Origin of the sequence: Calorimonas adulescens, from assembly GCF_008274215.1 — a bacterium.
Classification (GTDB): domain Bacteria; phylum Bacillota; class Thermoanaerobacteria; order Thermoanaerobacterales; family UBA4877; genus Calorimonas; species Calorimonas adulescens.
The window spans coordinates 57,672-110,681 of sequence record NZ_VTPS01000009.1 but is presented as its reverse complement, the minus strand read 5'-3'; the positions used below and the strand labels follow the sequence as shown (position 1 = coordinate 110,681).

Genomic DNA, 53,010 nt, shown 5'->3' with positions numbered 1-53,010 from the left:
CAGCTTATACGGGTACTTCGGTACCCGTATTTGCTTTTACGCAATAAAAAAAAGCGCTGTTGCACAATGAACTATTTAGTCCATTGTGCAACAGCCCCTTTTATTTTTTATTTATTTAGCATATTCTATAGCTCGAGTTTCTCTAATAACATTTACCTTTATCTGACCAGGATACTCTAGTTCTTTTTCAATCCTTTTTACAATATCACGCGCCAGTTGTACGGTAGTAAGGTCATCTACCTCTTCAGGCTTTACTATTATACGTATCTCTCTTCCTGCTTGAATAGCATAAGATTTTTCCACACCTTCAAATGAATTTGCTATCCCCTCTAATTTTTCAAGCCGTTTAATATATGCTTCCAGCGTTTCTTTTCGAGCACCAGGCCTGGCTGCAGAAATAGCATCCGCTGCTTGAACAAGAACTGCCTCAACCGTTTTTGGCTCTACATCATTATGATGAGCCTCAATTGCATGGATGACACCAGGTGATTCCCGATAAGTTCTGGCAAGCTCTGTGCTTATAGCTATATGAGACCCCTCCATTTCCTGGTCAATAGCCTTACCTATATCGTGCAAGAGCCCTGCCCGTTTAGCCAGATTTACATCTGCCCCCAGCTCAGCTGCCATTAGGCCTGCTAACTGAGCAACCTCTATAGAATGCTTTAATACATTTTGCCCATAACTGGTCCTGTATTTCAAACGACCTAACATCTTGATAAGTTCTGGATGCAGTCCATGCACACCAGTCTCTATTGCGGCCTGTTCTCCTTCTTCCCTTATTTTATTCTCCATCTCTTTACGGGCTTTTTCAACCATTTCTTCAATTCTTGCAGGGTGGATACGTCCATCACTTATGAGTTTTTCCAATGCTATTCTTGCAATTTCTCGACGAATTGGATCAAATCCAGATAATATAACAGCTTCAGGTGTATCATCAATAATAAGGTCAACGCCTGTCAATGTCTCAAGAGTACGGATATTTCTTCCCTCTCTTCCAATAATACGACCTTTCATTTCATCATTCGGTAAAGAGACAACGGAAACTGTAGTCTCAGCTGCCTGATCTACCGCACACCTTTGAATAGCAGAGGCAATAATTTCCCTTGCTTTTTTCTCAGCTTCTTCTTTAGCATTATTTTCTACTTCTTTAATCATAGCGGCCGCTTCTCTTTTAACGTCCTCTTGAATTTCATTTAGCAACTGTTCTTTTGCCTGCTCTGCTGTCATACCTGCAATTCTCTCTAACTCGGCCAGTTTTTCATTATAAAGAGATGTAATCCTCTCTTCTATTTTTTGGATTTCATTTTTCTTTTTATTTAAGCTTTCATCTCTTTGATTTAAACTCTCTTCCTTTTTATCAAGCAGTTCTTCGCGCTGTAAAAGTCTTCTTTCAAGCCTTTGAAGTTCATTTCTCCTGTCTTTAATCTCTTTATCTAATTCCACTCTAAGGCGGTGAACCTCATCCTTAGCTTCTAAAAGCATTTCCCTTTTAGTTGTTTCAGCTTTCTTTTCAGCTTCAATAATCAGCCTTTTGGCCTCATCTTCTGCACTTTTTATTTTTGACTCAGCAGTATATTTTCTTATAAAATATCCAACACAAAAAGCTACAATTACTGCAATGATTAAATATATATATAATATTATCCTTGCCACCTCCTTCATGCCAAAATAAACTACATCTAAATTAATTCTATTACTAAAAAAATAAAGTGTCAAGTAATATATCAACCTCTTTCATTGACACTTATAAAAATCATATTAACTTCTTAATAGACTCATCTATGGCCTGTATAGAAAAGCCTTTATTTATTAAATATTTTTTAATTTTCATAAGTTTTACCTTATCACTAAGATCAACTGATTTAAATTTCTTACCTATTATTTTTAAAACAGCATCTACCTCACTGTATTCAGCATATTCCTCAAGAATCTTAGAAATAATACTTTTATCTACCCCTTTTTTTATGAGCTTTGAAAATACCATTTTTTTACTGTCACCTTTAACAGATAAGTAATAATCGATATATAGCTCAGTATATTTTTCGTCATCAATATAACCCAGAACTGTTAAATAATCTATTACTTCGCTAATATCATTTCCTTCATATTTTTTGCCCTTTAATTTAGTTTCAAGTTCATACCTCGTATGGGGTGTTTTTAAGTAATTTAAAGCATAATTTAGCACTTCGTAATTCATAAGATGCCACCTAATTGCTCATTATTCATCTACTTCATTAATTTCATTGTCACTGGCTGATTTGATAGCATTAAATGCAATATTAAAATTTTCTTTTATCTGATTTTCTATTTCTTTTGCAACCTCTTTGTTTTCTTTTAAATATTGTTTGGCATTTTCTCTACCTTGTCCTATCTTGTTGTTTTTGTAAGAAAACCACGAACCACTTTTTGTTACAATGTTTAGATCAACCGCCATGTCAAGTATACTGCCCTCTTTGGATATTCCTTCACCATAAATTATGTCGAATTCAGCCTGCTTGAAGGGTGGTGCAACTTTATTTTTCACTATTTTAACCCTGGTACGATTGCCAATTATATCGTTACCCTGTTTTATATTATCAATTTTCCGTACATCCATCCTTATGCTAGAATAAAATTTTAAAGCCCGTCCACCAGGTGTAGTTTCAGGGTTTCCAAACATTATACCCACTTTTTCTCTTAGCTGATTTATAAATATAACAACAGCCTTTGATTTATTAATTGCCCCTGCTAATTTCCTTAATGCCTGAGACATAAGCCTTGCCTGTAACCCTACATGGGAATCACCCATTTCACCATCAATTTCAGCTTTGGGTACAAGCGCAGCCACAGAGTCAATTACTATTACATCCACAGCACCACTTCTTACAAGAGCCTCAGCAATTTCCAGAGCTTCTTCTCCGGTATCTGGTTGAGAAACAAGAAGAGAATCAATATCAATTCCTAAATTTTTTGCATAAGTTGGGTCAAGTGCGTGCTCTGCATCAATAAAAGCAGCGATCCCACCAATTTTTTGTGCCTCTGCAATGATGTGTAGAGCTATGGTTGTTTTACCAGAAGATTCGGGACCATAGATCTCTACCACGCGCCCACGAGGAACGCCACCAACACCTAACGCAACATCGAGACATATAGAGCCCGTTGGTATTACGTCACTGCTCATAAAGGATGGATTCTGCCCAAGTTTCATTATTGAACCCTTTCCAAATTGCTTTTCAATTTGCCCTATAGCCATTTCCAGAGCTTTTTCCTTTTCAATCATTTCATTTACCTGAATAAATATCAGGTAATCCTCCTCTCACATATATTTAATTAAATATTTTCTCAGTTCATTTAATGCAGCCAATGAAGCAAAATTTTTAATCCATAATCGGTTTCCCTTTGAATTGAATTCATATGTCTTATCACCATATAGAGAACTGATTCCAATATAGAAAAGACCAACAGGTTTGTCTTCAACTGAATCAGGGCCAGCAATTCCAGTTACAGATAGCCCTATATCAGACATAGCTTTTTTTCTTATGCCCTTAGCCATAGCCATGGCCGTTTCATGACTTACAGCACCGAATTGTTCTATGACATCAGGGCAGATCCCAAGCTCTTTTATTTTAGCATCAATAGAATATGTTACCTCGCTTAATATAAGTGACCTTGAAATTCCACTAACATCAGTTAAAAGGTTTGTTATATTGCCACCTGTGCAAGATTCAGCAATCGAAATTGTAATGTTCTTATTTATAAGCATCGTTCCTACAGCCAGTGGGAGGGTATCATTATCTATCCCATAGATATATTCCCCTATCCGATCACGTATCATCTTTTCGGTCTCCTCTATCATCTCTAATGCCTCATTATTATCAGATGCTTTTGCTGTTATTCTTAATGTAACCTCACCTTTCCCAACTAGTGGTGCAATTGTAGGATTAGTCTGTCTTTCAATCAGATCTTTTATCATTTCCTCTGTCTTTGATTCACTTAGCCCAAATATTTTTAATACCCGTGATTTGATTACACCTGATTTGTCTTTTTTCGAGAGAAGATATGGTTCGACCGTCTCCTTAAACATTGGCTGTAATTCATTTGGTGGACCAGGTAGCACAATAAATATTTTTGAGTCTCTTTCTATTATACACCCAGAAGCTGTACCATTTCTATTTGGTATTAATTTACTTCCTTCAGGAAAAAGCCATTGTTTTTTATTACTTGATGGCATTTCTCTTGAATGGAAGTGTTCAATTACACGAGACTTTGCTTGCTCATACTCAACCATAGGAAGATTAAGAAACTGTGCTATCGTTTCCTTTGTAAGGTCATCTTCTGTAGGGCCCAGTCCCCCTGTTGTTATAATCAGATCTGAACGTTCCGATGCAATTTTAAGGACATCAAGTAATCTATATCTGTTATCTCCTACCGCAGTGTGAAAATATATATCTATTCCAATTTCTGCTGACTCCTGTGATATAAATTGGGCATCTGTATTGCATATCTGACCTAATAATAATTCGGTACCTACTGATATTATTTCTCCTTTCATTTTTCATCCTTCCTTTTATGTCAAATATTATATATTAATTTTCTTGACTTATATATATAATCTATCCCTGATATTATAGTGATAATAAGTGCAACAAACATAGCAATTGTACTGAATGGTATGTTTATCAAGTAGAAAGGATAATTGTTCAGCATTAAAGAACAGATAGCTATCATTTGTGCGATAGTTTTCAATTTCCCAAGATTGCTGGCTGAAATTATTATCCCCTCAGTCAACGCTATCATCCTGATCCCTGTTACTATAAATTCTCGTCCTATGATTATAATAGCAACCCACGCTGGTAACCTTCCAATTTCTACAAGCATTATAAGTGTAGCTGTAATTAAAAGTTTGTCAGCTATTGGGTCAATTAGTTTACCAAATTTTGTTATTTCATTTCTTGTTCTGGCTATATATCCATCTAGCTCATCAGTAATGGCTGCAATTATAAACAGTACCGCCGAGATGACATATCCATTTTTCGAGCCTGACAGCATAAATATAATTATAATCGGCACCAACAGTATCCTTATTAATGTCAACTTATTAGCTAGTCCCATCCTCTTCATAATATTCCCCTTCCAAATCATAAACATAGGCTCTCCTTGTTATTGCTTTTACAAATTGCCCTGGAGTTAAATTGACTTTACTGTTTACATAAAATATGCCATCTACCTCAGGGGCCTGGCCAAAGTACCTTCCCATGTATTTACCATTAGATATCTTTTTTTCAATCAATACCTCGTAAACATTATTGATTCTATTTTGATTTCTACTATAGGAAATATCTCTCTGAGTTATCATAACCTTTTGCTTCCTCTGAATTTTAATCTGTTGCTTAATCTGATCCGGTAAATCAAATGCTTCCGTGCCCTCTTCTCTTGAATATGCAAAAGTACCTACGTTGTCAAACTCCATTTCATTGATAAAATCTAACAACTCATTAAACTCCCTGTCGCTCTCACCAGGATATCCAACCATTAGTGTAGTCCGTAATACAATATCTGGAATATTTTCCCTGAGCCTATTGATTATTGAAATTAAATTGTTTTTAGACGAATCACGGTGCATACTTTTTAATATCCTGTTGCTACAATGTTGAATGGGCATATCGAGATAATGACATACTTTGGGCTGGTCTTTAATTGTTTCTATAAGTTTATCTGTTATGGCTTCTGGATAACAATACATAAGCCTTATCCACTTAATACCATCAATTTCACCAAGAGCCTCAAGAAGGTCGGTAATAGCATACCTGTGGTATATATCTATTCCATATCTGGAGGTATCTTGTGCCACCAAAATAATTTCTTTGACCCCTCTTCTTGACAGATGCCGCACCTCTTTCACTATATTTTCAATGGTTCTACTTCTATATTTGCCCTTGATGGCTGGTATGGTACAAAAACTGCAATTATTATTGCATCCTTCCGAAATCTTAATATAAGCCATATAAGATGGTGTTGACAGTATCCTTGGATACTCTTCTATATTTATATTATCTTTTATACAACACAGTCTTTTTGAATCGCCAATAGATTCAATAGCTCTAATTATATCTTCAGGATTCGAGCTTGACACAATTGCGTCTATTTCCGGCATTTCGTGTAATAATTCATCTCTGTACCTTTCAACCATACAACCAGTTACTAATAGGTATTTTAATTTACCATTCTCCTTGAGCCTTCCAGTGTTGATAATATATTGTATTGATTCCGATGTAGCATCAGAAATAAAGCCACATGTGTTAATAATAGCTATATCTGCGTTGTTTATATCACCTGTTAGTGTATAACCAAGCTTTTGAGCCGCATAAATTATATGTTCTGATTCAACAAGATTTTTTGAACACCCCAGTGATATAACGCATATTTTTTGTTCCAATAATTAACCTCTCCCCTCGGAATTAAAAAATTTCTGCCATTGTTCTCTGGTTATAAGGACCTCACGCGGTTTGCCATTATCATATTTGCTAACAAACCCCAATTCCTCCATTTGTTCTATTATTCTTGCTGCTCTATTATATCCTATTCTTAATCTTCTTTGCAATAGAGAAGCAGACGCTTGATTGCTTTCGATAATTATTTCTACAGCTTTTGGGAGCAATTCATCGTAATCTTTTTCTCTTTTATCCTTTTGTCTATCTTCCTCAATTTCATCTTCTACGTTTTTATCATAATTTGCAGGATATCTTTCTTTTAAATAATTCACAACAGATTGTACCTCCTCTTCAGTAATAAAAGCACCCTGTACCCTTATTGGTTTATTTACACCTATAGGCATATAGAGCATATCACCTTTACCTAACAATTTTTCTGCCCCTGCAATATCAAGTATGGTTCTAGAGTCAATATGTGACGAAACAGCAAAAGAAATTCTTGATGGTATGTTTGCTTTAATTATTCCTGTTATTACATTAACTGAAGGCCTTTGTGTAGCTATTATCAAATGTATACCTGCAGCACGGGCCATCTGGGCCAATCTGCATATATAATCCTCTACCTCTGCAGGTGATACCATCATAAGATCAGATAATTCATCGATAATTATTGCTATCTTAGGCATATATTTATCAGGTTCATTTGCATAAAGTTTGTTATATCCATCTATATCACGTACGTTATTTTCTGCAAATACCTTATATCTGTTAATCATCTCTTGAACAGCCCAGTTTAAAGCCTGTGCAGCTTTCACAGGATCCGTAACAACAGGTATCAAAAGATGGGGTATACCATTGTATATGCCCAGCTCAACAACCTTGGGATCGATTAATATAAGTCTCACCTGATTGGGTGATGATTTGTACAGCAAGCTTATAATAATCGTATTCAAACAAACGCTTTTCCCTGAACCTGTAGCACCTGCGATTAAAAGATGCGGCATAGATGATAAATCTCCAATTACATTATTACCCGTTATATCCTTGCCTAAGGCAAATGATAAATTTGAAGTGCTGTTTTGAAACTCTTTACTTGATAATACCTCTTTGATATACACTGGATTGATATTTTTATTAGGGACTTCAATACCAACTGCTGATTTACCAGGTATAGGTGCCTCTATTCTTATACCTTGCGTAGCCATAGCAAGAGCAATATCATCTTGCAGACTAAGTACTTTGCTAACTTTAACACCAGGACTCAATTGCAATTCATACCTTGTTACCGCAGGTCCATGATTTATTTGCATTACCTTTGCTTCTATACCGAAATTTAGTAAAGTTTGTTCAAGTACCCGCGCATTCTCTATATAATCCTGTCTTAAATCTTTTGATTTTTTCCCAGGGCTTCTCAAAAGATTTATATCCGGAGTATCATAATCAAATACTGAATTTACTATTTTAGAGTTATTATCTTTAATTTCTGGAGTGTGATCTTTGCTTTGATCCAAAAAATCTATAATCTTGATCCTTGTTTCCTCATCAGATACAGGTGATCTGCTTTTTTCATCTGAATAAACTTTTTCTTTGAGATCATGAGTCTCAGAGGTAGACGGAACCTCTTTTGTTGCTTTGCCTTTTTTTATAACAACATTATTAAAATATTCCTTTATATATTTCCTATCGACTGTTAGAGTTATACTGATCATTAGGCTTAATATTAACACTACATAGCTACCTGTATTCCCAAATAAAGATAACAATATATAACTCAAAAAACTACCTACTATGCCTCCACTTCTGTTTAAGTTTGGGGGAGAGATACAATTTTTAATATATCTATTAAATGATACTTGATAAGGAATATTATAGATATTAGCTAATAATAATAGATCTATATATATAACCACCAACAAATATAACTTATATTGATGTAAATTTAAACTTTTATATGTATATATATTATAAACACCTATGAGAATTAAAAGGACAGAAAACCCTATATCTCCTATTCCAAAAAGATATTTAAATGTTTTTCTGAAAAATTCTCCCATTAGACCTGTATCAAAGCTTAATATGCTTATGAAGATAAAAATAAATAAAATTAATAGCAGTAGGTGTACAAGGAGGATTGCTGTTTTGTTATATTTATCCTTCAAATTATATCTCACTCTCCTCCAAAATAATAAATGTGTCTTGCAACACATTTATTATATAATAAAAAAATATTAAGTTCCACCTCATAAATTTATTAAATCTTTCTTTTTTATAACAGTGCCTGGCGAAAAATATGGATTTAAGTAATCACTTGGGTTTAAAGAAAAAATATCAAAAATTCTATATTCTTCATCATTAATTTCTTCAAGTTTAAATATGACATTGTTTTTCCAAATCTCACAAAATTTCCTTTGTTTATATATATCCAAATATAAAATATCTAGCGGAACAATGGTATAATACATAATTTTCACCTCGATACAGTTGATGCAAAGTTTATCAGTTCTCTTAGCTTTTTAAGAGCATTATCTATTCCGCCTACTTCATCTATAAGTTTACATTCTACAGCTTCTTTGCCTATTAATATTGTACCAACATCTGTAGCTAATTCACCGGTTTTAAGCATTAAATTTAAAAATTTTTCACGTGTTATTCCTGAATTCCTCACGATGAAATCCACTACCCTGTCCTGCATCTTATTGAAATACTCAAAAGTTTGTGGAACCCCTATAATCAAACCATTCATCCTGATTGGATGAATTGTCATGGAGGCGCTTGGAACGATAAAGGAATAGTCTGTAGAAACTGCGAGCGGTACACCAATGCTATGTCCACCACCCACAACGATAGATACTGTAGGTTTAGAAAGTGATGATATTATTTCTGCAATCGCAAGACCCGCTTCAACGTCTCCTCCTACAGTATTTAACACAACAAGCAATCCCTTAATATTTGGATTTTCATCTATCCCAATAAGTTGTGGTATTATGTGTTCATACTTTGTAGTCTTATTTTGCGGAGGTAGAATAAGATGACCTTCTATTTGTCCTATAATAGACAAACAGTAAATATCGCTTTGAAAATTTGGGAGATTAGAAACCCCAAATTGATTTATATTATTGCTAACCGGATTTTCTTCAGTGTTAACTTCATTAATTGAGCTATCTTGCATATCATTCATTTTTCATTAACCCCTCTTAAGGTCATTTTTTAGTTTTTGGATTAAATATTACTGACATTAAATATCCAAAGATGATGGCGGCCCCAATGCCACCCGATGTTGCAGTAAGGCCTCCCGTAAAAGCGCCAAGTAGGCCATCTTTCTTCACTGCTTTTATAGCACCCTGCGCTAAACTGTGCCCAAATCCGGTTAGTGGAATTGTAGCACCGGCACCACCTATGTCAACAATTTTTTGATATATGCCCAGCGCGCTTAATATAGCGCCGGCGGTTACATATATAACCAGTATTCTACCTGATGTTAATTTGGTTGTATCCATCAATATCTGAGCTATTACACATGCAATCCCGCCAATAATAAAAGCAAGTAAATACTCCATAATGTCTCCTCCGTTAATCCAGTGTTCTCTGAATTGTCACAGCGTGAGCGATTCCTGGTATGGATTCACCTTGTAACGTACTTGTTGGAGATAATAGAGCACCGGTAGACATAAACAATACCCTATTATATTTACCCTTTAGAATCTCTTTTATTAAATACCCATTTAGCACAGCCGCTGAACAACCACATCCACTGGCACCTGCATGAGTATCCTGTTTTTCTGTATCAAAAATTTTCAAACCACTATCTGTAAATCTATCACTAATGTCCAAATTTACTTTTTCTAAAAGTTTTAATGTAAGGTCCACACCTATCTTGCCAAGATCGCCAGAAATTATCAAATCATAGTCACTTTGTTTGAAACCAGTATCGTCAAAGTGTGCTTTTATGGTATCAGCTGCAGCAGGTGCCATTGCTGCACCCATATTAAACTGGTCTTTTATACCAAGGTCAACCACTCTTCCATTAGTTACATAAGTAATATATGGACCATTCCCTTTCGAGGTATCTCCTAAAATTGTTGCGCCAGCTCCCGTTACAGTCCATGTGGATGTTAAAGGTCTTTGAGTTCCAAGTTCCAACGGGAATCTGTATTGTCTTTCTGCTGAAGAAAAGTGGCTCGATGTAGCCGCTACAACATAATCGGCAAAGCCGCCATCAACAAGCATTGCCGCAAGGCTTAAAGATTCGGCCATTGTAGAACAAGCGCCAAATAATCCTATATATGGAATCTGAATCTCTCTTGCCATAAAGCTGGAGGATATTATTTGATTTAATAAATCACCTGCCAGTACATAGTTTATATCATCAACAGTAAGATTTGCCTTTTTTATCGCTAATTTTATAGTTTCCTGTAGCATCTTACACTCTGCTTTTTCCCATGATTTTTCGCCAAACATATCATCCTCAAGCACCTGATCAAAATACACACCTAATGGTCCCTGTCCCTCTTTTGGTCCTACAATAGAAGCAAACGATAAAATCGAAGGCGGATTTTGTAATTTTACTGTCTGCTTACCTATTCTTTTTGTCATTGTCTACACTCCTAAAGCTCTAATAAATAGTATATAATCCCTATTACAATTGAGGAAGCAACCCCATATACAATTACAGGCCCAGCTATAGTAAACATTTTAGCACCAACACCAAATACATATCCCTCTCTTTTAAATTCCATTGCTGGTGCCACTATTGAATTAGCAAAACCAGTAATCGGCACAACAGAACCTGCCCCTGCATATTTACCGATCAAATCGTATATGCCTATCCCTGTTAAGAACGCACCAATAAATACCATTACTATTGATGTAGACGTTCCAGCCTGGAGAGGGTCCATACCAAGGGACTCAAAGTAATTTAAAAAAATTTGTCCAATGTCACAAATTAATCCACCAAATATAAAGGCCAGTATGCAGTTTCTTAAAATAGTTGGTCTTGGTACGGATCTCTTTACTATTTTTTGATAATCTTTTTTTAAGCCTATATCATTATTCCTAAGCACGGTAGTATCATCCTTTTCGATCAAATGAGCATTGTTTAGATGCTCATTTGATCATTATCGTCGACTTTGAAAGCAACTTGAACATTTGCCTTATATTCAACAATATTGCCATCTTTAACATTTGCAGTTTGGTTTGTAACCTCGATTCCTGAAATATTACCTACAGTTTTTGACGCCTCTTTTACAGCATTTTTAATTGCATCATCCCAACTTTGCTTTGATTCGCCCACCAAATTTAATACTTTAACAATAGCCATATTGTAACCTCCTTGATTATTGTTTGAGCTTTTTTATAAACAAACAATGCATCTTCAGGTATTTTCGAATTTACATTATTTATATATAGATACAAACCTAAAAAAATTAACATTGTTACAGCCAATGCAATAAATCTGTACAAATTAAATTTAACTACTTTCATATGCATCACCTGTCCAATGTTATTATGTATCATCAAACGTAATTTAATTCATTTTTAATTTTATTTAAGACACTTTTTTCAATCCTTGAAACCTGCACCTGTGATATACCCATTATTTGTGAGACCTGAGACTGTGTCATGTCTTTAAAATATCTTAATATAATAATCTGCCTTTCACGTGCTTCCAATTTATTTATAGCTTCTTTTAAAGCTAAACTATTAATAATATCTGTTTCATTGTAATTATCACTGATTTTATCCAGCAGCGTATCTTCATCATTCTCTTGATTAAATGACTCATTCAATGACAATGGTTGATTTTCACTGTTTAAAACCAGAACCAGTTCCTCTAACTTCATGTTCAAATGTTCGGCCAGTTCATTAACCGTTGGTTCTCTTCCCAACATGTATGTTAACTCTTCGCTTGCATATTTTACCTTTAAATATTTTTCTTTTGTCGAGCGACCCACTTTTATTATATTGTCATCTCTTAAAAATCTTTTAATTTCACCTATAATCATAGGAACTGCATAAGTAGAAAACTTTACTCCATAACTCACATCAAAACGCTTTATTGCTTTTAAAAGTCCTGTACACCCAATCTGGAACAAATCTTCCTCCTCATACCCTCTACCCAGAAATCTTTTTACTATACCCTTTACGAGACCAATATTATTTTTAATTAGTTGTTCTTGTGCTGTTTTATCGTTGCTTTGGGCTCTTTTAATAAGTTCTAAATTGTTATTCTCCATTTTTATCACCAATTATTTTTTGGTACTTATCAATTTTGTCATTATAACAGTTGTACCTTCTCCTATCTTTGAAATAACGTCCAGATTGTCCATGAAACTTTCCATAATAGTAAACCCCATTCCAGACCTGTCTAAATCAGGCCTTGATGTATAAAGGGGTTGCCTTGCCATCTTAACGTCTTCTATTCCTTTACCCTTATCTTTGATAACGACAGTCAACTTATTGTCATTGATTTCTGCATCCATATAGATAATTCCTATTTCGTTCTCATATCCATGTATTATGGCATTTGTTACAGCTTCTGACACTGCCGTTTTGATATCAGAAAGTTCCTCTAAGGTTGGGTCCATTGGTGTCACAAATGCAGATATAACCATTCTTGCAAATGATTCATTCTGAGAATAACTTGGAAACTCAAGATGCATCCTATTGTTCATTTTAACTACCTCCCGGCATATTCTTTGGCTTTTTTCAGGCTATCAAAGGTCCTAATTATTTTATAAATACCAGACATCTCTAAGACCCTTTTGATATGACTATTATCTACAACATAAACATGCCCATCAATAGCCTTAATTTTTTTGTATCGACCTAATATTAATCCTATCCCAGAACTGTCCATAAAATCGACATTTTTAAAATCAAGTATCAAATTCTTAGTGTGTTGTTTAATGATAGCTTCATCAATCCTCTCCTTTATAATTTCCGAATTATGATGATCTATTTCTCCATTTAGGCTTACTATTAAAAAATTCTTCTCTTTTTCAATTTTAAAGTCCATGCTATCGCCTCCTCTTATAATATTCTATATTTAACAAAATTTTCCTTCTTGTGTTTTAAAAAAAAGAGGTATACACCTCTCAAAAAGTCAGCCAGCACTTATATATCTTTTTAATAATATTAGAAAACGTAGCCTTCTGTATATCAACTTCTGTTGTTAATGGAATTTCTTGAATTACTTCTCCCTTATTTTTGATTATAATTTTGCCAATTTCATAGCCTACCTTGGCAGGAGCTACTATTTTATCTACCAGTTCAACACTACTTACAATATTACCACCTTCACCTTTTTTAATAAGAATTGAAATATCCTTTGGTATCCTAATCTCATAAATGTTGATACTTCCCTTTTCCACATTTATCTTTCCAACTAGGTCACCCTTTTTAAAAAGGTTATATGTTTCATAATTGGCAAAACCATAATCTAAGAGCTTAATTGTTTCACCAAATCTTGTTTTAGAATCTGGTGCACCAAATAATACTGCAATTAAACGAGTATTACCAACTTTTTTTGTTGCAGATAAGCAATATTTTGCTTCTTCTGTCGAACCGGTTTTTAGTCCATCAGCTCCATATGTCCTTATTAACTTGTTTGTGTTTGCTAAACCAAATTTCCCTTCTCTTAAGGTATCCATCCAAATTGATGTATACTTTAATATTGATGGATGTTCATTAATCAATTTCATAGAGATTATAGCAGTATCATAAACAGAAGTATAATGGTTATCCGTTGGTAAGCCTGTCACATTAACAAAGTGTGTATCCTTAAGTCCCCATTTGCTGACCGCATCATTCATCATTTCTACAAATAGTTGCTCACTGCCTGCAATATATTCTGCCAGTGCAACTGCAGCATCATTCGCTGAAGCTATTGTTATTGCCTTTATCAAATCTTCTACTGACATCTCTTCCCCCGGTGCCAGATAAACCTGAGAGCCACCCATACTACTGGCATATTCACTTACTCTTACCATATCATCTAACTTAATCTTACCTGAATCAATAGCCTCCATTATAAGATATAAGGTCATTATCTTTGTAACACTAGCAGGAGCAAGGCGTTCATGTATATTCTTTTCATATAAGACTGTTCCCGTGTCAGAATCCATTAAAATTGCTGACTTAGCATTAACGTCAAAAGGTATGCTTCCTGATAGATTTTGATCATCAAAAGCAAATACACTGTTGAAGTTGCTAAAAAGTAACACAGCAATAAGCATCAATATTGCATAATGCTTTTTCATAAAAATACCCTCCTTCTGAGGTTAGATTAACCAGAAAGGAGGATGTTTATACAATACGTGCTTTAATTTTAAGCATTTTTAGCTAAAATAAAGTTTTAGGATCAACATATTCATACCCAAGAGAATCTGCCACTCCTTTATATGTTACTTTCCCAAAATATACGTTTAATCCCCTCATCAATGCCATATTGTCTTTCAATGCCGTTTCATAACCTTTATTGGCTAATTCAAGGGCATATTTTAACGTAGCGTTGGTAAGGGCAAGGGTTGATGTACGCGGCACAGCACCTGGCATATTAGCCACAGAGTAATGAACTACATTATATTTTATAAAGTATGGATTGGCATGAGTTGTAATCCTATCTATCGTCTCTACCGACCCACCCTGATCTATGGCAACATCCACTATAACAGAACCAGGTTTCATTTCTTTAACCATATATTCTTTGACCAGTTTTGGTGCTTTACTTCCTGGTATCAATACTGCTCCTATAACAAGGTCAGCATCTTTGACTGCCTCTTCAATATTATATTCATTGGAAACAAGTGTAGTAATTCTTCCTCCAAATATATCATCTAAATATGCAAGTCTTGATGTATTAATATCAAGCACAGTTACCTTCGCACCCATACCTACAGCTATTTTAGCCGCATTTGTGCCGACATTTCCGCCACCTATGATTGTTACATTGCCTTGCTCTACTCCTGGTACGCCGCTGAGTAAAATTCCACGACCACCATTCACTTTTTCAAGTAGCCATGCACCAACCTGTACAGACATTCTGCCTGCAATTTCACTCATGGGTGATAGGAGAGGTAACGCACCATTATCCAGTTGTACCGTCTCGTAAGCAATTCCAACTATGTTTTTCTCAAGTAAAGCTCTTGTTTGCTCTGGGTCTGGTGCAAGATGGAGATAGGTGAATAATACCTGCCCTTCATGAAAATAATCATATTCAGCGGGTTGTGGTTCTTTTACTTTAATTATCATTTCAGCCTTATCAAAAACTTCCTTCGGAGTATCAAGAATTTCAGCACCAGCTTTTGCATACTCTTCATCGGTGAAACCACTTCCAGCCCCGGCCGACTTTTCTATAAATACTCTATGACCTGCGTTTGTAAATGCTTTCACACCTGCTGGGGTTATAGCTACCCTGTTCTCTTCTGCTTTAATCTCTTTTGGTATACCAATTATCATATAATTTCATCCCCCTTACAAAATTTACATTATCATAATAACATAAAAACAATCAAAATTCTATATGAATTTTAAGCTATTTATCAAAGTCGCTGAGTTTCTTTGAACCCAGTTTCTTTAATACATCCGTGAAATGTTCCGGCAATGGGGCACTAAATTCCATATATCTCCCATATGCAGGATGAATAAATCCAATTTTATGTGCATGAAGAAGTTGGCCATTAATACCAAATTCATTTTTTTTCTTTCCATAAAGTTTATCACCAACAATAGGATGGCCAATATAAGCCAAATGAACCCTTATCTGATGAGTTCTTCCCGTCTTTATATTTAACTTTAAAAAGGTATACCCATTTAGTCTTTCAATGACATTATAAGTGGTCACTGCCTCTTTACCATTTTCAACAACTGCCATTTTCTTTCGTTCTTTTGGATTTCGACCTATCATAGTATGTATTGTACCCATATCATCTTTAACTACACCGTCTACTAGAGCTAAATAAGTTTTATTGACCAAATGATTTTTAAGCTGTTCTGCCAACCCTTTATGTGAAATATCATTCTTTGCAACTATAATAAGACCTGTGGTATCCTTATCAAGTCTATGTACTATGCCCGGCCTAACAACACCATTTACAGTGGATAAGTTTTTTGTCTTATAAAGTAAAGCATTAACCAATGTACCACTATAGTTCCCAGGTGCAGGATGTACAACCATATTCTTAGGTTTATTAACCACAATTAAATCATCGTCTTCATAGATTATATCTATTGGTATATCTTCTGCCACCAATTTTAGTTCTTCAACCGGTGGTATATCTATACTTATATTATCGCCTGATTTAACCTTTTCACTTGCTTTTATAACTTTATCATTTATTCTTACAAGTTTTTCTTTGATTAATTTTTGTATATATGTCCGACTAAAATTCGTCTTAAGTGCCAAAAATTGATCTACCCTTATATCATTGAGATCTGATTGGATAATCATATCATCACCTTATTTTTTATCACTTAAAAAAATAAATACTGCCAGCAATATTGAACCAGTAACGATGAACATATCAGCAACATTGAATACAGGCCAATAAATAATGTGGATAAAATCAATAACATAACCTAATCTTACCCTGTCAATTAGATTACCCACCGCTCCTCCTAATATAAACGAAAGTGCAAGTTTTGCATAAAACTGACCGGGTACGTTAATCAAGAGATACACCAGAGCAATAGTAACCATTAATGTAATAATAATAAAAAAAAGTGTCTGATTCTGAAGTATGCCAAATGCCGCCCCTTTATTTTTTACAAGAGTAAATTCCAGTATTGTACCCAATATATGACATGAATTTCCGTTAGATAAATAGGTGACCATATAATGTTTTGATAATTGATCAATTAGTATGATAATTATAGCAATCACAAAGTACATGAATTTACCTCCCATATAATAATAAAAAAAGAGGCATTTGCCTCACTTTTGGCAGGGGAGGCAGGAATCGAACCCGCAACCAACGGTTTTGGAGACCGCTACTCTACCAATTGAGCTACTCCCCTACACAAATGTAATTTTAGCAGATTATTTATCACCTGTCAACATCATGATTTTTATGGTCCGTGTCAAGTATTTTTAGGTTTTTAAAAACCTCACCATCACACTGTAAGGTAAAACATCATAAAATATAAAGTTCATGCTATTTAAAATATTAAGTTCACTTTTTGTAGAAAGATATCTCGCTCCTCTATATTGCACACTCATGCAATATGGACCGTATAGCCATACTGGTGAATGTCTTTTTATTTAGCAGAATAGGTAGATTGTCTATGGTGCTGAATTTTGAGTATATCTTTTTAATCTTTTGTTTGGTTCTGTTTATAGTCTCCTTTGGTAATTCAACAGGTTTTAAATCTTCATACTGCTGTTTTATTATTGCATCTCTTAATGAGGCTCCGTCTGCTTTTATTGCTCTTAGCTTAGCCATTTTATGTGCGCCTTCTTTGCTCCATGATATGGGACCTCTTGAAAGCCTTTCTGATAATATATGTTTATAAAGGTATTAATGGAAGCCATGGAGTGCGAATTTGTCAGGACAGATACCATATTTATTGATGCCACACACATAAAAGCCAGTGCCAATAAAAATAAATATATCAAGAAAATGGCTGAACAACGAGCCATAAAATATAAAAGGAAATTATTAAATGAAATAAATACCAAACGAAAAGCAAAGAAAAACTACTCATCATGCCCTACAAAAGACCAATGACCAAAAAAGGCTACTTTAAAAAACGAGATTATGTTTACGATGAATATTATGATTGCTATATATACCCCAACGACCAAATGCTAAAATATAGCACTACCAACCGAGCAGGATACCAAGAATATAAAAGTAATCCACATATATGCCATGAATGCCACGTGCTAATGCAATGTACCCAGAGCAAAAATAATACAAAAGTAATAACCCGTCATATCTGGGAATAATATGTGGAGATAGCAGAAGACATAAGACACACCCCATGGGGCAGAGAACTATATAAAATGCGCTGCCAGACCATTGAACGTATCTTTGCAGATGCAAAAGAAAAACATGGTGCGCTATACCAATCTACAAGGCTTGAGGAAAGTCAGACATTACTTCATGCTTCATTTTGTATGCATGAATTTAAAAAAGCTTGCCTTATGAAAGAAAAAACGGGGCATGCTTCCACCCGTAGCCCCTACTATTCATGAATTTTTATCTATAATTTTTAGAGTCTTAGCCTTGAACAAACCACCCCACTCTTATTTGCTATTGCAGAAGAGATAAAGCAAAAAGCTTGTGCGCCCCGACATGCCAGACAAAATGCTCTATAAAATACTGGCTAAATGACCCGATAAAATTTTATACTATCCTTCTTTATTATCTCTTTCATTTTCTAAAATCTCTTTATAATAAGCATTGGAAATGTTATCAGTGGCCTCTACAGTGCCTGACTGAACTTCATCCCCTATATTAATTTGGTCTCCTGTTTGATAGCTAGGATCGTTCGTTTTATTGAACCTTTCAAGTGATTGATAGCTATCTTCTCCATCAAATTCTACGTTTTCGTCCTTATAATCCATATTTGTGTCTCCAAAAGAATTAGGGAAATTTTTTTCTTCTATTGGTCTAAAGTTCGTATTCTCTGCAGATAGTTGTTCATGCTTTTTTTCACACTTTATACAGTATGCTGCATAAGGCATAATCTCTAATCTTTCTTCCTCTATTACCCTTCCACATGTCTTGCAAAATCCAAAACTGTTTTCATCAATCCGCTTTAAAGCATCATTGATTGAATTTAAGATGTTTTTAACACTATCTAATCTTGAATAATTAAGTTCTCTTAAATATGTTTCCTCTCCAAGATCAGCAGGATGATTGTCATAGAATGATAGTTCCTCATATTCTTCACGTTCAGATATATTCAGATTGCTGTTATCAATTATATTGTGTTCAAGTTGCTCATAATCCGACTTTAGTTTTAAAAGCCTTTGTTTATAATGGTTCAATTTGTTATTGTCCATATAGGTCCTCCTAAAGCTGCATCTCTACAACTTTTATAACATCTGCTACAAAATTACCAATCAGCGGGATATTTAACATTACAATCCTCTGTAATATTATTAAAACGATAGCTCCAAGAATTGTAAAACCGATAGCCATCCCCAATCCCCTAACCAGACCACTCGAAAAATTGATCAACAGCATCTTTCCGGGTCTTTGAAGTAATTGTACATATTCATTAATATTTGTCCTCTCTAACATAATAGAAACATCATTTAGCTTTCTTAATAGTTCTTCCTCATTGTTATTATACTGCATTTGTTATGGCTCCTATATAAGAAACTTATTATATATTTTGCACACTCTTATAAAATTTATGAGCTTCTTTACAAGTTTCCTATCATATCCAATATTATGTTACTAGCAGTCTTGGCAGAGGAGTGTACAAATTGATTATAACTTATATTTGCTTTCCCATCAGCTCTATCAGAAATTGCTCTAATTATAACAAATGGTACTTTATTTAAATAACACGTATGGGCTATAGCTGCACCCTCCATCTCTACTGCAAGACCATTAAACTCTTTTTTTAAGCTTATTACTTCATCTTTGTTTGCTACAAATTTGTCCCCTGAAATAATCCTTCCCACATAACTATTAATATCTTGATTTTTTTTGCAAGCGGTCAAGGCATAATCAATAAGGCGTGGCTCAGCTTTAAAAATCGACGTCTTCATTCTTGGAATAACGCCACGTTTATACCCAAATACTGTAACATCAACATCGTATTCTATAAGTTCGCTTGAAATAACTATATCGCCTATATCAAGCATGCTATCAATGGCACCAGCAACTCCAGTATTTATTATTTTGCTTACACTGAAATTTGAAATTAAAATCTGTGTACATACAGCTGCATTTACTTTACCAATGCCTGATACTACCAGTATACAGTTTACATCTTCAATAGCACATTCAATGAACATCATTCCAGCTATTACGGTTTTTCTTTTAATTTTACTCTTTCTTAGTAAAATTTCTATTTCTTCACCCATTGCACCTATAACGCCTATCAAAACAATCACCTCGTAAAAAAAGTAAGGGCCTATAGAACCCTTACAAATTAGTTATACATTTGTGGCAGAGGTCCGGATGTTCAGGATCTTGCCCTACAGTCTCACTATATACCCAGCATCTGCTGCATTTTTGACCAGGAGCCTGCTGAACCTTAATTTTCAGGCTTTCTGTCTCATAGGTTATATCGTCACCTGCATCCTCATAATTACATACATTTACCTTAGAAACAATAAATATTGTGTCTAACTTATTATAGAAATAATTGACAGTATCTTTAATATCATCTGAGGGGTATAGGGTGACTTCTGCGTTTAAAGAATGTCCTATAATCTTACTATTACGCGCAATCTCAAGGGCCCTGGTCACTTCTCCCCTTATATCCATAATTTTATTCCATCTATCTTCCAATTCAATATCTATATAATCCTCATTTTTCTCAGGCCAATCTGTAAGTTGTACGCTCTCATAATTTTCGTCTTTTCTATGAGGCATATAACCCCATGCTTCCTCTGTGGTAAAGCTGAGTACGGGTGCTATTAATTTTATCATATCATTTAAAATGATGTATAAAGCAGTTTGAGCTGATCTTCTTTCCTTAGAATTTGCTTTGAAAGTATATAGTCTATCTTTTATAATGTCCAGATACTGATTACTCATATCCACAACACAGAAATTGTGAAATAAATGATATATAAGATGATATTGATAGCCTTCGTATGCATCATTTATTCTATCTTTTAGCCTCTCGAGGCGCAGCAAAGCCCATTTATCGATTTCTTCCATATCTTGATAGCCTACCATATCCTTATCAGGATCAAAGTCATAGAGATTTCCCAGCATGAATCTAATAGTATTTCTTATCTTCTTGTATACTTCTGTAAGCTGACCCAGTATTTTATCAGATATTCTTACATCCGATGTATAATCAGAAGAAATAACCCATAGGCGTAAAATTTCAGCACCATACTTCTTTATAATTTCATCGGGATCTATTCCATTCCCGAGAGATTTTGACATCTTTCTCCCTTCACCATCCACAACAAACCCATGGGTCAGGACAGACCTGTATGGCGCTTTTCCTCTGGTAGCTACTGAAGTTAATAATGACGATTGAAACCAACCCCTGTGTTGGTCCGATCCTTCAAGATACATATCGGCAGGCCATCTTAAATCATCCCGGGTTTCTAATACCGCTGCATGGGTGGACCCTGAATCAAACCATACATCCATTATATCTGTTTCTTTTCTAAAATTCGTAGAACCACACCTGCATTTTTTACCTTCAGGTAATAATTCTTCAGGTGACATTTCAAACCAGGCATCAGAACCCTTTTCTCTAAAAATGTCAGATATTTTAGCAATAGTTTCCTTATCTATTAATGCTTCACCACACTCCTGACAGTAAAAAATCGGTATAGGCACACCCCAGAGGCGCTGTCTTGAAATACACCAGTCTTCCCTATCTTTAACCATATTGGTTATCCTCTCTTCACCCCATTCGGGAACCCATTCAACCTCTTTTATTGCTTTTAATGCCTCTTCTCTGAATCCTTTAACTGAAGCAAACCACTGTTCAGTAGCTCTAAAAATAACTGGATTCTTGCACCGCCAGCAATGTGGGTAAGAATGTAAAATCTTTTTCTTGCCAAGAAGAGCTCCTGCTTCAGCCAAATCTTTTTCTATCTCGCGATTTGCATTGTAATATTTCATACCAGCATACTTCCCTGCTTCAGCTTTGAAAAATCCCTTCTCATCCACAGGATTGAATGCTGGAAGTCCATATTTCTGTCCCACAATAAAATCTTCTTCACCATGCCCGGGTGCAGTATGAACACAGCCAGTGCCTGTATCGAGGGTTACATGATCTCCAACAATTATCACTGAATCCCTATCATAGAGAGGATGCTTTGTCTTTATTCCCTCCATTTCCTGCCCCTTAAAACTGCCAAGAATCTTATACTCTGATATATTCAAATCATGGAGCACACTTTTAACCAGTTCAGTTGCCATTACATAAACCTCTCCATTGGCTGCTACAAGGCTATAGTCAAATTCAGGATTTAATGAAATGGCAAGGTTTGCTGGTATTGTCCATGTGGTTGTTGTCCATATCACAAAGTATATCTTACTTATATCATCTATTAACTTTCTAAATAATCCCCTGTCATCCGTAACCCCAAACTTTACATATATGCTGTCTGCTGTTTCATCCTTATACTCTATTTCTGCCTCTGCAAGAGCTGTTTCACATGTTGTACACCAATATACTGGTTTTAATCCTTTATATATATAACCCTTTTCAGCCATCTGGCCAAATATTTCTATTTGTTTGGCTTCGAATTCAGGATTTAGTGTAAGGTAAGGATGATCCCAGTCACCGCGTACGCCTAGTCTCTTGAATTCCTCCCTTTGAATATCGACTTGTTCCAATGCATATTGTCTGCACATTTTACGAAACTCAACAGGATTAATTTCGTTTTTGTTTATACCTAATTTTTTTATTGCCTGTGCCTCTATGGGTAGACCATGTGTATCCCAACCGGGAACATATGGGGTATTATAGCCTCTCATACTTTTATATTTATTGATTATATCTTTTAAAATTTTGTTAAGCGTGTGCCCAAGATGAAGATCGCCATTTGCATATGGTGGACCATCATGCAAAATATATTTTGGTTTATCTTTGTTCTTATCCAAAACAAGAGCATTAATATCTATCTCATCCCAGAACTTCAATATCTCAGGTTCCTTTGATGGTAAATTTGCTTTCATTGGAAACGACGTCTTTGGTAGATTTAAAGTTTCATTATAATCCATAATTAACCTCCTCAGTAAATCTGCAAGTATTTATACAAGTATTTATATATTTAAAAAATCCGCCCCCTAGAAGGGACGGAAGGCCGTGGTACCACCCTAATGTTTTCAAATTCATGAAAACACTCATTACAATATAACGGTAAAACCGGCTAAGGCTTACTGCAGTATTTCAGCCTGCTACTCCAGGGTGATTTTCGTATATCCTGTTTAATGGTTTGCACCTTCCACCATCTCTCTAAAAAAGCAGGATAAACTACTCTTCCCTCTCATCGTATTTAATGTTTATTTAAGTTATTATAAATTATATGTAAATATTAACTCTATGTCAAGTAATATAAAATCATTCCTGATTTTCTTCAGGCTTATTACTATCCAACATTTCAATTTGCGATACAAGCATTGATCTTACTTTTGATTTAAATACCTCCATTTCATTTTTAATCCTTTCGTACTCTTTCTTAATTTCATATGCTTTCGCATTGCTGTCTTCAATAATTCTATCCGCTCGTTCCTCCGCCTCTTTAATTATCATCTCGGCTTTAACCCGAGCGTTACTTTTTATTTCGTCACTTGTTTGTTGCGCTGTAATGAGTATGTTTTTTAAAGTATCTTCAAGATTTTTATAATCATTCAGTTTATCATTTAAGCTGGTTATTTTGTCTTTAAGTTCCATGTTTTCTCTATATAGCCTTTCATAATCTTCAATTATTTCATCAAGAAACTTATCGACTTCTTCATCACTATAACCTCTGAATGTTCTTTTAAATTTTTTATTTTGTATATCTACTGGAGATAACATAATTTTTCGCACCTCGTATTTAAATAAATCTTTTTATATGTATCTTGATCCTACCCTTAGCGGTCTTACCATCAATACTGTCTACTCTTGCCCTGCCTCGTCCCTGGATGGATATCATATCGCCTACATTTATACTATAAGATACATCATCAACAATTTTCCAGTTTACCTTTGCCCTTCCTATTCTGATCAATTCAGCCATTTTGCTTCTTGAAATATTAAAGGCGGCACTGGCTATGCTATCAAGCCTAAGAGAACTTACAGTTGCAAATATATCCTTATATTTTTCTTCTGGCAGAATTATTTCGTTTATACTTATTTCTTTAGCTGTCACTGAAAGATTACCAACTCTACTTATATTGTTTATAATATAGTCTTTTATATCCTCCATGACTATTATCTGGGCCTTTGACTCAACTACTATAATGTCTCCTATCTTATCTCTTGCCAGTCCAAGTCCAAGTATAGCACCTAAATAGTCTCTGTGAGTAAGCTGTTGTTCTCCTTTAGTCGTTATTGCAACAGCAGTGATAGGAAACTGTAGATCAAATTTTATCTCAGCAGGAAATATTGCTACGACCTTCCTTTCAGCATTTTCATAACCGCCATCTTCTTTATAACTTATTTCCTCATATTTTTTTAACTCATACTCGATTTCTTCTCTAACGATTGGGTCCAAAAAATTAGTAAATTTAGGCTTTTGATGCTTATTTACCCATTTTATATAATCATCGGCCATTTTCTGATAAGATATGTTCATGCCAATTCTCCTGTCAAAAAATAATATAAATCAAATTGATAATCAAAGGACGTACAATACAATCAATAAATAACAATGCAATCATCGGCGAAAAATCTACAAAAAATGCCTTAGAGATACTTGAGTTCATTAATAGCCGCCTAAATGGACTCAGTATAGGCTCTGTTAATTCGTATACCAATCGTATGATAGGGTTGTAGTAATCGATCCTAATATAGGATAGAAAGACACGAATAAATATTAATATATTTAATATATTTAAAAAAATATTAAAAGTTAATATCAAGGTTTGTTGAATCAAAAGAACACCACCTGTCTGTTAAATTTCATCCTCAGTATCTAAGGCACCTATTATTTCAATATTGTGTGGACATACAATGAATATATTTGTATCTATCTTCTGTATATTACCATCTAAAGAATAACATGCACCACTCACGAAATCAAGTACCCGCCTACTTTCTTCATGGGATAATTTTCCCATGTTTATCAAAGAAATCTTTTTCTGTCTTAGATTGTCACATATCTTAGTAACTTCATTAAAGGTATTTATATTATATACTACAACCTTTGATCTGTTAAGTTTATTTAAATCAACAACTTTGCTATTATATGAAGAATTTTTAAACTCGTCTTCGACTGGCTCTCCTGCATCTTCGTCTTTTCCACCATCTTGGCCATCAAATCCAAAAAAATCTATGAGATTTTTTAATAGATTATTCATTATTGGTAATACAACTCCTTATTATTTTCTCTCTCCAAAAATTGCCGTTCCTATACGTATCATATTCGAGCCTTCTTTGATTGCTGCTTTAAAATCACCTGACATACCCATTGACAGATATTGAATTTCCATGTTATCCTGTCTAACGTTTTTCAGCTTTTCAAACTGATTATATGCTATTTCAAAATATGGCCTGGCCTCGTCCTCAAAGTTAACCTTAGGTGCTATAGTCATCAATCCTTTAATTCTAATATTCTTTAAATCCGCTACTTGATTAAGAAATTCATCAATATGATTTACGTCTACACCAAACTTTGTCTCCTCATAAGAGGTTTTGAGCTCAATAAGTATATCTTGAATGACTCCAAGTTCTTTGGCTTTTTTATTAATCTCATTTGCCAACTTGATACTATCTACGGATTGTATTAGACATATACGACCAACTACGTATTTAACTTTATTCGTCTGCAAATGTCCTATTAAATGCCATTTAACATCTTTATTGTCTAGTGTTTGATACTTATTTAAAAACTCCTGTACTCTATTTTCACCAAGATCACGCAAATTACAAGAAACAGCCTGCATAATTTTTTCTATACCCACATTCTTCGTAACTGCAATTATCTTTATTGATTCTGATTTAACACCTACCTCATTGCATACATCATCAACCTTATTTAACAATTTTAATATATTATCCTTAATGTTCATTTGCTGTCATCCTCTATACTTAATTGTTTTGTTAAAAACTCCTTGTCCGTCACCAAAACATCATACATTTTTAATCCATCTAATTTGTCTACATTCTCTACTACCGCATTTTTACCATCTGATGATACCACATTAACCTCAACCTGCTTTATCCCAACAACACTGTAAACATAAACATATTGCTTCCCGTCCTTATTCATTATAACATCAGCTGGCACCAATAATCCTTCAGCAGAATTCTTTATTATTTCAAAACTAATAAACCTTTCTTTAGTAAATTTGTCATATTGCTGAGATAATTGAAATATAACATAATCACCCTCTTCGCCATGCTTGATTGTCTTAATACCTGCATCCAACAAGTTACCATCTATATTTAATTTTACCTTCTCACCTTCCTTCAAATTCATCTTATCATTATCTATTTTTGCAACGATATACCATTCAAAATTATCAATGACTTTAAATACTGGCTCTCCTGAATTTACTATATTGGGATCTTTGTTTTTTGTAGTTTCAGCAACGTTTTCATGGTTCATAGATTGGATATTTAAAGCCTGTTCAAAACCGATGTTTTCATAACCATCAATATCATAAGAAATTATGCCTGCTTCGGGTGAATTCAAATTTATGTATAGGCTATCCAATAGATTTTCTATGTTTTTTTTCTCTTGCATTAATTGTTCTAGGTTATAAGTCGATAATGGATTATTGGTAGCTATTATGTTCTTCTTTTCAATCAAAAGTGATAATTTGCTAGCCCCATTTCGAGCTGAAACAAATTTATTCATTCTACTATCAGATTTAATACTTCCTAATTGCTTATATATTTCATCCTCTATTTTGTTTAAATCAGAAGAAAAGGATTCAGCGTTCTTATCATCAACCATATTTATTCTATTATTAATCTCTTCCAATTGATTATAAAGACTATCATCAACATTCTTCGTGCTAATTTGTGCAATTAAATAACCCTTTGGAACTCGTGTGTCGTTGTTCACCTTTCTTATCACATAACCACTTTTAGGAGCATAAACCACCCTTTCATTTCTTAATATTATACCGTTAGCTTTATAAGAACTATTGACACTCCCATATACCACACGTATTGTACTGGAATTTCCTGCAGATCTGTAAACCAGCACAACAAGATATAAAGCGAAGAATATAACTACCAGCATTAACCTCTTTTTTGCTTTCTTTACATTTTCTCCTTTAACCATATTATCCCATCTGCTTCTTATTTTACTTTATACTATTAATTTTACCGTTTATGCAAAAAAATTCAAGTCTTAACCACTTTTAACTGCCAAATTAAAAAATATATATACTTAAATTAAACGACAAAAATACCGCTTTTACTCGCTAATATTCGCATTTATAATCACACAAACATTGCAAGTAAAGCGGTATTTATATACTTTTGCGATATCAAGGTAAACATTTTATTAATGTTATTAATGTTAAAGCGGTCAAATCATCTTTAATCAATCAGGTTGTTACAACATCTATAATATGTACTCCTTCAGACCGCTTTACTTTTTACCATGTAAAAAACTCCCAAGACTGGTCTTTTTTCAGTATCTGGTCTGAGTGGTGGGACTTGAACCCACGGCCTCTAGAACCCCATTCTAAATTTATACTTCTTGTGGTTTACTGTGATTTTAGAAAACCCTATGAAATAAAAGATCTTGAAGGCTTTCCCAAACATTTATTTAGTGTATTTTGGGTTGGATTATTATTTCTTTAGGCAATGGTTGGGCACAGGTTTATTAGCTTTTTTAAAAAGAGGGGCTTTTTCATAAAAAAAAATAAAGCCAGCGGTATAAAAACTGCCTTAAAATTGAAATATGAAAGCATACGGACAAAAAAATCCCCCGGTCTCAACCGGGGGTGTCTTGCTTTTGATCCACTACACCAGCTTTTTTCAATATATTTCTCTCCATGGAAGCTATATAGGCAACAATAAACCCGCTAAAAACCTGATCTACATATACCGCCCAATCCCACTTAAACACCGTCTTATTTACCTGCAGATAACCGGTGCCTGTGATCACACAGTATATAACTGCTATGGCCAATGCGATTAGGTCACCGTGTTTCTCACCACCAGTAACATAATTACCCAGGAGCTTTTTCGCATACTGGGTGACCACAAACACCAAAGTTGCAATAAAAATGAGACCGCTGAAGGTCTCTCCGAAAAGGATATCGATGTTCATTTTTAACCCTCCTGTAAATTTTTTATTGCTCTGTAGATCATGGTAATAACTTCTTCCCTAGTGATAGTGCCTTTAGGTCTGCTTCCGTCAATAATTCCTTTTTCTACTCCCCATATCCACGCTTCTTTTGCCCAAGGACTCAGATTGGGAGGTAATTCTTGATATTCAATACCAGCATAATTGCAGATACCTTTTGCAATTGCTGTGACCGCTTTTTCCTGAAATTCTATGCTGGCAAGAAGTTTTTCTTCTGCTGGATTCGAAATAAAGGCCATTTCCACCAGGGCCGCCGGCATTTGAGTATACTTTATGACATAGAAATTTGCAGTTTTTACTCCACGATTATATAATCCTGTAGCCTTGAGCATTTCATCTTGAATAGCTCGGGCAAGTTTTTCCCCGTTATATCCGAGTTTATAGTAATATGTTTCTGTGCCATGGGCTTGCTGGTCTACTGCTGAATTACAATGAATGCTGACGAAAAGGTCCACTTTTGCCATATTTGCGATGCTAACTCGTTTTGCAAGATTCTGCCGTTGGTCCTGAGGGAAACCAGGGTTATCGTTTGCCCTGGTAAAAACAACTTCGAGGCCATTCGCTTTCAGTTTTTCACCTACCTTCAATGCCACCGCCAGGGTTATATCTTTTTCCTTTGTTCCGCCCGGGCCAATTGCCCCAGGATCACTTCCACCATGGCCCGGGTCAATGCATATTTTTGACATTTAATCACCTCCTTGCCCTCTCCAAAAGTTCATCCAGCTTTGCCTCTTGCCTCGCCAGTGTAATCTGCATGCTCTGTATAACTTGTGATACTTGCTCTAGGGCTTTTGTATTATTTTCGATTACAGCTGCAATATTATTATTTTCTCGCTGTTTTACCCATTGATTGACTAAAAATATTAAACCAGCTATTGTGAAAAAGCCAATACCATATTGTGCTATTTCAGCCCCGGGCATAATCCCACCTCCGGTTAATTTTTTAAATATCTTCAATAATCATTTCCTTACTACCATCCGTCAGTGTAACTCTTTTTCCATTCAGCTCAAATATACCTTCTTTCGGCCTTGCTGGGTCCCATAAAACTTTACCACCGAAGGCCTCCGTAAAATGCCTTCCAACAATATAGAATCGATTGTCTATGATTTTGGCCGGCGCATCCATTAATACTGTCTTTTTTTCTTTTATGATTGTTTCACCTCTATGAAAAATATATTTTTGAATATCTATATTTGCTGGATTCGGCAAGATAAAAAGGCCATAGCCATACATTTCATCCCATCCGGTATTCCCAAGGTCTATAACGTGGTCGTACATAAATCTTTCGATTTCATCCTGGTATAATGTCCTGCCGGTTCGTTCAAGAAAATATTGCTGTACCAGGGCAATCATACCCACAATCATCGGCGAACTAAAAGAAGTCCCCTCCATCTGGAAGGTCCTTTCTTCATATCCTATGCGGCCATCTCTTACATATAATCCGCTGAAACTGACAATATCCAATTCCTTTCCCTTGGAAGAATAATTTTTAAGCTGTATTTTCTTTGTCTGATCGGACCAGCCCACCGCCCCAACACTGATCCAAACATTGCTTTTTGCGAAACCACTTAATCCTTCCTCATCTTCATTTCCTGCACTTGTTACAAATATGCATCCATATTCTTTAGCATCTTCTATAGCCTTATTGAGTTCAACTATATCGAAACCTCCTATGCTTGCCCCTATGATGTTTATTTTTTCTTGCTTTATATAAGGCAGTGTTTTCTCTATAAATGCCCCTCTGACTTTACCACTTTCAGAGATTATTCCGCTGGGTAAAATATATAGTTCTGCATCGGGTGCCACTTGATTCATTACATCCAAAACTTTTTGGCCATGGGAGTTTATTATGTCTGACTTTTGATTAAAGGGGTCTTTTACTTTTCCTTTTAAAAACCAAACGTCAGTATTACATGATTCTATCTCTGCAATTTTAATGCTTTTCCCTGTGTAACCAAGTTCATGCCATTTAATAATATTACAAATGGTAAACTCTTTAAGGTTTTCTTCGATGTATCGCATCATTCCACCCCCAATATAAAAGCCCCAGCTTATAAACCGAGGCTAATTTTGCTATTGAACAAAGTACGCCTATGAAATCTGAGGTGTAGCAATTATAATTTCATATTCCTGTTGCGTTATCCTTCCCTTTGTAACCTGTGTTTGCAGAAAGATTTCATCAATGCGCTTCATGACCCACATATTCTTCAAAAACTCATGCATATTATCACCTCTACAACATACTTATCTACAACATATTTAAAAGAGCATCCTCAACGGCTTTAAGGCGGTTTTCTATGCTTGGTGGTTGCGATTTAATCTGTAATGTTTTAGTATCAAATATTAGATATTTCCCCTCAGATGTTATTGCATCCTCAATAAGGTATTCACCCCTACTTACTGCACTATTAATTATAGCTTCCCGCTCGTCTGAATTTGTATAAACAACCTTCCTCATAAACTCACTCCTTAAGCTAAACTGTATAATTTCGCTACACATAGTGTAAAATCATAAAGATACATTTTATAGCTATTATTAGACACATAGCAATAAAGCTGAACTAAATCTCCTGGATTCCAACCAGAAATATCTTCTGTAAAAGTCACATATGTTGTAGACGTTGTGCTTCTTAAAGTTCCTACAGGGCTACCATTTCGATATATTTGAGCATAACCAGTAATAGATGTAGCACCAACTTTTGCACCAAATTTAATGCGTAAACTGCCACTTCTATCAATCCTTTTTTCATAAGTTTTTGTTGGGGTGGTACTGTTTATTTCTGGTGTCCAAGCATCTTGAATTAGTACAATATCACCAACAGTATATGGTGGGAATATATCATTAGGAGTTTTTCCACGTAATGTATCAGCATCCAGCCCTGAACCTTCTCCGTCTACTGTTTTAATTTTGGTTAACACATCAGAAGCGGTATAACTTGATACAGGCAAATAGTAGCTTCCATCATGCCCATCAAGTAAATCTGCGTTTAGGTTAGTATTTACAGTACCATTAGACACGGGAATTTGCCCTGATGAATTACCAGCATGATAATTGTCAAGCATATCCACATTTAAATTAGTAACCAATGTAATGGAACTGACAGATAACGGGCTTGTACCTGTAGCAACGGTAGAAATAAATTTAGGAGCAGTTAAATTCCCTGTCATCGTATCTCCCGCTTTGTTGACTGCGCCGATGTCGGCGGGTGTTATCGGGTCGCTACCACCAATGGCGTGTGTGCTTTTGTGAGCTGGCAGACCACCATGCACACCTTGCTTAATAGTTTCGGCCAAATGCGCAGCAAGTGCATCCGCATTTCCCTTGACCGTTTCTGTAGTCCGGCCCGCACCGGCCAGATCTCCGACTTTTTGGTCCGTGTATGCGTTGGCCGCCGCTTCTGCTACATCGGCTTTGGCTTGAGCTCCTGCAGGGGTTTCCTTGGCATTCCATGTATCTTTTTCAACCTGGGTAACGTGCATTACTGCATTCCCGGTATGGTTATCAAAATCAGCCTGGGTTACATATATTTCGGACCCCAATGTCGCTGAAACATTTGTAGCATTCCCAACCAGGGTTATTACGTTTATATATCTTTCGACTACGTCAGGCCCACCACCAGCGGGGATATACTCCGCATTTGTTCCGGCGTTACCATAGCAGTAAAGTATTTCCCCTTCGTCTGGATCCTGGGCAAACACCCCAAGCTCGCGCCAGTAAAACCCGGTCAATATATCCGCATTCGTAAAATAGCTTCGAAGTTTGGCCTTCCCACCAGTCAGTCTCTCGATTCCTAGTATTGTTAGCTCTTTTTTTGTATTGATTAAACTGGTTAAATCTACGATACTTTGTCCGCTAAGGCTCCCATCACCGATTTTTATTTTAGTGAAGTTCATCTGAACCCCAGTCTGGGCTTTGGCCTGTAGGTTTCTGCCTTTATTCGTCAGTATAAGGCCCCCAAAAGCTCCCACTTAAACCACCTACCTTATTTCTTGATAGTCGGCTATATGAACTATATTGCCAAAATACAAATTCATTTCATCCGTGGCCGTTATTTCTACGGCTTCTAGCCAGCTTCTTGCATTTTTGACTGAGTTTAAAACCTTTAAGAATTGATTAAGCAGCGTTGTATTGACCCGGGTATTCGTAGTCATAACTTTGAAATAATAAGGTTGGCCGCCATATTCAAACCATTCCTGGACTTCACCATCTCCAAAATAGGTTTTAACAGTTTCCTCAACCGCAAAAGGCGTACCCCTGTATCTATGGACATTAATAGCATTTTTTATCAGGCTCCGCTTTATTTCAATTTCTGCAGTTGAATCATACCAATCCACGTGCATCTGCCAGGCTAACTCATCCAGTGCAGCATCATCCAGTTCATCAATGCGGGAATATATCAAGCAAGCTTTAACTTCATCGGCCAGCTGCCGGAAATGAGGATTTAAAGCTGCACAAAGCGCCTGTGTAGTCGGGTCCTGTTTCATATATGAAGTTTGAAGGCTTAGAAGGTCAACATTTTTCAGGTCCATTTATATCAGACCTCCATAAGTGACAGTTACGGTACCGGCTTTGGCTACCTGGTCGGGGTTGATTTCGATATACATTGGGCTTATAATATCAATTCTAAATGCTCCAGCGTTAAGTATGAGTTGTCGTAAATAATCTGGATTGACAGCTCTTCCAAGTTTTCCCGCCTGCCATGATTTATATTGGTCTATAGCACCGCCGGTTCCTTCAATAGCATTTCTTATGATGGTTTCCTCGGTTTGCCGCTCCAATGCTATATAATAAGTCAATGTTATATCATAAGAAACTGTGGTTGGCGCCGCAACCTGAACGTTGTCAGTTAACGGCCTCTTGTCTTTTGAGCTTACAATAGTGCTTACTTTATCGAGGATAGCCTGGGATGGGATTTCTCCGTCTTTCAAAAGCGGTACAACTTTAACGGTGCCTGCAGATGGGGAGGACACTGAAACATCAATTATATTTGCATCGGCTGTTTTTGCCCAATATATATAAGCTCCTTCAGGGCCAGCTACAGAAAAACTTTCAGGGGCAAGCCTTATTCTTTCACGATATCTGCTCCAGATGTTTACCCCATCATCATCGGGCTCAATGTCAGCCCCGCCTGAACTGGTATCAATATTAGTTACAGAAGCTACATACGGCACCGGATCAACAATAGTTTTTATCTGCCCAGGTGCATAATCGTTATATTTTGCCCCGGCTTCAGTAGATACTGCTGTTATATCGCCCGTAATTTGCCCTGGAGGAATCACTAAGTCCGCATTTGTAGCGAAGTATATATTGCCATCAGGAGTTGCTCTCGTTCCTTTTGGTATGATTACTTCCATAGCTTGGGGGCCAGAAAGGGTAAACCTCAATGTAACCGTTGCTTTTTGTGCTTGTAGCCTCGGAGTATTGTAAAACTCACCCAAAGCATCTAACATACTACCACGGGCATATCTTAAAAGATTTTGTTTCGCCGATTCGTTTATATCATTTTTCAAACCCACGATTAAAGGTAAGATTTGCAATAAAAAAATCCGGCGCTCGTCACCTGGATAAAAGGTTTCTCCCAATGCACTTTCGAAATCCTGTATGAGCTGGTTTTTTAAACTCTCAGCATCCACATCAACAAAATTTATGCCGCTCATACCTCTATCACCACCCTGAACTGCATATTACCCTCATCATCCACACCGATGAATTTTACTTCTTTGACTGTCGCCCTGGGTTCGTAATCGCTCACCAGTCTGTATATTTCTGCAACATATAAAGCCACGATGGTATCCTTGGGCTTATCAAGCATGTTCTGGTCAATGCCCAAAGTTCGGTCATATGCTACCTCATAGCGCCAGGTGGATATAAGATTCCTAACGTTTTGCGCTATTCTTTCCGCATCTTTTGCGGCCCAATTCAAATTGGCTGGTTTTGACGTATCTATAATGTATTCCATTCAATCACCTACTCCGGTAAACGTGAAAGCATATTGGGATTGGACCTTTTCATGTCAGCCTTATCCGATGACCCCAGTAAATTCATATCACTCGATACTTTTGGAAGAGATATACCTGGAGTATATGAAGTTTTTTTGGCGCTCTTTGAAGTCTGGGCGCTCCCCGGGCGGACATATTCTTCAAACTCCAACTGAATAGTCCCCGAAAGAATATTCCCGTTTGAATCTATTACTGTATTATTCAATGAAGCACTCTTGAGAAGCCACTTATTTGAGCCCAGTGGCTTTCCTCCCAGTATGAAAGGGTAAGGCTTGCCGGCTTCAACAAGAGCTTTCCATGCTCCGTATTCATTTCTGACATTCACACCCATGGAAACATCAAGAGGAATACTAATACTCATCGTATATAGATCGGGTCCTTTTATATAAGTGCTTGGTTTTTTGTTTGCCGCATCCTGTTTCTCTGTTTCTAAACTGCTGCTCATGGTGAAATCATTGAAAGTATATATTTTCTGGCTGTCTACCTGAAACACTTTATTAGCAAAAACCGCAATAGGCATGTAACCACCGCCTAAAACTTAGCTATAATGAGCCCATCGTTCATGCTATTTGAAAAGAAAACCACCGCAACATTATCCCCCACCTGAAGGGTTCCAACATGAGAAGCCGCTTTTAAAGGCCAGGATACATCATTATCCCTTTCAGGAAATAAAACCCGTATTCCCGAAGATTCTATACTTGATACCTTGCCCTTTAAAACCATCAATACCCCTCCAGCGGTTTCCTGAGTTTTAAAAAGGTCTTTTTATTGGTAAGTTTATGAGTTACCTGTTCACAAAAGTATTTCCCATCGGCCATGCCTACTCCCTGTATCTGTATTACATTACCTGCCGCAATCCCGGGAGCAAGTTCGATGGTGCAGTATCCGGTATTTTCATACTTATTTTTGGAACGAAGGATATTTTTGGCGAATCGCTCAGCCTCCGAATGGCTTGAAACATATATGCCAGCAAATTTTAAAACAGGCCCGAAAGCTCCAGAAGGCTTAAACTCATATTTTATATCTCCGAAAGATATGCGGCACCCGCCGTATATCCATGCTGATTTTTGCAAAAAACTATAATCTCCATCGAATTCGTCAATATAAATGACTTTAACTGGTGCCTGAGCTTCCATATTCCGCTCATCATAAATAATAACCTTCCGGTCAGTTATTTTCAGCATATATCCTTCCAATAAACACCGCCATGCCAGAAAAGCGAAGTCTGCCTGTTCAAATTGATCCACACGTTCATAAAAAGGATTCTGTATGTTATAAGTCTCCAGCAGGAATCCATACTTCCTTGCCAATTCAGTAACTATCTCCAGAAACCTTACATTTTCCCAGGCCTTGGTATTTTCCGTTTTAGCATCCTGGGGAATGGCCAGGGCACGAATAATAAACAAACCCCGCTGCTGTTCAAGCTCGTCTATATACATGCGGCCGGAATCAAAGCCATCTTCTTTTATTTGGACCTCATCATTTTTCTTCGGCTTCCACTGGCTCCAAAACCCTTCCGGGTCATCAAACCAGACTTCCAAGCTGTCAGCAATCCCCCCGGCATTGTCAGTTATATCCGCTTTATGAATTTCAACAGCATCGGTTATGTCTTTACCTTCATATATCAGCTGCAAAGCTATCACCTCTTCCATGGGGGGAGAGTTGCGGCGGCTTCCTGCTCAATAATAGGGATTTTTAGCTTTATTCCTGCATCAAATACCAGCACACCGGCATATTGTGGATTGGCCTGGATTATCAGATGGGCTTTGAATTCATCGTTGTATGCATCCAGAGCAAGCATGTCGAAAGTATCACCCTGCATCGTTGTATATTCGAAATAATTAACTATAGCCATAGGCAACCCTCGCTCTATCACGCTCGATTTCTTCTATCATCATCCGTATTTCTTCTTTGTGTTTTTGCAATATGGGTTCTAGTTCTGCACGATTTCCACCATAGATGGTGGGATTATAGATTATCTGAATACTGCTCCCGGTAGGTTTTGCTCCAAGTATTTGAGCGGTTTTGTTCAATAAGCTCAGGCTTCTTGGGGTCCTTTTAAGCGGAATGGCCATTTCTGCCCAGTCCGCTTCGCCAAATATCGAGGGTTCGGTTGCTATACCACCTTCAGCAAATCGGGGCATTGAGCTTGATACATTTGCCTGTAGTTCTACACTCTTGCCACTAAAGCCCAAAAATTTTCCTACACTGCCTATAACATTACTAACACCGCCTATAAATTTAGATGTTAAATTGGCTATCGGAGAAATTAAACTCAAAAACTTCTCAATAATTGGCATAACCAATTTTATTGCTCCCCCCAGAACAGCACCAATGACATTGGCAAGCAATTGAATAATTGGTATTACTGCCTGCAAAAGCGGGAATATAGAGTTCAAAATCTGCATAAGTGGGGGCAATAATGCCTGAACTATTTCCGTTAATATAGGAATTATCGCACTTAAAGCGGTAGTTAAAAGCGAGCTAATTATTGTGGCAACCATCGCAATGATAGGGGTTAATGCCTGTAAAAATGGTAATATAGCCTGCAATATCTGCATGATCGGAGGTAAAATACCCTGAATGAGCTGCACCAATACAGGTATTATCGGCTGAAGCACTGAAAATACAACCGTTATCATCTGTGCTGCGATTGGGAGGATTTGCTGAACCAGCTGCATTAAAAGCGGAAGCAAGGGCTGTATAAGAGATATGAGCATGCTGAAACCTTGATTTAATAAAGGCATTGCAGTCTGTATAATCTGCATCACTATGGGCAAAGCCTGTTGTATGATATTCACAAGCATGGGACCCATGGTGCTGCCTATGGTGTCAAATATGGGCATCAGTATTTGTGCGAATTGACTAGCCACATTTAAAAGGTCCGGCAATAAATTTGCTATATTGCCCAAAAATCCACCTAATGCACTGGATAATTTAGGGGCTATGGCAGGTAAGTCGGAAACCAGCTTATCTATTACTGGTTGTATTTTGGGCAACAAAGACGCCAAAATCCTGTTTCCAAGACCCATTACTGAAAGCTTCAGCTTATCAATTGTATCTCCCAAGTTATCCAAAGCTTCAACCTGCTCACCTGACATGACAAGACCCAACTTGTCAGCTTCAGCAGCGAGCTTTTGTATTTCATCTGTCCCGGCATTCAGAATAGGAAATAGTTCTGCCGCTCCTCGGCCAAAAAGTTTGAATGCCAGTGCATTTCTGTCTGCCTGATTTTCTATTTTCGAAAGCTGGACAAGGGCCTCCTGAAATACCTGGGATTGCGGCCTGAGTTTTCCGGCCCCATCTGTCACCGAAATTCCCAGGGCCTGGAATGCGGCTGCGGTATCTTTACTGCCCTTCCTAGCTGCATCCATCTGCTTCGTCATAATGCTTATGGCCTGGGGGAGTGCCTCAAAATTTGTTCCCACCTGGCTTGAGATATATTGCAGGCGCTGCAATTCCTCTGCTGAAAGCCCTGTTTTATCCCGCATTTTTACCAACTGATCACCGGTCTCAGTGGCCTTCATCAATAATCCGCCAAGGGCAACTGTCCCGGTGCCTATTCCGGCAGCAACCGCAGCTCCGGTGACTGCAGCGGCTTTACCTATTATGCTTAAACCTTTGGACGCAAAGCTGCCGAGTTTTGAAAAAGTTCGAGATGCTTTCGACGTCTGGGCTGATGCTTTCATTAAAGCAGTTTGTAAAGATGGGTCTACTTTCCCTGCAAGAGTAATCAACGCTCTAAGTTCTTTTTGACTGGCCACCGGTAGCCGCCTCCCTTCTTAACCTTTCAGCTTCTTCGCATAAAGTATGGTAAAAGTCAAGGAAATCCACTAACGGTTGATTAAAACACCATTCTGCCGATGTGGATGTGATTAAAGTAACCTGAGCAATTGCGGTCTTTATAAAATGGTCGGAGATTATTCCGCCAAATTGAGATAGAAAAAACTCCTTGCTATAGAGGCAGCCTTATCTGCATCCTTCGCACTCATCCGCATTATATCGGTTATATCTATAGCTGAATTTACTTTGCATACCGCTTCCGCAAAAAGGTATAAATGATAGTCAGGGTCCGTTTCAGGTATGCTTAAAGGTATTCCTGCTGCCTTCATCTTTTTGCTGGCGTTAAGTTTATCCTTTGCCGTCAAATTTTCAAAGTCATAGGGTAGTTCTGTGACCTCTTCCCCATTAATCATAATGGGTTTTGATAATTTTAAAGTTTCCATGATAACCCTCCTTAAAAATTTAGGCGGCCCTTAACCGAGAGCCGCCCTGATGTTTTTCATATAATCGACACCATTAACCTTGTAAATATAGTTCCTTTTGTCAATCAACAATGTTTCAACGCCATTTATTACCTGGCGATATCTTATGACCTCAAAATCGATGCTCCCATCCATGGTCGTTGCCGGCGATTCAACTTTCCCAGGGTCATACTTTTTATTGATGCCGGTAATAAATATCTTAGCTCCTTCCGGCACCATCTGCCCGTTGGCCGTCAATGTATCCCTTACAAATCGGAGTTCAAGGTTTTGGGTACCAGGCTTAGCAAGATTTGAAGCGTTTTTGTTGATTGACCGCATATTTATGGTAAAAGTCATGCTCCCAATCTGACCAGGGACAGGCATATCAATGGACCCCATTATACCAGCGCCTTTTATCTCCCCTGTCTGAATCTCTATGGAAGGTAGCTGGCAGGATACGTTATCGTCAATTTCCACCCCATCAGCCAAAAGTTTATGAGCTATAACATTCCCGGATATTATCATGCCTGCTCACCTCCGAACAATACATCAATGCCCCGGGTGGTATACTCAATCTTTGCAGTTATGCTCTTGCCTGGCGGTGTGGTGGTTGTGGCCACGTTAAAGACAAAGTCACCTTCCACGATATCACTAGTGGGGTTGCTGGTCTCGTTGAAAGCGATAGTCCCATATAGCAAAGCCCCGCGGTTAATAAGACTATCAAGAAATTCTTGATAGTCATTGAGTATCGTATCGACTCTTGCTCGATCCATTGGCTTATCTACCTGGGTACCGTAGCGGCTCTGGAAATCGTTCACCAGGTAATAAAGCATCCTCACGCTGGAATCGAATTTATTCCTGGGGTCCATGTCTTTGCCGTATTCATATTCCCCAGTATGGGGTCCCCAGAGCACCCAGCGGCCTCCCCAGTATGTGAGCGTCCTGATACCCTTGCTGTTTAAGTCATTGGCCTGTACCTGGTCAAACTCTATGGGCGTTCCATCGGCAAGGCACATTCCGGTTACATCCACCGGCTTATTCGAAGGTGTCTCATAGGGAATGTTGTCGTTATTATAATCCACCCACTGCATGGTCACTGTGGCAAGTGTGGATAGGTGGAATTTTCTATTTCCGTTTTTAGCAAGCGGCCAGCAGGGGGCTTCATTGGCCCCAGTATAACCATTTGTAGACTTTCACGTCTTCGCTTCTTCAATGGTATCCGCATTAGCATCTGCAGCCAGATTGCTGTTTACAAACGCATACCAGTGCCCGTTTATCTTTTGGGCTGCTGCTTTTAGAGCGGCGTCAACTTCGGGATGATGGCTCCAGCCGGGGGCATCAAGAATGGTAGGTATCATGTTGTAAGTTTGATATACCAGGTCTACAACTGATATCCCGGTTTTTTCTCCTGTAGTAGAATTGGTTCCGCCTATAACTTCAGTGGCGGTTATGGCAGCCGGATTGACCTCGTCAAAGGTTACATCCACAGGAGATGTCAAAGTCCCTTTAAGGTCTTTAATTAGCACTTTTGTGCCGTCGGGGGTGTATTCCGCACTGAAATCAGTTCCCAACACCTTGCCGGTAATTGCAACGGTTTTTAGAATTACTTTGTCATTGTTTATATACCCCTGACCGTTGGTAAGAGTAACGCTGGCTGTCTTAGCCGATGTTTTATGTGTATCGGGGTCAAGAACATTGACTAAAATGACAGGTCCGATAACCTGAATGCTATTTTTGAAATGCGCATATATTGCCTCGCACAGATCGAAATCATCCCAGTTGCTGTCATTATAGCCCACTTTTGTTACAGCATCAGAAAAGCTCTGCACCAATATAGATTTGTTCACTTTCCCGGAATAATCCATAAGCTGATGCACCGGAAGCCGTCCGAAATATACCGGAAGTGTCGATACCCCTTTGGGGGGTATTAAATCCTGGGTGGGCTGCAGATCGGCATATGCTCCATGAATATACAAGCTATTTCACCTCACTTATAAGAATTGACGGGCTATTTCCGCCGTCGGGTATGTCTGTTTTTTCACCGGGAATGTTATCCAGCCATACCAGTAAGGATATGGTTGCTCCTGATACATTCCCCACTTGACGGGCATTTGTATTGCCACTTTGCCATCGATTATTTGATTCTTCATAAGTTCCGCAACGGTCCTGTCAATTACGTTTAGAAGATCATGATATCCCTTAAAATCAGGGATATAATTGACGCCAGTCTCTCCAGGCGTATGAAAACCCGGGCTAAAAACAACTACAGAGATTCTTATATTTATCTGTGAATCCTGGCCATCATCGGTGGCATCATCCAGGCCAACTATTAAGCAGGGTATTGCAGATTCCATTCCTTCGGGAAGATATCCTTTAGGAGGCAACCACCCTACGTGAATAGCCGGATTGACTAGAGAATATTCATGAATATTATTATCTGACGGCTTTTGCAGTTTGATGGCTGGTGAAACTTTTTCCTGCAGGAAAGATTGCAGTGCTTCTAAAACCGATACCGTAGACATTCTATCCCTTCTTTATGTTCTTATTAATGCTGGTCATGCGGTATGTGATTTCGTGTTCCAATCTTTCATCAAGCTTTTCCTGGGCGGCCTTTTGGATTTGTTCAGCTACTTTTTCATTGGTTATCATTTGCGGGACCGACAGAGTCCGTATAACTGTTATTGGTAGGCGTTCTTTCCCCAACCTCCGAAAAACATTATACTGCACTTTGTCCGGTGATTTTGCTCCGGTTGGCGCAATAAATGGCTTGGGCTCTGTATTAATTAACTTTCTACTACCCCGTTTGATGGTGGCTTTAACTTTATATTTTCTTCCAGAGGCGGGCGGCATTTGCGGGCTGTGCGGGAAATGGGCAAGCGACAATGTATGGCCTTTTGATGTAATACTTGCCGTGAGATCATTTTTGCTGGGCCGTTTTATGCCACCTTTAAAGGATTCCTTTACATCATTGGCTTTGATGGCATATTCTTTCGGCACTATGCGCCCCACCTGGGTTATGACATGGTCTATTGTCCTGTTTAGCGCATGGTAAGCGGCTTCCCCAACTTCCTTCTCAAAACCTTTCAGCTCTATTGTCAGTCTGTCAAGCTGTTTTGTGTCTACAATTATGCCGCCCTTTGGCATGACTAAACACCTCTATTTTGCTGTAGAATTATTTCATATACCCCGTCATCTTCCCTACAGTCAAAAACATACATCTGCCGCCCGTCAAAAATCATGGGAGTGCCCTGTTCCGGGCGCTCCCCGAACTCCGAAGCCTTTACGTAAAACAATATTTCCCCTACGCTTATACCGTCATATTCTTTTTGTGACCTCTGCTGAAGACGATCATTGTCAACAATAACATTAAGGGCCCTGCCGTCTATTGTGCGGGTTTCAGCAAATTCGTCAAGATTAAAAAATACATTAAGGTCTGATTGAACAGTGTCTTTGAAGCTCATCAGTCAATCTTCACTTTCGCTGTGGTTCCTGCTTGGGCTTTTGGTTCTATTACCCAACCTGCTTTTATAGCCCCTGCGGTTTTGGTGAGCTTGCTCCCAGCGTCATCCCAGTATACTTCATCGCCAACCGCAAAAGCCGCAGTATTATCAGCGGGCAGTTCGAATACTCCTGAAACATTCAGCGAGCCTGTTGCATCTTTTGCAATGTCTTCAGCAGCTATACCTATCCTTGCCCCTATTGGCACAACGTCACCATAGGCTATATCGGTGCCAGTGCTGTTTGTAAAGTCGATAATATAACCCTTCTGAATATATGTCCCTTTTGCCATAATGTCTTATACCTCCTAATCAAAATTTGAAAGGCGCATAAATCATTTATGCGCCAGGATTCTTGTAGAGTCCTCTGTAGTCAAGAACCGTTACACCGTAGTCGATGTAAATCCTCCACTTGATGCCCAGAAAGTCAAAACCAACCTGGCTCTCGAGGATCGGCATATCGTTCCCATTCAAATATGTCACCTCAATGGTATCTATATCAGCGGGAGAAGCCGCAAGATACCAGGAAGTTTCGCTGTAGTCATCAAGTTCAGCATCGGCCACAATGGTCAGAGAATTCCGGAAGACGTTCGCCACATTCGAATTGACCCCCGTGGGATCTGCTATAGATACAATGAATTGCTGGGCTTGTGTCTCAAGAGAAGCGGGAACGATCAAGAAAGCAGGCCCGATATTGAGAGTCTCTTTGCCTCTTAGGTTTTTCTGCTTCCTCATGGCCGCCCGGCCTGCGCTAACAGTAGCAGTTGCTATTGCTCCGCCATTGGAAGCTAGGTTTTTATGGTTCGCATGGAACAGGGCAATACCGTCATAAATGGCCGGGTTACTTCCAAGCATTTGATACACCAATTTGTTTATGCCTCTGGATGCGGCCCTCACATATGCTTCAGGGACTCTGGTTAGTACGCCAATATCATCATTTATCAATGCCTGCCTGGTCATGCCAAATTCTCTACCAAAAGTCGCCACAGCCTTGGATACTCCCTGGTCAGTCATTTCATCAAATTTGAATTCACCAGATTGTGTCATCTTCACAAGCTCGCCGGCTTCGGAAATCTGGTAATGTGTTGCAGCCTTAAAGTCGGGATTGCTCCCTCTGCCGGTCCATACTTGGTATGTGGGCCTTGCGGCATTGTATGCAGTGGCCATGGTTTTATTGACAGCATTGGAGAGTATGCTGGCAAACTGGCTGTCAGGACTCAGTGCTTCCCGGAATAGGGTATCATTATCAAGGCGATGAGCGTTGGGCCTCCCTGCTCTGGAAAGACACTCTATAGCCAGGTCACGAAGCTTCATTCCTCTGAGATCTTTGGCACCGTCGGCAGGCTTATCAAGCTTTATTCCACCCCTCAGCAGTATTGCGTCAGAAGCTGCTGCCCTGAATTTGTCGGCTTCTTCTTTCTCAATCCTTACATCGGGCACCGGGGCCGGCGATGGTTTTCTTTCGGTTTTGAGTTTCTCAAGGATTTTTGCTCTCACTTGTTCAACTGTGACACCCGATTTGATATATTCACTTGGATCTTCCTCGAAATCTCTGCAAATGGCGATTACTTCTGATACACGTTGCCTTTCAGCTTGAATAGCTCTTTCTGTTTCTATCTGTGTTTGAGTGTTCCCTTCATCTTTCGCTATTTCTGCCTTAAGAGCATCGATTTCTCTTTGCAATGTATCAAACTCTGCCTGTTCTTCTGCGGTTAATTCCCGCCCAGCAGCCCTGGCTCCATTGACAATCTCTTGCTGCTTTAATACTTTTGCCTTAAGCAATTCTTTTTTGTTCAATTTCACAACCTCCTATATAAAATTTTTATTGATTTGTATTTGCCTTTCGAAGATACTTATTGAATTGTTAGGTTCCAGTGTATCATCTTCCATATTTCGCCACACACCAACTGTATCATCAGCAGGGACAGAAACGATAGATATTTCTAACGGGGTCCATTTTACAGCCACATATGCAGGACCGGTAAAGCGGCCATTACTGGATGTCTTGCCGGGAGCAACTTCCTCCCAAACATCTACGGAATATCCTACGGATACACCTTTCAGGGTCCCATTTTGAACTTTTTGGTATATCAGATCCGCATCAAGGTCAGTGTCAAAAACTATATCGGCATAGGTCCGTTTTTCATCAGCCGCAAGTCTGGCATTCTCAATTTTCCCCAGCACATAATTTCTATCATGGTTGAAAAGGGCAACCCCAATGTTGTTAAGCCTTTCAAGATTTACATTGCCCTCATCATGCTGGAGTATTTCTACCCCATACCATCTGTTGACCGCCAATTCCGAGGAAAAAGAAACGGTGACGCGCCTTTCATCCGCTTTCACCGCTCTTATGGCCATATCGAATGTTCTATTCTGCTGTATTCCAGTTTTGGGTTTGTTGTGTCCCACCTGTTTTTTCACCTCCTGTTAAGACTGATAAATCAAGACCCAATGATTTCGCAAACTCATACTCTTTAGCCCTTTGTTTTAAGACATCCCTCCAATCCTCGCCCCTTTCGGCGCATATTCTGGCCAGTGTATCTTGGCCTGTGTTAAGTGCTATTTTGTAAGCGTTTATTTCTTTGAGCGGGTCAATCCAGCTCCATCCGGGTGGTATCCAGACATGCTTTAGATACCGTCGCTTGTCCTGCCAGAAATCGGGAATATTGAGCTGACCGGAAAGGACCGCTGATATAACAAATTCGGTGTAAACCTCCCGGCAAAAATGCTCAATGAGGAACTGCTGCCACATCATGTAAGTGCGCTGGTCTTCCAGAAGCCCTTGGCGAGCACTGGAATAATTGACCTGAGACATATCACGGGATACAGTTTCATAAGATAGACCCTGGCCGGAACCGGCAAGACGTTGCTGGATTGCTATAAACTCTTTTGCATTGCTCGGCTGACCGGATGGCGCAACTGTCTGAACACTTTCCCCTGGCTGCAATTCATAGATCATGCCTGGCGTTAAAGTTTTCATCGGATATTCAATTTTTGTATCGACTTTAACATTGCGGCCAATACTATTCATACTAGGGTTATTCTTTACTATAAACGCTGAAAGGCAAGCCAGTATTCTTTCTTTTACAGAAACCGCTTCGATAAATTCGTTAGTGTCTCTCACCCTCGGCAATGTTTTTGCCATGGGAGAGACCTCCCTAATCTGCGTGGGCCTAGTCTTGCGCCACAAAAAAATTACCCTCTGTTCGGGTATCCTTTCTGATTTTCCGTTCCAGAAACCATCAGGGGTATATTGTTTAAGCCAATAAGCTACAGGCCGGTTATATTTGTCAAGTTCAACTCCACCGACAATCCTGTTCCCGCTTGCCCCGGGTAAACCATTCAAAGAAGTGTCAAGGTCATCCACTTCCCGAGCTTGCAGGCTGAACGGCACCGGACCGGTATTTGTATATGCTTTTACAAAGATTATCCCACCATCAACTATTAGCCGACGCACGGCCATCTGCTGCATCTCAATAAAAGACTGCTGGCCGGTCACATCACAATTGCGTGCTCGGCACCATTCTTCCCATAAGTCCTCAATCTGCTGATTTAATTTATCATCCTCATTCCCATCAATATCAACAACTTTAGCCTGAACTCGTATTCCTGTCCCTACAACGTTACGCTCAAAAGAATTTATTATACTTTCCGCAAAATCGGCATTCCTTTCAAGGTCCCGGGCTCTTGCCCGAATTGTATCTCTCTGCCCTTGGTTTGTCTGTTCTGCGGTAGCGTTTATGGTGGTCCAACCTGAATTTAGTCTATCTGTTCCCCCGGAATCATAAAAACTCCTCAGCGCATTTCGCCATGCTACCCGTTTATATGCCCAAGCAGGGCTGAAAATGGATATCGCTCTATCTAACCAATTCAAATTGTCACCTCCTATCAAAGACGGCTACAAATATACCGCCTCCATTCTCCTCGTAGAGCTGTCGCTGCAATTCTCTCCGTTCTTGGTAAAGGATAGTAAGGTCGGGGCGCCTCAAAGATCTGCTCCCTATTCGATATTCCTGGGCACCGTTTTCTATAACATTTATAGCCTGGTTAATCTGATCCAGCTGTTCCTGAATCGTCACTACAACCACCTGCCTTTCTGGGGTATCCAGTTATTATTTGGTTTTATAAAGTTATTCTGCTGTTCTGTAGGTTGAGTTTTATTTATAATCGGTTGCTTTTGAGGCGTTTCCGTCTGCAAATACCTCACATGCAAAAGATCCGCAGCCAGGGCTGCATATACTTCAGCATCTAAATAATGATTTGCCGCATGTGTGGCCTTTGGCTTCCATACTTCTACCTCAACTCCGTTTTTCTTTTTCTCAATAACCTTTTCCTCGGCGCATATTTGCTCCGCATATTCTCTATCACAACCTTTATATACCATCCATGATCCTGGACCGTTAGGCCTTTTCATCCTGCCAGCAATCATATCTTTGTATTGGTTCCCATCTACAAGATAAAGCCTCATTCCATGAGCTTTACTATCGGTTTTATCGATAGTGCTAACTTTATATCGGCTTAGCAGCGGATTCGATGACCCTTTCACGGGCACCGCCCATTCCTGATTAAAAGCACAAAAGTCATATACTTCATCGGTCCGGTCACCGGAGTCTACTGCACAAAGATTGACTTGATATATATTACCCTGCCGGTCATGGTAGGGAAGATTCATAATGTATTCTATCTGATCCCAGGTTTCTGCAACGCCATGAGTTATATTCCAGCTGGTCATGCTGGTGCCCCAGGCTCGGATTGTATAATAAAAATGGTCCTTCTGAACATCTACTCCTGCAGTGAGCAACATGGTGCCGTCAGGGACCACCGTTTCCTCATATTCGCTCTGTCGCTCCAAAACCAGATCGGAATCCATTTTGACCTCCGTCTGCTCCCAAGGTTCCGCAAGCCAGGAGTTTATAAAGTTCATTAGAAGCTCAGGAAAGTCTTTGGATTTGAGGAATTCATAAGCCACATCACCGAATCTTACCCATGGTGAATAAATTGCATTAAGATGAAAAGCGGTTTTGCATGTTCCTGTTTTTTTCTTGGACTCCCACCTGCCGGCTCGAAGCATCCCCTGTTTATGACCATCAGTGATTATGCCATGACACTGTTCGCATTCATAATATGCTGTTGCCCTGGCATCATCCGGAGTTGGTTCCTGTCCTTCAGGTTTAGGCCATTTTATCTGCTTGAATCGTAGTGTTTGATAATGGCCACAATGAGGGCATGGAACATAATATTCTCTTTGGTCATCGGCGTTTTCCCATTCCTGCCATATAGGACCGTTCTTTCGGGTTGGCGTGGATGTTTGAAATATCTTTTTGTTATGTGCGAAGGTTTTAGTTCTCTCACAGGCAAGGCTTCTAGGATCAGCTTCTTTCCCGGAAAATGTCGGGAACTTATCAACTTCATCCATGAATAAATACCGTATGGGCCTAGATGCTAAGGATGCTGGGCTATTAGCTCCAGATAGCACTACATACATCCCGTCGAATTGTAATTCAAGAGTTTTACTCTCTTTATCCTGGTATCGATCCCTCAATACAGGGCAAAGGTTTATCATGGGCTGGACCCTGTTTTTTGATGTGTATTCAGCAAGTTCCAGTGTGGGATATACAATCAGTGTCGGGCTCGGATCCTGGGCAATGATATAACCAACTATGTTATTCAGACATTCGGTGCCGCCTATCTGCGTAGGCTTTACAAAGATTATTTCTTCTATGTCAGGATCAGTGAATGCGTCCATTATCCCCTGAAGATACGGCGTCCTTGCCGTCCTCCAGAGGCCGGGTTCGGCGGATGTCTTTGCGTCTAAGATTCGAAATTTATCTGCCCATTCGGAGACCGTCAGCTGCTCAGGAGGCTTAAACACCTTCAGAGCTTTTTGTAACCATGAGGACCATTCAATTTTTACGTTTTTTCTTCGACGGCTTATAGACTCCGTCAATGCTGATTTGTTCAAGGACATCCAGCGTCAGCTCCGTTATCATCTTTTCAATCCTCCTGGCAGTAACAGAGTCTACGTAACCGGCAAGCTCTGTGGCTATCCTCCTACTGTAGCCAAGCATGGACCTTTTCAGGACAATAAAAAATCGCTGAAGTTCAGTGATGATGTCATCTTTTAGAATATATTCTCCTCTCTGTATTGCGTTTTTAAATTCAGCGGCCTCCGACTGTGCCTGTTTGTATTTGGCTTCATAATATAGCTTTTGTTCTTGAAGAGATAACCTTTCCACGTCTTTTTCTGTCTGTATGCCGCCAGCGCTGACTAATCCCCGCCAACGTAAAACTTCTGCCAGAGACCACCACCCCCGGGCGATTTTTGGGCATCCATCATCACCCCAGCGCTTCATGGTCGATTTATCTATGTTAAACACCTCGCACATAGCTGCTGTGCTGAGGCAAATTTTGTCATCCAGGATTTTTACTTTTTTATCCATTTTCTATCACCAAAAAAGTTGCAAAGTTGCATGATTTTTTTGTTTCATACTGGGTGAAATTTCGGGCCTCGCCAGACCCGCATCCTCCTCACCCTTCTGGAAGGACCCGTTATTCTTCCATTATTCTCCATTGAACATAGTTTCTTAATAGGGTTGTTTTTAGTTTTCTTCTTCAGTTTCCTTTGGTTTCTTCCCTTAGTTTCTTCATTGTTGTCTTAATCCTTCATGCAGTATATTTATTGCTGCATTTATGTCTCTTCCACCTATAGAGGATGGGAAACTTCTTTCAAGCCTTTTGTTAAAAACTCGTGATAACCCCTAAAAAACAATACATAAAAAGCACCTATATTCAGGTGCTCTATCACTTAATGGCATTATATCACACCAAGAATCAAATGTCTGTCTATTTTTTTTCCAAAATTATCTTATCTTGATGTTAGCATACCCCATTTCTATCATTTCTGTAGTTAATCTTTGAAATGTTCATTATTTCATAAAAACTAACCAATGTGTCTTACTTCTTCGGTTTCCGAATAGCGGCTTTTGGCCAATGGCTTTTAAAACTTCACTCAATTTAACTTGTTCTCCATTCCATTTAAAAATTAATGTTCCATTGGGCTTTAGTACTCTCATACACTCACGAAAACCCTGTGCAATATCTTGTTTCCAATTCTGGGAAAGTACACCATATTTCTTGGCCAACCATGAGTTTTTACCAGCTTTCAACAGGTGTGGAGGATCGAATACAACTAGATAAAAAGTATTGTCTGGAAAAGGCATTTTTCTAAAATCTGCAACTACATCGGGGTTTATGTTTAATACTCTGCCATCACATAGAATATCCGTTAATTTCCGATTATCCATATACAAAACGTCTGGGTTCTGTTTATCAAACCAAATCATTCGGCTGCCACAAGTCGCATCTAAAATACGTTGCATACCTAGCCCCCTTTACTACGTATAATTTACATACTATGCCATTCTCTCACACCTTTATAAATCTTCCACCATCCTAATCCCAAAGAACTGCACTGCAAATTTCCTAATAGCCTTTGCCTGGAGCGAATATATACTCTGTCTGCTGCTGTATCCGATTTCCGCCGCAATTTCTTCCTTCGGCCTCTGTTCAATATACCATTTGCGGAGCACCAGGCCATAGAGTTCGCAGCCGGGGTCCCTGCTGATTTCGTCCAAAATTTTGTCTATTTTTTCAAGTTCCCGCTTCGTCTCTTCTTTATTCTCAGTGAGTATTTGAAGCCGGAAAAGGATATTCATGGTTTCATCCTGGTGTCCGGCCTTAATGCCGGTTTCGTCCAGCACCGCCGATTTTATTCCTCTTGGCCCGGCCTGGGACACTAATTTGCATATTTCATGTTCCATCCGCTCAAGGCTCCGATGCATGTCGGCGTAATAGTATAAATAATTTTCAGCTTCTTTTATGTAGTTCATACTGTCATCACTCCCCTTAATACCAATCTGGTTTGACTATGGTAAATTTTTTATATTCGTTCATAAGATTTTGAATCATGGTGCCAATTTTTTCAACCATTATCCTTTACACCCTCATATAACTCAATTCTCTTTGTTTTTGCCATATTATCACCTGCCTTTCTTTATAAATTATAAACGAAGTTGTAAATATTCTTTTAATGATAAACACATCATATTGGCTGCAACCTTTTGTGCTTCTATTTTACTTTTGCTACAACTCCCCCAAACTGGAATCCAAGGAAAACCAGCCATATGTGCATACCATAAACCTGATTTTTTATCTTTACTAACAACATAAATCCTTTTCATTATTTGAACTCCTTTCTTATCTCTTATTTCAATCAATAATAAACTTTAAAACATTTATCAAAAAACATTTATCAAATTTGGTATGTGTGAAACTGGCGCACGAAATCCAAGTTATACGGTTTTTATGAACCTTTTTATCAAGTTCTGTTTGCTTCATAAGCTGTTGGGTCAGCATACCCGCTTTGATTATACTTTGGATTTCTCTCAAAATCCTCTTTGCTGTAATTACAATATCTAGTAGCACTAAATCAAGTCTCAGTTTATCTTGATCACATTTGTACTCGACTGCATTTTCGCTCGTCAGACGACACCTCTTCCACATTTATTATGTTGTGTTCTATTTCATCCACTCGTAAAATTCTGTGTACTTTTTCCCTGGCTTCTCGGAAATCTTCACCTTCTACCTCCAAACTGAATATACCCATTACACGGTATAGCTTGTCCACTTTTAACCGCCTCCTTAATTTTTTTGCGGTAAAAATCATGCCGGATTTGACAGGCTTTATATTCGTATATGGCCATATCAATAAGTTCAGGATCTATAACACGATGTCATTTTTTATCTCTCATTTAGACATCTCCTTTTGATATTTTTCAATTCTTGCTTTCAAAGCCTCCATCAACCGATCCTGGGTAGCGCTTTTATCCTCCAGCGCTGCCATGACATCTTCATCAACCCCTCCTTCAACAACCAGGTGATGTATGATAACCTTTTCCGTTTGCCCCTGCCGATGTAATCGTTTATTAGCTTGTTGATATAACTCTAAGCTCCAGTTAAGACCGAACCATATAATGTGATGGCCACCTTGTTGAAGATTTAGACCATAGGCGCAACTGGCCGGATGCGCCAATAGGATATCGATTTTTCTATTGTTCCAATCATCTTCATCTTGCGAACCTTTAAGCTCTCTCACTCTAAGACCGGATCCTGCTAGAGCTTTTTTAATTCGTTGCAGATCATGTTGAAAGTTGTAAAAAACCAACACTGACTGACCGTTCAAAGCTTCTATAAGTTCCAAAAAAGCTTCAATTTTACAGTTGTGTATTTCAACAGGCTTACAGTTTTCATCATATATAGCGCCATTACAAAGCTGCAAAAGTTTATTTGTTAATACTGCTGCACTGCCAGCATCAATCATGCTTTCATCAATTTCAAGAAGCATTTCCCTTTCCAACTTTTCATACGCTGCTTTAGCTTTAGTATCCAGAACTACCGGCACATTGACTGTAATGCAATCCGGCAGTTCTAAATAATCTTCTGCTTTCATGCTTACACATATATCGCTCAAAAGTTCACAAATAGATTCTTCAGCTCCTGGCTTTGGCGCATAGCTGAAAACATGATCCCGGTCCCGCCGGTCCGGGTCGAAATATCTTTCACGATAGTGTGTAAATTTTTTACCTAGCCTTTTACCTTCATCCAGTAAATATATTTGCGCCCACAGGTCCAATAATCCGTTTGGTGCTGGTGTGCCGGTTAATTCCACAATTCTGCTTATCTTGTTGCGCACCCAGGTCAGTGCTTTAAATCTTTTAACCTGGTGGTTTTTAAAGCTACTGGATTCGTCGATTACCACCATATCAAAGGGCCAGTTATTTCGATAATAATCTACAAGCCATTGTGTGTTTTCACGGTTAATGATGTAAATGTCGGCAGGAGTATTAAGCGCTCTTACTCTTTGTTTTACAGTTCCCATTACTACCGATATTCTCAATAAATACAGGTGGTCCCATTTCGCAGCTTCCTTGCTCCATGTTCCTTCTGCAACTTTTTTAGGGGCTATAACCAGGGCCTTATTTATGGCAAATCGATTGTATTTTAAGTCATTTATTGCAGTCATTGTTATAACAGTCTTGCCTAAACCCATGTCAAGATAAAGACCTAAAACCGGATCAACTATTAATCTGTTTATGCAATATTTTTGATAAGCATATGGCGTAAATTTCACTTCACAACCACTCCCGCATGCTGATAAATAAAAGCATCTACTTTTTCTTTGCTGTCAATCACATATACTGGAAACCCCAAAGCTCGGATTTTTTCCTGCTGCGCCTTTTGTAAAGGTGTGGATTTTTCTCCCGGCGCTTTCAATTCCACAAAGGCCATACGACCTCCAGGAAACAGCACCAGTCTGTCAGGCACCCCTGCACTGCCTGGAGAGATAAATTTATATGCTCTGCCTCCGAACTCTCTTACCTTATTTCGTAAATATTGTTCGATATCTTTTTCTCTCATGGTATTTCATTCCTTCGCAATAGAATGTTGACAGACAATGTTGACAGCTTAAAGCCTTGCCCTACCTACACTTAACAGCTTTTGTCACTGGAACCTGTCAACATTGTCAACATAGAATGTTGACGGGTCAAAGCCTTGTCCTACTTGCATTTGAAGGGTTTTGTCAACAAAGTTAGCATTTTTTTCTATATATAAAATATATAAAACAGGCTGTACAGGCGTACTAAGTGCTATATACCCTTTATACCCT

At 38.2% G+C, this 53,010-nt stretch carries 69 protein-coding genes, 1 tRNA gene, 1 pseudogene and 1 other annotated feature; of the genes and pseudogenes, 3 read left to right on the top strand and 68 right to left on the bottom strand.

From position 1 onward, the window contains the following. Positions 1–111 precede the first annotated feature (111 nt). The 23 genes and pseudogenes from rny to FWJ32_RS07280 form a co-directional block, all read right to left on the bottom strand. Positions 112–1,662 (bottom strand): ribonuclease Y, encoded by a 1,551-nt coding sequence (rny, locus tag FWJ32_RS07390; protein ID WP_149545314.1) that lies wholly within the window; start codon positions 1,660–1,662, stop codon positions 112–114. Between the two features lie 91 nt (positions 1,663–1,753). Beyond that, entirely contained in the window at positions 1,754–2,197 is a 444-nt protein-coding gene (locus FWJ32_RS07385) for a regulatory protein RecX (RefSeq protein WP_149545313.1), read from the bottom strand. A 21-nt stretch (positions 2,198–2,218) separates the two neighbouring features. After that, positions 2,219–3,259: a recombinase RecA gene (gene recA / locus FWJ32_RS07380; RefSeq protein WP_149545312.1), complete on the bottom strand. Its 1,041-nt coding sequence runs from the start codon at positions 3,257–3,259 to the stop codon at positions 2,219–2,221. A 36-nt stretch (positions 3,260–3,295) separates the two neighbouring features. Further along, positions 3,296–4,531 (bottom strand): competence/damage-inducible protein A, encoded by a 1,236-nt coding sequence (locus tag FWJ32_RS07375; protein ID WP_149545311.1) that lies wholly within the window; start codon positions 4,529–4,531, stop codon positions 3,296–3,298. A gap of 20 nt (positions 4,532–4,551) precedes the next feature. Beyond that, positions 4,552–5,100, bottom strand: a complete 549-nt coding sequence (gene pgsA, locus FWJ32_RS07370) for a CDP-diacylglycerol--glycerol-3-phosphate 3-phosphatidyltransferase (RefSeq protein WP_338028699.1) — start codon at positions 5,098–5,100, stop codon at positions 4,552–4,554. Next, positions 5,078–6,415, bottom strand: a complete 1,338-nt coding sequence (gene rimO, locus FWJ32_RS07365) for a 30S ribosomal protein S12 methylthiotransferase RimO (protein ID WP_149545310.1) — start codon at positions 6,413–6,415, stop codon at positions 5,078–5,080. The genes pgsA and rimO overlap by 23 nt, the downstream gene beginning before the upstream one ends. 3 nt (positions 6,416–6,418) lie before the next feature. Further along, entirely contained in the window at positions 6,419–8,617 is a 2,199-nt protein-coding gene (locus FWJ32_RS07360; RefSeq protein WP_149545309.1) for an FtsK/SpoIIIE family DNA translocase, read from the bottom strand. Between the two features lie 33 nt (positions 8,618–8,650). Then, positions 8,651–8,872: a YlzJ-like family protein gene (locus FWJ32_RS07355; protein ID WP_149545308.1), complete on the bottom strand. Its 222-nt coding sequence runs from the start codon at positions 8,870–8,872 to the stop codon at positions 8,651–8,653. Between the two features lie 5 nt (positions 8,873–8,877). Beyond that, a complete protein-coding gene (locus tag FWJ32_RS07350; RefSeq protein WP_149545325.1) occupies positions 8,878–9,579 on the bottom strand; it encodes a ClpP family protease in 702 nt (233 codons plus the stop codon). 31 nt (positions 9,580–9,610) lie between these two features. Further along, entirely contained in the window at positions 9,611–9,967 is a 357-nt protein-coding gene (gene spoVAE / locus FWJ32_RS07345) for a stage V sporulation protein AE (protein ID WP_149545307.1), read from the bottom strand. Positions 9,968–9,980: 13 nt separating this feature from the next. After that, a complete protein-coding gene (spoVAD, locus tag FWJ32_RS07340; RefSeq protein WP_149545306.1) occupies positions 9,981–11,003 on the bottom strand; it encodes a stage V sporulation protein AD in 1,023 nt (340 codons plus the stop codon). A gap of 11 nt (positions 11,004–11,014) precedes the next feature. After that, positions 11,015–11,470 (bottom strand): stage V sporulation protein AC, encoded by a 456-nt coding sequence (spoVAC, locus tag FWJ32_RS07335; protein WP_149545324.1) that lies wholly within the window; start codon positions 11,468–11,470, stop codon positions 11,015–11,017. A 35-nt stretch (positions 11,471–11,505) separates the two neighbouring features. Beyond that, positions 11,506–11,727, bottom strand: a complete 222-nt coding sequence (locus FWJ32_RS07330) for a dodecin family protein (RefSeq protein WP_149545305.1) — start codon at positions 11,725–11,727, stop codon at positions 11,506–11,508. Continuing rightward, positions 11,706–11,891, bottom strand: a complete 186-nt coding sequence (locus FWJ32_RS07325; RefSeq protein ID WP_149545304.1) for a hypothetical protein — start codon at positions 11,889–11,891, stop codon at positions 11,706–11,708. Before FWJ32_RS07325 ends, FWJ32_RS07330 begins: the two co-directional genes overlap by 22 nt. Before the next feature lie 32 nt (positions 11,892–11,923). Beyond that, complete coding sequence (locus tag FWJ32_RS07320; RefSeq protein ID WP_149545303.1) at positions 11,924–12,643, bottom strand: SigF/SigG family RNA polymerase sporulation sigma factor; 720 nt, start codon at positions 12,641–12,643, stop codon at positions 11,924–11,926. A gap of 12 nt (positions 12,644–12,655) precedes the next feature. Further along, the gene (spoIIAB, locus tag FWJ32_RS07315) at positions 12,656–13,081 is read right to left on the bottom strand and encodes an anti-sigma F factor (protein ID WP_149545302.1); all 426 of its coding nucleotides are present in this window, start codon (positions 13,079–13,081) and stop codon (positions 12,656–12,658) included. 5 nt (positions 13,082–13,086) lie between these two features. After that, the gene (gene spoIIAA, locus FWJ32_RS07310; RefSeq protein WP_149545301.1) at positions 13,087–13,425 is read right to left on the bottom strand and encodes an anti-sigma F factor antagonist; all 339 of its coding nucleotides are present in this window, start codon (positions 13,423–13,425) and stop codon (positions 13,087–13,089) included. Between the two features lie 79 nt (positions 13,426–13,504). Continuing rightward, complete coding sequence (locus FWJ32_RS07305; RefSeq protein ID WP_238988818.1) at positions 13,505–14,668, bottom strand: D-alanyl-D-alanine carboxypeptidase family protein; 1,164 nt, start codon at positions 14,666–14,668, stop codon at positions 13,505–13,507. 82 nt (positions 14,669–14,750) lie between these two features. After that, complete coding sequence (gene ald, locus FWJ32_RS07300) at positions 14,751–15,866, bottom strand: alanine dehydrogenase (protein WP_149545300.1); 1,116 nt, start codon at positions 15,864–15,866, stop codon at positions 14,751–14,753. 76 nt (positions 15,867–15,942) lie between these two features. Continuing rightward, a complete protein-coding gene (locus FWJ32_RS07295) occupies positions 15,943–16,857 on the bottom strand; it encodes an RluA family pseudouridine synthase (RefSeq protein ID WP_149545299.1) in 915 nt (304 codons plus the stop codon). A gap of 9 nt (positions 16,858–16,866) precedes the next feature. Beyond that, positions 16,867–17,298, bottom strand: a complete 432-nt coding sequence (gene lspA / locus FWJ32_RS07290) for a signal peptidase II (protein ID WP_149545298.1) — start codon at positions 17,296–17,298, stop codon at positions 16,867–16,869. Positions 17,299–17,347: 49 nt separating this feature from the next. Continuing rightward, positions 17,348–17,423: transfer RNA gene (locus FWJ32_RS07285), tRNA-Trp, on the bottom strand. A gap of 185 nt (positions 17,424–17,608) precedes the next feature. Then, positions 17,609–17,911, bottom strand: a pseudogene (locus FWJ32_RS07280) (ISLre2-like element ISTxy1 family transposase); the annotation flags it as partial. A gap of 15 nt (positions 17,912–17,926) precedes the next feature. Here FWJ32_RS07280 and FWJ32_RS07275 point away from each other — a divergent pair. Genes FWJ32_RS07275 through FWJ32_RS14000 form a run of 3 tightly spaced genes read left to right on the top strand, consistent with a single transcriptional unit; the run spans position 17,927 to position 18,603 of the window. Then, positions 17,927–18,133 (top strand): hypothetical protein, encoded by a 207-nt coding sequence (locus tag FWJ32_RS07275; protein WP_162523554.1) that lies wholly within the window; start codon positions 17,927–17,929, stop codon positions 18,131–18,133. After that, a complete protein-coding gene (locus tag FWJ32_RS14005; RefSeq protein WP_476727224.1) occupies positions 18,112–18,354 on the top strand; it encodes a transposase in 243 nt (80 codons plus the stop codon). The genes FWJ32_RS07275 and FWJ32_RS14005 overlap by 22 nt, the downstream gene beginning before the upstream one ends. 3 nt (positions 18,355–18,357) lie before the next feature. Beyond that, complete coding sequence (locus FWJ32_RS14000; protein WP_149545295.1) at positions 18,358–18,603, top strand: transposase; 246 nt, start codon at positions 18,358–18,360, stop codon at positions 18,601–18,603. A gap of 156 nt (positions 18,604–18,759) precedes the next feature. On the opposite strand, the gene FWJ32_RS07265 is transcribed toward FWJ32_RS14000, so the two are convergent. From FWJ32_RS07265 to FWJ32_RS07060, 45 genes are all read right to left on the bottom strand, one after another. Then, positions 18,760–19,416, bottom strand: coding sequence for a TraR/DksA C4-type zinc finger protein (locus FWJ32_RS07265; RefSeq protein WP_149545294.1), 657 nt, complete (start codon positions 19,414–19,416; stop codon positions 18,760–18,762). Between the two features lie 10 nt (positions 19,417–19,426). Further along, positions 19,427–19,714 carry a DUF5665 domain-containing protein gene (locus FWJ32_RS07260; protein WP_149545293.1) on the bottom strand — a complete coding sequence of 96 codons (288 nt, stop codon included), beginning with the start codon at positions 19,712–19,714 and terminating at the stop codon, positions 19,427–19,429. 68 nt (positions 19,715–19,782) lie between these two features. Beyond that, positions 19,783–20,481 carry a 5'-methylthioadenosine/adenosylhomocysteine nucleosidase gene (locus FWJ32_RS07255; protein WP_238988817.1) on the bottom strand — a complete coding sequence of 233 codons (699 nt, stop codon included), beginning with the start codon at positions 20,479–20,481 and terminating at the stop codon, positions 19,783–19,785. Between the two features lie 31 nt (positions 20,482–20,512). Continuing rightward, positions 20,513–23,290, bottom strand: coding sequence for an isoleucine--tRNA ligase (gene ileS, locus FWJ32_RS07250; RefSeq protein WP_149545292.1), 2,778 nt, complete (start codon positions 23,288–23,290; stop codon positions 20,513–20,515). Positions 23,291–23,358: 68 nt separating this feature from the next. Further along, positions 23,359–23,569 (bottom strand) — a binding site (T-box leader). Positions 23,570–23,630: 61 nt separating this feature from the next. Beyond that, positions 23,631–24,089, bottom strand: coding sequence for a DivIVA domain-containing protein (locus FWJ32_RS07245; protein ID WP_203227626.1), 459 nt, complete (start codon positions 24,087–24,089; stop codon positions 23,631–23,633). Between the two features lie 19 nt (positions 24,090–24,108). Further along, on the bottom strand, positions 24,109–24,849 hold the full coding sequence (locus FWJ32_RS07240) for a YlmH family RNA-binding protein (protein ID WP_149545291.1): 741 nt from the start codon (positions 24,847–24,849) through the stop codon (positions 24,109–24,111). A 13-nt stretch (positions 24,850–24,862) separates the two neighbouring features. Then, on the bottom strand, positions 24,863–25,135 hold the full coding sequence (locus tag FWJ32_RS07235; protein WP_238988821.1) for a YggT family protein: 273 nt from the start codon (positions 25,133–25,135) through the stop codon (positions 24,863–24,865). Positions 25,136–25,168: 33 nt separating this feature from the next. Then, complete coding sequence (locus FWJ32_RS07230) at positions 25,169–25,573, bottom strand: cell division protein SepF (RefSeq protein WP_149545289.1); 405 nt, start codon at positions 25,571–25,573, stop codon at positions 25,169–25,171. A gap of 21 nt (positions 25,574–25,594) precedes the next feature. Beyond that, positions 25,595–26,284, bottom strand: coding sequence for a YggS family pyridoxal phosphate-dependent enzyme (locus tag FWJ32_RS07225; protein WP_149545288.1), 690 nt, complete (start codon positions 26,282–26,284; stop codon positions 25,595–25,597). Continuing rightward, complete coding sequence (locus FWJ32_RS07220; RefSeq protein ID WP_149545287.1) at positions 26,281–27,507, bottom strand: biotin/lipoyl attachment domain-containing protein; 1,227 nt, start codon at positions 27,505–27,507, stop codon at positions 26,281–26,283. Before FWJ32_RS07220 ends, FWJ32_RS07225 begins: the two co-directional genes overlap by 4 nt. Before the next feature lie 660 nt (positions 27,508–28,167). Continuing rightward, a complete protein-coding gene (locus FWJ32_RS07215; protein WP_149545286.1) occupies positions 28,168–28,506 on the bottom strand; it encodes a hypothetical protein in 339 nt (112 codons plus the stop codon). Between the two features lie 2 nt (positions 28,507–28,508). Further along, a complete protein-coding gene (locus tag FWJ32_RS07210; protein WP_149545285.1) occupies positions 28,509–29,228 on the bottom strand; it encodes an N-acetylmuramoyl-L-alanine amidase family protein in 720 nt (239 codons plus the stop codon). A 4-nt stretch (positions 29,229–29,232) separates the two neighbouring features. Next, on the bottom strand, positions 29,233–29,463 hold the full coding sequence (locus tag FWJ32_RS07205) for a hypothetical protein (protein WP_149545284.1): 231 nt from the start codon (positions 29,461–29,463) through the stop codon (positions 29,233–29,235). 22 nt (positions 29,464–29,485) lie between these two features. Further along, positions 29,486–30,565, bottom strand: a complete 1,080-nt coding sequence (locus FWJ32_RS07200) for a S8 family serine peptidase (protein ID WP_162523553.1) — start codon at positions 30,563–30,565, stop codon at positions 29,486–29,488. Between the two features lie 69 nt (positions 30,566–30,634). After that, positions 30,635–30,766 carry a hypothetical protein gene (locus tag FWJ32_RS13700; RefSeq protein ID WP_275266277.1) on the bottom strand — a complete coding sequence of 44 codons (132 nt, stop codon included), beginning with the start codon at positions 30,764–30,766 and terminating at the stop codon, positions 30,635–30,637. Positions 30,767–30,791: 25 nt separating this feature from the next. Next, positions 30,792–31,001, bottom strand: a complete 210-nt coding sequence (locus tag FWJ32_RS07195) for a hypothetical protein (protein WP_149545282.1) — start codon at positions 30,999–31,001, stop codon at positions 30,792–30,794. Between the two features lie 11 nt (positions 31,002–31,012). Beyond that, the gene (locus FWJ32_RS07190) at positions 31,013–32,512 is read right to left on the bottom strand and encodes a hypothetical protein (RefSeq protein ID WP_203227625.1); all 1,500 of its coding nucleotides are present in this window, start codon (positions 32,510–32,512) and stop codon (positions 31,013–31,015) included. A gap of 9 nt (positions 32,513–32,521) precedes the next feature. Next, positions 32,522–33,073, bottom strand: a complete 552-nt coding sequence (locus FWJ32_RS07185; RefSeq protein WP_149545280.1) for a phage tail protein I — start codon at positions 33,071–33,073, stop codon at positions 32,522–32,524. Continuing rightward, positions 33,074–34,201: a baseplate assembly protein gene (locus tag FWJ32_RS07180; RefSeq protein WP_149545279.1), complete on the bottom strand. Its 1,128-nt coding sequence runs from the start codon at positions 34,199–34,201 to the stop codon at positions 33,074–33,076. Then, positions 34,198–34,503, bottom strand: a complete 306-nt coding sequence (locus tag FWJ32_RS07175) for a GPW/gp25 family protein (RefSeq protein ID WP_122014496.1) — start codon at positions 34,501–34,503, stop codon at positions 34,198–34,200. Before FWJ32_RS07175 ends, FWJ32_RS07180 begins: the two co-directional genes overlap by 4 nt. Positions 34,504–34,511: 8 nt before the next feature. Continuing rightward, positions 34,512–35,063 carry a phage tail protein gene (locus tag FWJ32_RS07170; RefSeq protein WP_149545278.1) on the bottom strand — a complete coding sequence of 184 codons (552 nt, stop codon included), beginning with the start codon at positions 35,061–35,063 and terminating at the stop codon, positions 34,512–34,514. A gap of 11 nt (positions 35,064–35,074) precedes the next feature. Further along, positions 35,075–35,266 (bottom strand): hypothetical protein, encoded by a 192-nt coding sequence (locus tag FWJ32_RS07165; protein WP_149545277.1) that lies wholly within the window; start codon positions 35,264–35,266, stop codon positions 35,075–35,077. Next, positions 35,266–36,177, bottom strand: a complete 912-nt coding sequence (locus FWJ32_RS07160) for a phage late control D family protein (protein WP_149545320.1) — start codon at positions 36,175–36,177, stop codon at positions 35,266–35,268. Before FWJ32_RS07160 ends, FWJ32_RS07165 begins: the two co-directional genes overlap by 1 nt. Positions 36,178–36,182: 5 nt before the next feature. Next, positions 36,183–36,398, bottom strand: coding sequence for a tail protein X (locus tag FWJ32_RS07155; protein ID WP_122014492.1), 216 nt, complete (start codon positions 36,396–36,398; stop codon positions 36,183–36,185). Beyond that, entirely contained in the window at positions 36,385–38,307 is a 1,923-nt protein-coding gene (locus FWJ32_RS07150; protein WP_149545276.1) for a phage tail protein, read from the bottom strand. Before FWJ32_RS07150 ends, FWJ32_RS07155 begins: the two co-directional genes overlap by 14 nt. A 156-nt stretch (positions 38,308–38,463) precedes the next feature. Beyond that, positions 38,464–38,769 (bottom strand): phage tail assembly protein, encoded by a 306-nt coding sequence (locus FWJ32_RS07145; protein ID WP_149545275.1) that lies wholly within the window; start codon positions 38,767–38,769, stop codon positions 38,464–38,466. A 30-nt stretch (positions 38,770–38,799) separates the two neighbouring features. After that, complete coding sequence (locus FWJ32_RS07140) at positions 38,800–39,312, bottom strand: phage major tail tube protein (RefSeq protein WP_149545274.1); 513 nt, start codon at positions 39,310–39,312, stop codon at positions 38,800–38,802. Beyond that, complete coding sequence (locus FWJ32_RS13490; protein ID WP_203227624.1) at positions 39,309–39,803, bottom strand: hypothetical protein; 495 nt, start codon at positions 39,801–39,803, stop codon at positions 39,309–39,311. The genes FWJ32_RS07140 and FWJ32_RS13490 overlap by 4 nt, the downstream gene beginning before the upstream one ends. 177 nt (positions 39,804–39,980) lie before the next feature. Then, a complete protein-coding gene (locus FWJ32_RS13485; protein WP_203227623.1) occupies positions 39,981–40,763 on the bottom strand; it encodes a phage tail sheath protein in 783 nt (260 codons plus the stop codon). A gap of 15 nt (positions 40,764–40,778) precedes the next feature. Then, positions 40,779–41,309, bottom strand: coding sequence for a hypothetical protein (locus FWJ32_RS07130; protein ID WP_149545273.1), 531 nt, complete (start codon positions 41,307–41,309; stop codon positions 40,779–40,781). A gap of 1 nt (position 41,310) precedes the next feature. Next, positions 41,311–41,931, bottom strand: coding sequence for a phage tail protein (locus FWJ32_RS07125; protein WP_149545272.1), 621 nt, complete (start codon positions 41,929–41,931; stop codon positions 41,311–41,313). Positions 41,932–41,933: 2 nt separating this feature from the next. Then, complete coding sequence (locus FWJ32_RS07120) at positions 41,934–42,248, bottom strand: hypothetical protein (RefSeq protein ID WP_149545271.1); 315 nt, start codon at positions 42,246–42,248, stop codon at positions 41,934–41,936. After that, complete coding sequence (locus FWJ32_RS07115; RefSeq protein ID WP_149545270.1) at positions 42,248–42,577, bottom strand: DUF2190 family protein; 330 nt, start codon at positions 42,575–42,577, stop codon at positions 42,248–42,250. Before FWJ32_RS07115 ends, FWJ32_RS07120 begins: the two co-directional genes overlap by 1 nt. Positions 42,578–42,623: 46 nt before the next feature. Further along, a complete protein-coding gene (locus FWJ32_RS07110) occupies positions 42,624–44,081 on the bottom strand; it encodes a phage major capsid protein (protein ID WP_149545269.1) in 1,458 nt (485 codons plus the stop codon). Between the two features lie 12 nt (positions 44,082–44,093). Then, a complete protein-coding gene (locus tag FWJ32_RS07105; RefSeq protein ID WP_203227622.1) occupies positions 44,094–44,693 on the bottom strand; it encodes an HK97 family phage prohead protease in 600 nt (199 codons plus the stop codon). Continuing rightward, positions 44,653–46,158, bottom strand: coding sequence for a phage portal protein (locus FWJ32_RS07100; protein ID WP_149545268.1), 1,506 nt, complete (start codon positions 46,156–46,158; stop codon positions 44,653–44,655). The genes FWJ32_RS07105 and FWJ32_RS07100 overlap by 41 nt, the downstream gene beginning before the upstream one ends. A 4-nt stretch (positions 46,159–46,162) precedes the next feature. Beyond that, positions 46,163–46,363 (bottom strand): hypothetical protein, encoded by a 201-nt coding sequence (locus FWJ32_RS07095; protein WP_203227621.1) that lies wholly within the window; start codon positions 46,361–46,363, stop codon positions 46,163–46,165. After that, the gene (locus tag FWJ32_RS07090; RefSeq protein ID WP_203227620.1) at positions 46,363–48,252 is read right to left on the bottom strand and encodes a phage terminase large subunit family protein; all 1,890 of its coding nucleotides are present in this window, start codon (positions 48,250–48,252) and stop codon (positions 46,363–46,365) included. Before FWJ32_RS07090 ends, FWJ32_RS07095 begins: the two co-directional genes overlap by 1 nt. Continuing rightward, complete coding sequence (locus FWJ32_RS13480) at positions 48,188–48,724, bottom strand: hypothetical protein (protein ID WP_203227619.1); 537 nt, start codon at positions 48,722–48,724, stop codon at positions 48,188–48,190. The genes FWJ32_RS07090 and FWJ32_RS13480 overlap by 65 nt, the downstream gene beginning before the upstream one ends. Positions 48,725–49,210: 486 nt before the next feature. After that, positions 49,211–49,663, bottom strand: coding sequence for a class I SAM-dependent methyltransferase (locus FWJ32_RS07080; protein ID WP_149545266.1), 453 nt, complete (start codon positions 49,661–49,663; stop codon positions 49,211–49,213). Positions 49,664–49,717: 54 nt separating this feature from the next. Continuing rightward, positions 49,718–50,173 carry a hypothetical protein gene (locus FWJ32_RS07075; RefSeq protein WP_149545265.1) on the bottom strand — a complete coding sequence of 152 codons (456 nt, stop codon included), beginning with the start codon at positions 50,171–50,173 and terminating at the stop codon, positions 49,718–49,720. Positions 50,174–50,344: 171 nt separating this feature from the next. Next, positions 50,345–50,524, bottom strand: a complete 180-nt coding sequence (locus FWJ32_RS07070) for a hypothetical protein (protein ID WP_149545264.1) — start codon at positions 50,522–50,524, stop codon at positions 50,345–50,347. 269 nt (positions 50,525–50,793) lie between these two features. Next, the gene (locus tag FWJ32_RS13320) at positions 50,794–50,970 is read right to left on the bottom strand and encodes a hypothetical protein (protein ID WP_162523552.1); all 177 of its coding nucleotides are present in this window, start codon (positions 50,968–50,970) and stop codon (positions 50,794–50,796) included. Positions 50,971–51,090: 120 nt separating this feature from the next. Then, a complete protein-coding gene (locus FWJ32_RS07065; protein ID WP_149545263.1) occupies positions 51,091–52,473 on the bottom strand; it encodes a DEAD/DEAH box helicase in 1,383 nt (460 codons plus the stop codon). Further along, positions 52,470–52,760 carry a VRR-NUC domain-containing protein gene (locus FWJ32_RS07060; protein WP_149545262.1) on the bottom strand — a complete coding sequence of 97 codons (291 nt, stop codon included), beginning with the start codon at positions 52,758–52,760 and terminating at the stop codon, positions 52,470–52,472. Before FWJ32_RS07060 ends, FWJ32_RS07065 begins: the two co-directional genes overlap by 4 nt. Positions 52,761–53,010: the final 250 nt, after the last annotated feature.

What these genes read in the sequence shown, in the direction of transcription:
- FWJ32_RS07060 (WP_149545262.1), bottom strand. Translation starts at nt 52,760, where the DNA reads ATGAGAGAAAAAGATATCGAACAATATTTACGAAATAAGGTAAGAGAG.
- FWJ32_RS07210 (WP_149545285.1), bottom strand. Translation starts at nt 29,228, where the DNA reads ATGTCAAAAATATGCATTGACCCGGGCCATGGTGGAAGTGATCCTGGG.
- FWJ32_RS07215 (WP_149545286.1), bottom strand. Translation starts at nt 28,506, where the DNA reads ATGAACATCGATATCCTTTTCGGAGAGACCTTCAGCGGTCTCATTTTT.
- pgsA (WP_338028699.1), bottom strand. Translation starts at nt 5,100, where the DNA reads ATGAAGAGGATGGGACTAGCTAATAAGTTGACATTAATAAGGATACTG.
- FWJ32_RS07175 (WP_122014496.1), bottom strand. Translation starts at nt 34,503, where the DNA reads ATGGAATACATTATAGATACGTCAAAACCAGCCAATTTGAATTGGGCC.
- FWJ32_RS07155 (WP_122014492.1), bottom strand. Translation starts at nt 36,398, where the DNA reads ATGGCTATAGTTAATTATTTCGAATATACAACGATGCAGGGTGATACT.
- FWJ32_RS07355 (WP_149545308.1), bottom strand. Translation starts at nt 8,872, where the DNA reads ATGTATTATACCATTGTTCCGCTAGATATTTTATATTTGGATATATAT.
- FWJ32_RS07180 (WP_149545279.1), bottom strand. Translation starts at nt 34,201, where the DNA reads ATGAGCGGCATAAATTTTGTTGATGTGGATGCTGAGAGTTTAAAAAAC.
- FWJ32_RS07075 (WP_149545265.1), bottom strand. Translation starts at nt 50,173, where the DNA reads ATGAACTACATAAAAGAAGCTGAAAATTATTTATACTATTACGCCGAC.
- FWJ32_RS07205 (WP_149545284.1), bottom strand. Translation starts at nt 29,463, where the DNA reads ATGCCCGGGGCTGAAATAGCACAATATGGTATTGGCTTTTTCACAATA.
- FWJ32_RS07185 (WP_149545280.1), bottom strand. Translation starts at nt 33,073, where the DNA reads ATGGACCTGAAAAATGTTGACCTTCTAAGCCTTCAAACTTCATATATG.
- FWJ32_RS07220 (WP_149545287.1), bottom strand. Translation starts at nt 27,507, where the DNA reads ATGGTTAAAGGAGAAAATGTAAAGAAAGCAAAAAAGAGGTTAATGCTG.
- FWJ32_RS07350 (WP_149545325.1), bottom strand. Translation starts at nt 9,579, where the DNA reads ATGCAAGATAGCTCAATTAATGAAGTTAACACTGAAGAAAATCCGGTT.
- spoVAE (WP_149545307.1), bottom strand. Translation starts at nt 9,967, where the DNA reads ATGGAGTATTTACTTGCTTTTATTATTGGCGGGATTGCATGTGTAATA.
- FWJ32_RS07330 (WP_149545305.1), bottom strand. Translation starts at nt 11,727, where the DNA reads ATGGCTATTGTTAAAGTATTAAATTTGGTGGGCGAATCAAAGCAAAGT.
- FWJ32_RS07295 (WP_149545299.1), bottom strand. Translation starts at nt 16,857, where the DNA reads ATGATTATCCAATCAGATCTCAATGATATAAGGGTAGATCAATTTTTG.
- spoIIAA (WP_149545301.1), bottom strand. Translation starts at nt 13,425, where the DNA reads ATGGACTTTAAAATTGAAAAAGAGAAGAATTTTTTAATAGTAAGCCTA.
- FWJ32_RS07125 (WP_149545272.1), bottom strand. Translation starts at nt 41,931, where the DNA reads ATGCCAAAGGGCGGCATAATTGTAGACACAAAACAGCTTGACAGACTG.
- lspA (WP_149545298.1), bottom strand. Translation starts at nt 17,298, where the DNA reads ATGTACTTTGTGATTGCTATAATTATCATACTAATTGATCAATTATCA.
- ald (WP_149545300.1), bottom strand. Translation starts at nt 15,866, where the DNA reads ATGATAATTGGTATACCAAAAGAGATTAAAGCAGAAGAGAACAGGGTA.
- ileS (WP_149545292.1), bottom strand. Translation starts at nt 23,290, where the DNA reads ATGGATTATAATGAAACTTTAAATCTACCAAAGACGTCGTTTCCAATG.
- FWJ32_RS07195 (WP_149545282.1), bottom strand. Translation starts at nt 31,001, where the DNA reads ATGAGGAAGGTTGTTTATACAAATTCAGACGAGCGGGAAGCTATAATT.
- FWJ32_RS13490 (WP_203227624.1), bottom strand. Translation starts at nt 39,803, where the DNA reads ATGTGCCTTGCCGATGGAACGCCCATAGAGTTTGACCAGGTACAGGCC.
- FWJ32_RS14005 (WP_476727224.1), top strand. Translation starts at nt 18,112, where the DNA reads ATGCCCTACAAAAGACCAATGACCAAAAAAGGCTACTTTAAAAAACGA.
- FWJ32_RS07230 (WP_149545289.1), bottom strand. Translation starts at nt 25,573, where the DNA reads ATGAATAATCTATTAAAAAATCTCATAGATTTTTTTGGATTTGATGGC.
- FWJ32_RS07385 (WP_149545313.1), bottom strand. Translation starts at nt 2,197, where the DNA reads ATGAATTACGAAGTGCTAAATTATGCTTTAAATTACTTAAAAACACCC.
- FWJ32_RS07080 (WP_149545266.1), bottom strand. Translation starts at nt 49,663, where the DNA reads ATGCAACGTATTTTAGATGCGACTTGTGGCAGCCGAATGATTTGGTTT.
- FWJ32_RS07070 (WP_149545264.1), bottom strand. Translation starts at nt 50,524, where the DNA reads ATGAAAAGGATTTATGTTGTTAGTAAAGATAAAAAATCAGGTTTATGG.
- FWJ32_RS07260 (WP_149545293.1), bottom strand. Translation starts at nt 19,714, where the DNA reads ATGCAGTATAATAACAATGAGGAAGAACTATTAAGAAAGCTAAATGAT.
- FWJ32_RS13700 (WP_275266277.1), bottom strand. Translation starts at nt 30,766, where the DNA reads ATGCATGAGTTTTTGAAGAATATGTGGGTCATGAAGCGCATTGATGAA.
- FWJ32_RS07090 (WP_203227620.1), bottom strand. Translation starts at nt 48,252, where the DNA reads ATGTCCTTGAACAAATCAGCATTGACGGAGTCTATAAGCCGTCGAAGA.
- recA (WP_149545312.1), bottom strand. Translation starts at nt 3,259, where the DNA reads ATGATTGAAAAGGAAAAAGCTCTGGAAATGGCTATAGGGCAAATTGAA.
- FWJ32_RS07305 (WP_238988818.1), bottom strand. Translation starts at nt 14,668, where the DNA reads ATGAAAAAGCATTATGCAATATTGATGCTTATTGCTGTGTTACTTTTT.
- FWJ32_RS07275 (WP_162523554.1), top strand. Translation starts at nt 17,927, where the DNA reads ATGGAAGCCATGGAGTGCGAATTTGTCAGGACAGATACCATATTTATT.
- FWJ32_RS07265 (WP_149545294.1), bottom strand. Translation starts at nt 19,416, where the DNA reads ATGGACAATAACAAATTGAACCATTATAAACAAAGGCTTTTAAAACTA.
- FWJ32_RS07170 (WP_149545278.1), bottom strand. Translation starts at nt 35,063, where the DNA reads ATGCCTATTGCGGTTTTTGCTAATAAAGTGTTTCAGGTAGACAGCCAG.
- FWJ32_RS07120 (WP_149545271.1), bottom strand. Translation starts at nt 42,248, where the DNA reads ATGAGCTTCAAAGACACTGTTCAATCAGACCTTAATGTATTTTTTAAT.
- FWJ32_RS07360 (WP_149545309.1), bottom strand. Translation starts at nt 8,617, where the DNA reads ATGTGTTGCAAGACACATTTATTATTTTGGAGGAGAGTGAGATATAAT.
- FWJ32_RS07375 (WP_149545311.1), bottom strand. Translation starts at nt 4,531, where the DNA reads ATGAAAGGAGAAATAATATCAGTAGGTACCGAATTATTATTAGGTCAG.
- FWJ32_RS13480 (WP_203227619.1), bottom strand. Translation starts at nt 48,724, where the DNA reads ATGGATAAAAAAGTAAAAATCCTGGATGACAAAATTTGCCTCAGCACA.
- FWJ32_RS07200 (WP_162523553.1), bottom strand. Translation starts at nt 30,565, where the DNA reads ATGCGATACATCGAAGAAAACCTTAAAGAGTTTACCATTTGTAATATT.
- FWJ32_RS07145 (WP_149545275.1), bottom strand. Translation starts at nt 38,769, where the DNA reads ATGGAAACTTTAAAATTATCAAAACCCATTATGATTAATGGGGAAGAG.
- FWJ32_RS07115 (WP_149545270.1), bottom strand. Translation starts at nt 42,577, where the DNA reads ATGGCAAAAGGGACATATATTCAGAAGGGTTATATTATCGACTTTACA.
- FWJ32_RS07240 (WP_149545291.1), bottom strand. Translation starts at nt 24,849, where the DNA reads ATGAACATATCTTATCAGAAAATGGCCGATGATTATATAAAATGGGTA.
- FWJ32_RS07325 (WP_149545304.1), bottom strand. Translation starts at nt 11,891, where the DNA reads ATGAAAGTAGTTAAATTTAATTTGTACAGATTTATTGCATTGGCTGTA.
- FWJ32_RS07225 (WP_149545288.1), bottom strand. Translation starts at nt 26,284, where the DNA reads ATGAACATTAAGGATAATATATTAAAATTGTTAAATAAGGTTGATGAT.
- spoVAD (WP_149545306.1), bottom strand. Translation starts at nt 11,003, where the DNA reads ATGACAAAAAGAATAGGTAAGCAGACAGTAAAATTACAAAATCCGCCT.
- FWJ32_RS07320 (WP_149545303.1), bottom strand. Translation starts at nt 12,643, where the DNA reads ATGGAGAATAACAATTTAGAACTTATTAAAAGAGCCCAAAGCAACGAT.
- FWJ32_RS07140 (WP_149545274.1), bottom strand. Translation starts at nt 39,312, where the DNA reads ATGATAATATCCGGGAATGTTATAGCTCATAAACTTTTGGCTGATGGG.
- FWJ32_RS07165 (WP_149545277.1), bottom strand. Translation starts at nt 35,266, where the DNA reads ATGGTTTTAAAGGGCAAGGTATCAAGTATAGAATCTTCGGGAATACGG.
- FWJ32_RS07130 (WP_149545273.1), bottom strand. Translation starts at nt 41,309, where the DNA reads ATGTCTACGGTATCGGTTTTAGAAGCACTGCAATCTTTCCTGCAGGAA.
- FWJ32_RS07245 (WP_203227626.1), bottom strand. Translation starts at nt 24,089, where the DNA reads ATGTTATCTCCAGTAGATATACAAAATAAAAAATTTAAAAGAACATTC.
- rny (WP_149545314.1), bottom strand. Translation starts at nt 1,662, where the DNA reads ATGAAGGAGGTGGCAAGGATAATATTATATATATATTTAATCATTGCA.
- spoIIAB (WP_149545302.1), bottom strand. Translation starts at nt 13,081, where the DNA reads ATGAACAATAGGATGCATCTTGAGTTTCCAAGTTATTCTCAGAATGAA.